Below are 54,124 nucleotides of genomic sequence, written 5' to 3' on the forward strand. Positions count from 1 at the left end.
ATGTGGACTGGCTGATCGCCGAGCGCCCCGGCAAGGTAAGAACCTTGAAACAGCATCCACGCAAGAACAAAACGGCCATCAACATCGAATACATGAAAGCCAGCATCCGGGCCAAGGTGGAGCACCCGTTTCGCATCATCAAGCGACAGTTCGGCTTCGTGAAAGCCAGATACAAGGGGTTGCTGAAAAACGATAACCAACTGGCGATGTTATTCACGCTGGCCAACCTGTTTCGGGCGGACCAAATGATACGTCAGTGGGAGAGATCTCACTAAAAACTGGGAATAACGCCTTAAATGGCGAAGAAACGGTCTAAATAGGCTGATTCAAGGCATTTACGGGAGAAAAGATCGGCTCAAACTGAAAAAATGAAATGACTGAGTCAGCCGAGAAGAATTTCCCCGCTTATTCGCACCTTCCCTAGCCGTTGGCAGTGGAAGGCTGGGTCAGATGAACGACGGGATTTTCGGAGAAGAGGTAGCGGTCATCCTCCATTTCGTCATCGAAGATGGTGGCCTGGAAGAGCATCTGCTTGGTGTTCTCCAGGTGCTGCCACATGGCCAGCTTGGCCGCCTGCGGATCCTTGCGCATCAGGGCCTTGAGGATCTGGTCGTGATCGTCGCACCAGCTGGAGATAGCCTTGTCGTCGATATGCTCGTGGAGCTTGCGCCAGTAGGGGTTGCGCTCGCAATGCAGCCAGGGAGCCAGGGCTTCGGGGTGGGCGAGATCGTCGTCAAGCGCGGCTCTGAGCCTTGCCTGGTGGTCACGGCAACGCAGCGGATCGAAATCGCCGCCCTGCGGTTGTCCGCCGAACAGGTGATCGACACCACGGCGGCGGGCGACTCCTTCAGCGCCGGTTATCTCGCCGCACGCCTGCAAGGGGCCTACGTCACCGACGCCGCCGCCAAGGCCATCCGCCAGATGCGCGCGGCCTACCCGGATCTGCTGATCGGGGCCGGCACCGTGCTCAACCGCGAGCAGGTGGATGCGGCCGTTGCGGCGGGCGCCGACTTCATCGTCAGCCCCGGCTTCAACCCGACCACGGTGCAGTACTGTCTGGACAAGGACGTCACCATCATCCCCGGGGTCAACAACCCCAGCCTGGTGGAGCAAGCCATGGAGATGGGGCTGCGCCACCTCAAGTTCTTCCCGGCCGAGCAGTCTGGCGGCATCGCCATGCTCAAGGCCCTGGGCGCCGTCTATCCGGTGCGCTTCATGCCCACCGGCGGCGTGACGCCGGCCAATCTGAAGGAGTATCTGGGGCTGAATGCCGTGATCGCCTGCGGCGGCACCTGGATGGTGCCGGCCAAGCTCATCGACGAGGGCAGGTGGGAAGAGCTGGCCGCCCTGGTAAGAGAGGCCGTGGCGGCCCTGTGATCATCGGTTGAGCGAGGGAAGGTCTGCCCTCCCCGGATGTGTTGAAGAGCCACTTCCCGCGAAGTGGCTTTTTTATGCCCTGCAAGGGCTGGAGATCAATGTGCGGTGCGGTTGCCGCAGTCTGCCAGCGGCTTATTCCCCTGCGTCATCGGGCGTCAGCACCAGCCTGCGCCAGGGCCCCGTGATGTCGCAATGACCCGTCTCTTCGGTGTTCTCCCAGCCCAGGCGATGATAGAAAGCCATCGCCGTGGTGTTGCGCATGGCCACCTTGAGGGAGGCCGGGGAGGGGTATCCGGCCAAGCCGGCGGCAAGCAAGGCCCGCCCCATGCCCTGCCCATGCCAGTCCGCCACCACGTAGAGATGATGCACGAAGCTCTCGGCCCCCCAGATGGAGACGAATCCGCACGGGCTGCCCCCTTTCTCCGCCACCCAGACCTCCTCGCCCCGGGTCTGCTCGGCAAAATCCTCGAGCCGGAACAGGGCGGGATCAACCCAGTGGAAGGCCTGGCGCCTTCCCTTGAGGAAGAGCTGCGCCAGCATGGGCTCGTCAGCTTCCGTCATCATTCTGATCATGACACCATCCTTGCGTTGCGTGCTTGTCGCTTCCCACTCTCGATGGATCCCGCCGTGCTGTCAAATCGGCAATGTGGACCCTTTTGAATACGTAACCGTGTGACACAGGGCTGCCTATTTTATCGCCTCAGGGGCTATACTGCCAAGGTCCCGTCCATGACTGGTTTGAGGTTCACTGATTTATGGATAACAAGCAAATTGAAGGCAGTATTCTGGTACCCGCCCACATTGACGATGTCTGGCGGGCCTGGACCACGGAGAGCGGGCTGCGCAGTTTTCTGGCGCCGGAGTGCCTCATGGTCCCGGAACCCAACGGGCCGTTCGAGATCTATTTCAGACCCGATGCTCCCCTCGGCGAGCGTGGCAGCGAAGGGTGCCGGGTGATGGCGGTCATGCCCCATGATCTGCTCAGCTTCAGCTGGAATTTCCCTCCCCAGTTTCCCCACATTCGTCAGCAGAAGACCCAGGTCAGCCTGCGCTTCGTGCCGGAGGGCCAGGGCACCCGGCTCCACTTCCTGCAGACCGGCTGGGCGCAGGATCCGGACTGGGACCAGGGTTATGCCTACTTCCGGGAGGAGTGGCTGGAACTGAGTCTGCCAAGGCTTCAGTACCGTTTCACCCACGGCCCCATCGACTGGAACAACCCGCCGGGCAAGCAGCAGCTGAAATCCCTGGCCCAGTGACGTCCGTTCAAGCGATGGGCATGGCATGAAAAAGGACCCGCTCAGGGTCCTTTTTCATGGATGGGCAGGCGGTCACTCCACCGGCTCTTCATCGAACAGGGGGTGATAGAGCACCTCGCCCCTTACCCCGTCGAGCCCGCCGGGTTGCAACTCCATCGCCATGAAACACTCCGTCGGCACCTCGTAGATGCAGTGCAGGCCGAAGTCGCTGGCAGGCCGAAAGCCGAAACGGGCGTAGTAGGCGGGATCCCCGAGCACCACCACCGCCTTCCAGTCCATCTCCAGTGCCGTGTCCAGCCCTTCCCGCACCAGATCCGAGCCAATGCCCTGCCCCTGCCAGTCGGGATGCACGGCCACGGGTGCCAGTCCCAGCCAGGGCCCTTCCTGTCCCTCAATGGTGATCGGGCTCAGCATCAGGTGCCCCATGAACTCGTACTCTTCCTCCTCGACCATGGTGACCACGGCGGCCCCACATTCTCGCAGGCGGTTGACCAGTTCGGCCTCGTCGGGACGACCAAAGGCGGCACTCACCAGCTCATAGACTGGCAGCATGTCGCCGGGACGCTCGGTTCTCAACATACAGCGTTACTCCTCGTACAGCAGGGCGGCCATTATTCCACAGAAGTGGTGCGCCTCTTCACTGCCTTTGTCTGAAAATGGGAGGACGGACTCAGGAAAACGCCTGACAGACCCCGCACCAGGCTTCGCGATGACCGCCCTTGCGCAAGCCATCAGCGTCCGTCGTCAGGCTGTCGCAATCGCCGCAGATAGGCGAGGCCCAGATCCCCGCACTCCTTGAGGAGGGCGCCACCACCATGGGCCTGCACCCCGGGTGCCTCTGGCGCCAGCATGGCCAAGGGATAGCGCTGCACCTTCAGCCCGCTGAGTGTCTGCTCGCCCTCTGTCGCCTCCCCCACCATGAAGAGCGCCACCCCCTCACCGTGCAGTATGGCCACGACCACCTCCTCGTCATCCAGCCAGGGGGCCAGCACCTCTTTGCGTGCATCCGTCAGGCGCGCCGGGCGATCCAGCCGCCAGTGATCGAGCACGAGGGCGCCATCGGCCGGATCTGGCCGACGCCCGTCATGGTGCATGCCAGTCTTTTCCATCACCCGGCCTGAGGCGAGGTTGCCCGGCATGTGGCGGGCGGTGAGGGCAGGCAGGTGCCACTGCTCGAAGGCAAACGCCCTGACCAGGCTCGCGGCCCGGGTGGCCAGCCCCCTGTTCTGCCAGGGCACGCCGACCCACCATGCCAGCTCCCCGTGCCAGTGCAGGGAGAGGGTGCCGACCAGGGGAGCGGGCTCGTCTCCACGCCCCTGGGGCAGAGTCAGGGCCCAGGTGCATCCCAGCCCGAGAGCAGCCTTGCGCCCGCTCAGGGCAAGCCAGTCCCGCGCCGCCTCCGGCGAATAGGGGTGGGGGATGTTGAGGGTATAGCGGGCGAGCGCCGCATCCGAACAATAACGCAGGATGGCGCTCTCATCGCCGGGCAGCAGGGGGCGCAGCACCAGCGCGTCCTGCCCGCCAGGCTCGCGCAGCACCGGGGTCATCAGGCGGCGGGCAAGCAGGCGTTGCAGGGCAACCCCAAGGTCGTCATCGGCACCGAGGCGGTGATCCGCCCCCGCGGGCCCCAGGGTGAGCAGGCCGCTCTCTCTGGCCAGGGTCAGCAGGGAGCCGGAGGCAGCGATCAGGATCTGCCGGTCCGGCTGTGTCGCCATCAGCGGGGAGGCGGCCTCCCCCAGCCAGGCGGCAAGCAGGTCGCGGGCACGGAGAATGCCATCTGGCGGGCTGACCGACCAGGGTGCCATCTCCCTCGCCTCCCCTTTGCCAAGCAGCAGCCACCAGCGGTTTCCCCGGTGCTGCCAGGCCTGCAACGCCGCTTGCCAGGAGGGGCGCCAGAGCGCACCCTCGATATACAGATCCATTCCTTCCCCCACATCCGCCCCCCGGATCAGGCACCGGGTGCCCGGGCGGCACCACACTCCTGCCTGAGGCAGCATAAGCAGCTACCAATGAGTTGTTAAACCATATGTTTATCATGGTTAAACGGCATACCCCATGAAAAAATGCCATATGGCTGACTTGATGGCGGTCACATTCCTTCCCCTCCTCGCTTCCTATCATGCCCCCATCATGGCGCGACCAAAGACGCCCATGAAGGACAACGGATAACAAGAGAACACACTATGCAGCCAACCAGCCCACTCAAAACGGTAGTAGTCAGTACCCTGGCGACCGCCCTGCTGATCTTCGTGGCCCAATCCCTCATCGGGAAGCAGGAGATCAGACTCGGCATCGCCATCATCCCCATCCTGCCCATGCTCTTTGCCGTCATCATCGGCATGATCGTCTCCGCCAAGCCCGTCAAGGATCGCATTCCCGGCTGGAAGAGACTCTTCACCGAGCGAGAAGAGGGCTTCTGCGGCAAGATGGTGGGTTTCAGCCTGCTGATCCTCGGGACCCAGTATGCGGGGATGATCATCCCCAACCTCAAGATGATCCTGAGCGTCGGCGTACCGCTCTTCCTGCAGGAAATAGGCAACCTCCTGCCCATCCTCATCGCCATTCCGCTGGCGGTGAAGTTCGGCTTTGGCCGCCGCGCCATCGGGGCCTGCTCCTCCATCAGCCGTGAACCCTCGGTCGCGGTGATCCAGGGCAAGTTCGGCACCGGCTCCCAGGAGTACATCGGCGTGCTCGCCATCTACCTGTGCGGCTCCGTCATCGGCACCCTCTGGTTCAGCGTGCTCGGCAGCATCGCCCCCCTCACCGGACTGCATCCTCTGGCCCTGGCCGCCGGTTCCGGCGTGGGATCCGGCTCCATGCTGAGCGCCGCCTCCGGTGCCCTCATCAACGGCCTCGACGAGGCGATGGCCCAGCAGGTGCTCAGCATCGCCGCCGCCTCGAACCTGCTCTCGTCGGCCCTGGGAGCGCTCTCCCTCACCTATCTGGGTCTGCCGCTCGCTGAAAAAATCTATGCCCTGACAGCCAAAGGAGAGAAAGCATGAAAAGCATCGTGATGGATATGCGCTTCGTCTTCCTGGCGATCCTGCTGGCCATGTTCACCCAGACCCTGACCTCGGGCCTGCCGCTGTGGCAGATGGGGGACAGCTTCATCGCCATGTCCCTGGTGGTGTTTGCCTCCCTGGTGACCAAGCGCTACCTGCCCTCCTCCCTGCCGGCCTTTGCCTATGCCACCATCATCGGCATTCTCATCTGCCTGCCCGAGACCCCGGTGCGCGGCCTCTTCATCGATGCCGTGGCCAAGATCTCCTTCCTCTCCTGCTGCGTGCCGCTCCTAGCCTTCGCCGGCCTCTCGGTGGGCGGTCAGCTGGAGGAGCTCAAGAAGATGTCGTGGAAGGTGATCCTCATCTTCATGATCGTCTCCACCTGCTGCTTCTTTGGCGCCTCCCTGGTTGCCCAGCTCGGTTTCTCCATTCAAGGGATCATCTGATGAACCACTACCATATCGAACCTGACCTGTTGGCTCTGCGCGACTTCAGCTACGAAGTGCGCCACCACCTGCACCGCATCCCGGAATACTCCGGGGCCGAGTTCAAGACCTCTGCCTACTGCCGTGGGTTGATGGAAGAGTTCGGCTACAGGATCACCCTGTATCCCGGTTTCACCGGTTTTCACGGGGATCTGGCGGTCGACCCCACCCTGCCCACCATTGCCTTTCGTGCCGACATGGATGGCCTGGAGATGCACGACATGAGCGAGGTGACGTTCAAATCCACCCATGAGGGGATGGCCCACAACTGCGGCCACGACTCCCACATGGCGATCGCTCTGACCGCCGCCAGGTTTCTGGCCGCCAACCGCGATCGCCTGCGGTACAACGTCCGCTTCATCTTCCAGATGGCGGAAGAGGACATGCGCGTCCCCGGGGCCGAAAAGATGGTGGAGCTTGGCTGCATGAACGGGGTGGACGAGGTCTATGCCCTGCACAACGACGGCGCCATGGAGACGGGCACCATCAAGTTCAACCAGGGGGTCATGTCCTCCTGGGGGTCAGCCTGGACGCTCGATGTGCACGGCATCTCCGCCCACGGCTCCACCCCCCACAAGGGGCTGGATGCCATCCGGGAGGCGGTGCGGATCATCGAGGACATGGACTACATCGTCGCCAAGCGCACCAGCCCGTTCAGCCCGGCGGTCTTTGGTTGCGGCATGATCAACGGCGGCACCATTCCCAACGCCATCGCCGATCATGTGCAGGCCCGTGGCACCATCCGCGCCATGGATGCCGAAACCGACCAGATCCTGAAAAACAGCTTCAGGGACATCATCGCCCAGAGCGAGCTGCGCGGCTTCAAGACCACCATGGTCCATGCCGGCTACCCGGCGGTGGAGAACCACCCCCAGGCCTGCGAGCGCCTGCAACAAGCCGCCTCGGATGTGTTGTCCAGCGACGGGATCAACGCAAAGGGCCAGCCCATGACCGGCAGCGAGGACTTCAGCTACATGATCAACGCCACGCCAAGCCGCATGGGGGCCATGTTCTTCCTCGGCAGCGGCAATCAGGCCAAGGGGATCTGCAACTACCTGCACGCGAACCCCTATTACCTGGACGACGACTGCCTGCTGATCGGTGCCCAGATCTTCGTCAATCTGGCGACCCGAGCCGCCTGAGGGGTCAGTACAAGGGGATAGCAATGCAAAGAGAGGCCAACGGCCTCTCTTTTTTATGTCTCGGCGTCAGAGCCAGGGCAGAGTCGCAGACGGAGCGGGCGTTCCCTGGTTGAGCAGCGCCAGCTGCACCGTCTCCCGGCTCACATGGGGGGCATAGAGGTGGATGAAGTCGTACATGTAGTCCCGCAGGTGGGCGTGCCTGCGCAGGCACACATGGGCCACGCTCGAGGCGATCAGATGATCGATGTTGAGGCAGACCAGGCTCTCCCTGTCCCCTTCGTCGAACGCCGAGGTGGCGATCACCCCGACTCCCATCCCCAGGCGCACATAGTGCTTGATGATGTCGCTGTCGGTGGCTGTCAGCACGATGCGGGGGCTGAGACCATGGCGACCGAACGCCTTGTCCATCTTGGAGCGGCCGGTGAAACCGAACACATAGGTGATGGGGGGATACCGGGCCAGATCCGCCATGGCCAGCGGCTGGCAGTCCAGCAGCGGATGGCCGTGGGGCACCACCACGCTGCGCCCCCAGCGATAGCAGGGCACGGTCGCCAGCTCGTCGAACAGGTGCATGGACTCGGTGGCGATGGCCATCTCCACATCCCCGTTTTGCGCCATCTGCGCCAGTTGGGCAGGGGCTCCCTGATGCAGCTGGATGCTCACCTCGGGGTAGCGGCGGGAGAATTCGGTGATGACCGCCGGCAGCTTGTAGCGGGCCATGGTGTGGGTGGTGGCGATGCGCAGCACCCCGCTGGTGGCCAGCTGATCCCCGAGGGAAAGCTGGCCAATTTGCTCCACCTGGGCCACCACTCCCCTGGCCAGCTCCATCACCTGCTCCCCCATGGGGGTCAGGCCCGCCAGGTTCTTGCCCTTGCGGGTAAACAGCGCCAGCCCCAGCTCCTCTTCCAGCATCTTCATCTGCTTGCTAAGGGTCGGCTGGGAGGTATAGAGCTTCTCCGCCGTCGCCGAGATGTTGAAGTTGTTCTTCACTATCTCGGTGAAATTCTTGAGCCGGGCGATGTTCATCAGGGCGCCAGGCGCTCGATGTGCCAGCCGTCCCCCTCGCGGGTGTAATAGAAGCGATCGTGCAGACGATGCTCCCCGCCCTGCCAGAACTCGACGGTGTCGATGCGCACCCGGAAACCACCCCAGAAGCTCGGCAGCGGCACTTCGCCATTGGCAAACTTCTGCTTGAGTTCGAGGAACTTGGCCTCCAGCACGCCACGGGCCGAGATGCGGGTCGACTGTTTGGAGACCCAGGCGGCGATCTGGCTGTCCTTGGGACGGCTGTGGAAATACTTCATCACCTCGAAGGTGCTCATCTTCTCCACCCGACCGGTCACGTGTACCTGTCTGTCCAGGGTGTGCCAGGGGAAGAGCAGGCTGATGCGGGGGTTGCCCTCCAGCTGATGCGCCTTGCGGCTGCCCATGTTGGTGTAGAACACCATGCCTTCGGCATCGTAGTGCTTGAGCAGCACGGTGCGCTGCCAGGGCTGGCCATCGGCATCCACGGTGCCCACCACCATGGCGGTGGGATCGGTCAGTTTGGCCTCGCACGCCTGGGCCAGCCACTTCTCGAACAGGGCGAGGGGCTCGGCCGGCAGATCGGCCCGGTGCAGTCCACCCCTGGTGTATTCGCGACGCAGATCAGCCACATCCATCATCTTGATTTTCCTTCTCTCTTTCTCTGCCGCCCGTGCGGCGATCGGTGCAGGCATTGTGCGACGAGCGCGCCATGGGTACAAGCCTCGGGGCGGCCAAATGGCGGAGCAAAAAAAGAGGGAGGCTCATGCCTCCCTCTTTATGCCGATGACCGTCAGCCTACTGCTTGCCGTCAACCGGCGGGCAATGGGCCAGCATGCGCCGGTTGTAGTCCGCCGCATAGGCGCTCAGCCTGGCGTGGGCCTCCTTCTGATCCGGCTTGATGACATCCCCGAATCCGTCGAGATAGCGCACGCCGCAGCGCGCCTTGGCCGCCGCCTGCTGATCCGCCGCGATCCCGGGTGCCACCTCGCCGCGCCCGGCCCGCACGATCAGCCGATAATCCTGCCTGGCGAGGCTGGCGCTGACCGCCTGCTCCAGGGTGTCAGCATCGGCCTGACAACCGCCGAGCAGGGTGAGCAGCAGCACCCCGGCCAGTCTCATGCCCGCCTCCGCTGCCAGCCCAGCAACGCCAGGGCCAGGGTCCAGAAGCCGAGGGCACCGCCGCCACCGCTTCCCCCCTCTTCACCGCGCTGGGTGACCGAGAGCTTGAGGGGACTGATGGCGAAGAAGATGTTGTCGCTGCACGCCACCTTCAAGCGGGCAGTGCCATCCTTGCCCGCCGGGATGGTGACGCTCGCCGAGCCCGAGTTGGGTTTGCCGCTGGCAAGGGGAGTCCAGTTTGCCCCCTCGTCCCGGGTCATGAAGAGATCCACCTTGCTGCAGTTGATGGGGGCGGCATTGGTGCCGGCCACTTCCCAACTGATGGTCTGCATCTTGCCCGCCCCCAGGGGGGTCACCACCGGGCTGGTCAGGGCGAAGGCCTTGCCGGTGTTGACCACCTGGATCTTCATGTCATCGCTGGCGACACCGCCCTTGCCGTCCCGCGCCGTGAGGCGGAAGTTCAGGTCCCGGTTGGTGGCAGGCCAGGCCTCCCCTATCGCCAGGGTGTTGGTGAGCAGGGAGGTGAGACTCGGCAGGGTGCGCTCCGGCACGCTGGTCGGCGCCACGAAACGGAACAGCGGGCGGCTGCCGTCGTCCACCATGGTGGCCGGGCTGCTCGACTCCGTCCCCAGATCGATCTGCTCCCAGGTGTAATTCAGCGGATCGCTGTCAAGATCGGCCCCCGCCCCCTTGAGCACGAAGGGGGTGTTGGCAGGGATGACGTAGTCATTGCCTGCCGCCACCTGGGGCGCATTGTTGACCAGCGCCAACGGGGTGCCGCAATTTGGCTCCGTGGCCATGTGGGCCCGCATCTGCTCGATGGACTTGCTGTGGAAATAGGGCTCGCTGTGGGGCTGCAGATCTTCGTCTCCGCAGATCCCCGCATAGGCCATGATGGAGCTGCCGCTGCCCGGCTCCCAGGCTTGGCTTGCCTCCCGGTTGCCGCCGCCACAACTGCCTGTGGTGCCGTTGAAGGTGTGGTCTGCCCCGAACTGGTGACCAATCTCGTGGGCCACGTAGTCGATGAAGAAGGCATCCCCCACCGGCTCGGAGGAGCCCGTCATCCCCGCCGATTTGTCAGGGGTGCAGAGTACGCCCAGTCCCGCCAGGCCGCCGCCACCGGTGTTGACCACATGGCCGATGTCGAAGGCCCCCAGACCCTTGGTCAGGGCATCGGCCTGCACCTGCATGTTGGCATCGACATCGCCGTCATCATTGTTGAAGGGATCGTTCGCCACGTCGGTGAAGATGATGGTGTCGTTGCCGCTGGCCAGCTGGAATTCGGCCGCCACGTCACGCTGGTAGACCTCGTTGACCCGGTTGAGCAGGGTGGTGATGGCGCCAAGACCCGCCTCCACGGTACCGCCGTGATACTGGGTGTACTCCCCCGCCGCCGAGATGGCGATGACATAACGCTTGCGCTCGTTGCCATCCACCAGCACCTGGCGGGCCAGCTTTTTGGCCTCGCCCCCAATCACCTTGTCCGCCTCTTCTTCCAGCCGGCTGTGGGCATCCTGCTGGTAATAGACGGCATAGCCTTCCCCGTTGCGAAGGGGATCGACGAACACCATCTTCCCTTCATGGCTGAACATGGCGTGGAATCCCTGGGGACCGAGATCGAAGCGCCCGGTCTCGCCCGGCGCCGCTTCGTTGTACCCCTTGAAGGCCAGGATATCGGGATATTTGGCGGCCAGATCCGCCGGCAGCAGATCATAGGGTTGCAGGCTGAAGGTCACCTCCTTGCCATCCGGCAGGGGCAGAGTCAGGCGGCGCTCGCCCCCCTTCAGGGCAGCCAGGTAATCGGTGGAGACGGTGACGATACGATACTGGCTGGCCCTCACCTCGTACCCATCGGCGGCGGTGGCCCGCGCCGTGACCGTATGCCACTCGCCGGCCATCAGATTGCCGGACGTCATCAGACCCGCCACCAGCACCGCCAGCGGAGAATATTTCATCAACTGCATCTTTTTAATTCCTTTTTAAACGGATTCACCTGAACTGCCACGGCATCATTTGCCCGCTGGTCCGATTAGTCCAGCAACATCCTCTGTACATTCCCCGAATGGGGAAGGTTGCACCAATGCAGACTAGCCCCTATCATGGCGCGGATTTGTCCGTTCCAGAACCCCTCTTCGACGGGGCCGGTTCACTCTTTCTTTGGCCAAGGTTAATCTCATGCTCAAGTCCCCACTGTTGCCCCGTTTCGGGGATCTGGTCGTTGCCATCGTTGACGATGTGCTGGGTCAGGGTCTTACCCTCGACCGCGCCTATGCACGTCACTTCTCCGGCATCGAACTCAAACCGCAAGAACAGGCAAGGATTGCCCTGGTCACCGGCGATCTGCTGCGCCGCCTCAGCCTCTACTGCTTCCTCACCGGCATCCAGGTCCGTCAGGCGGAGAAGAATGTCTGGCCGCTGCTTCACAGCTGGCACGCCTTCCACAAGATAGATCAGCCCAACCACCCGACCCTGGATCGCTTCAACGAGGAGGCGTTCCGCCGCCGCCTGACCGAAGCCAAGAAGAACCCGGTGCTGATGGACGGTTGCCCTGCCTGGCTGGAAAAACTCGGCAGCGAGCAACTGGGCGACGCCTGGCCGGCCGAGCGTGCCGCCCTGGCCTGGATGCCCAAGCGTTACCTGCGGGTCAACACCCTCAAGTGCACCCGGGACGAGCTGCAAGCCATGCTGGCCAAAGAGCATGTCACCACAGTGCCCGTCGACGGAGTGGAGACCGCCCTGCAAGTGACCTCGGACGCCGCCCTGTTCCGTACCCAGGCCTTTGCCGACGGCTGCTTCGAGCAGCAGGATGCCGGCTCCCAGCTGGTGGCCGCGGCCCTCGACGTCAAGCCCGGCATGCGGGTCATCGACGCCTGTGCCGGTGCCGGCGGCAAGACCCTGCACCTGGCCGCCATGATGCAGGGCAAGGGCCGTCTGCTGGCCATGGACGTGGAAGAGTGGAAACTGGAGAACCTCAAGCAGCGCGCCCGCCGCGCCGGTGCCCACAACGTGGAGACCCGGGTCATCACCAGCAGCAAGACCGTCAAGCGCCTTAAAGAAAGCGCCGATCGCGTGCTGCTGGACGTCCCCTGCTCCGGCCTTGGCGTGCTCAAGCGCAACCCTGATGCCAAGTGGCGCGACACCGCCGAGCGCCTGCCGGTGCTGGTCGCCCTGCAAGAGGAGATCCTGCAGCGCTACAGCCAGATGGTGAAGGTGGGCGGCCTGCTGGTCTACGCCACCTGCTCCATCCTGCCCGAGGAGAACCGCCAGCAGGTGGACAAGTTCCTCGCCGCCAACGAGCACTTCCGCCTGATCGGCGATCACAACGTCAGCCCGGCCGAGACCGGCTTCGACGGCTTCTACATGGCGCGCCTCGAACGCATCGCCTGATGTCTGTCGTGGGCACAAAGAAAAGGGGAGCCAGTGGCTCCCCTTTTTGCATGGTATGGATGCGGCCTTATTCGGCGGCAGCGTCATCCTGCTTGTGCTTGGCGGCAGTTTCCTTGATCAGGGTCTGCAGCTCGCCGGCTTGGAACATCTCGATCATGATGTCGCAACCACCGACCAGCTCGCCCTCGACCCACAGTTGCGGGAAGGTGGGCCAGTTGGCGAATTTCGGCAGCTCGGCGCGGATGTCCGGGTTCTGCAGGATGTCGACATAGGCGAAAGGCTCGCCGCAGGACATCAGGGCCTGGGAGGCCTGGGCAGAGAAACCGCAGCTAGGCAGCTTGGGGGATCCCTTCATGTAGAGGATGATGGGATTCTCAGCCAACTGCTGTTTGATCTTTTCAATAGTTTCCATAAATGCCTCACTGGAGCGATTTCGGCGGCCATTCTACTGCAATCCGGGCAGACCACAAACTGGCAAACCGTTGCGAATGAAAGAAGTCATGCATCAATACGCCGCAGCTTGATCCGGATCATGGCAAGAATCAAGGGTTGTTCGCCCATCTTTGATACTGCTACAATCGACGGGCTTTGGGCCGTCTGGCCCCCTCATTTCAAGAACAATTCTTTTCAAGATAGAAAAGAGTACGCAATGTCTTGCAACCGTCGCCTTCGCACGGACCAGCCAATGGAGAGTAGAAAATGGCTTTCGAACTTCCCGCTCTGCCCTATGCAATCAATGCTCTGGAACCGCACATCTCCCAGGAAACCCTGGAATACCACCATGGCAAGCACCACAACACCTACGTGGTCAACCTGAACAACCTGGTGCCGGGTACCGAGTTTGAAGGCAAGTCTCTGGAAGAGATCATCAAGACCTCCACTGGTGGCGTCTTCAACAACGCTGCCCAGATCTGGAACCACACCTTCTACTGGCACTGCCTCTCCCCGAACGGCGGTGGCGAACCCACTGGCGCCCTGGCCGATGCCATCACCAAGGCATTCGGCTCCTTCGCCGAGTTCAAGGATGCGTTCACCAAGTCTGCCATCGGCAACTTCGGCTCTAGCTGGACCTGGTTGGTGAAAAAGGCTGACGGCTCCCTGGCCATCGTCAACACCTCCAACGCCGGTTGCCCGCTGACCGAAGCCGGTACCACCCCGCTGCTGACCGTCGACCTGTGGGAACACGCCTACTACATCGATTTCCGCAACCTGCGTCCGAAGTACATGGAAACCTTCTGGGCCCTGGTCAACTGGGAATTCGTGGCCAAGAACCTGGCTGCCTGATAAGCCTTTCTTGCCAAAACGCCCCGCACTTGCGGGGCGTTTTTTATGGTCGAACACCTGCCATCGACAACAAAGGCGCCCGCAGGCGCCTTGTGGAAGATGACCGTGCTTACTGGTCTATCTCGTCCATGTAATCGTCGAGGTTGCCATCATCCGCCGCCTCTGGCTTCTGCTCCTGGAGCTCGGGTTTGCGGCCCGTCACCTTGCCATCGTTGTACTGCAAGTAGAAGTCCTTGGTCAGGGCGTAAGGATCCAGCGCGTTGTCGATGATGCGCTCCTGATCGATCAGCTTGGAGCGGGTACCGAGGCCATCCAGCGCCCAGTGCACCACCTTCAGCGGGAAGGTCAGGAGGGCATAGGGGAAGTAGATGGTATCGATGGTATCCCCCACCAGTTGCCGGGTGGTGGTGGGACCGTAGACCGGCACCATCAGATAGGCGCCATCCCCGATGTCGGCCTTGCCGAGCACGGTGTCCATCTCCAGTGTGTTGCGAGCCAGGCCCGCATGCTTGGCCACGTCGAACAGACCGAGCAGGCCCACAGTGGTGTTGAGGGTGAAGCGGCCCAGGTTGGTACCGGCCCCTTTCAGATCACCCACCAGCAGGTGGTTTACCATGCTGCTCGGCTCGTCGAAGTTGTCCACGAAATTCTCGATGCTGTCCCTCACTCCTTGCGGGACATAGCGGGCATAGCCGTGTACCACGGGGCGCGCCACATAGGGCTCCAGCACGTCATAGTTGACGGCCCACATGGCACGGTTGGGCCCCTGGAAGGGGTCGCGAGGATCGCTGGCCGTGCTGGATGCCCCGGGGCGGCTCGGGGTCTCGCCGAGATCCAGGCTCTCCGGGCCCGGCTTGGGAGGGCCGCCCGCACAGCCCGCGAGCAGCAATGCCACCGCCAATGCTCCTGAACGCAGATACATATGAAAGTCCTAAGATTTTTCTGGGTATTGATATGAATTATACAGGGGGCCCACCCCAAGGGGTGGGCCAAAAGCGTATTAGAGGGCGTGATCGATGCGGATGTCAATCGGCGCTGTGGGGATGGTGCTGGTCGGCACGGTGGCCGAAACCCCTTCAAAGGCGCCTTCCTTGTTCATGACGTTGCCGCCCCGGGAGAGGCGCGCCTTGAACTGCAGCTCGGCATGGGCCGCCAGCTTGCTCCCCTCCATCATGGCATCCCCGTCCCCCAGGGAGAGGGTGAGCGGGAGATGCGGGCCAGCAATGCGCTTGACCGCGATGGGCATGGGCGGACCGTTGGGGATCACCGCAAAGACGAACAGATGGGCATCTTCCGGCATCTTGATGCCCGGCGCCAGGGTGATGTGCAGGGGGAACTCCCCCTCTTTCACCGCCAGCACCTCGGCTTGTGCCTGGCCTTCGGCAGACGGGGTAGTCACGGCGATGCCACGCTGGACAAGCTGCTGCCTGGCGTACTCCATGGAGCGCTCCACCATGGTGTAGCGGGCCGAGCCCGGCTCCAGCAGCGGCAACATCCCCTGCCAGCGGTCGAGGGCGGTCTGGAAATCCTCTTTTTGCAGGGCCATGAAGGCGTGGACGGAGCGAGCCTCGATGTTGGCCGGGTCCTCGGTAATGACCGCCTGCAACAATTGATCCGCACGGGCTTCCTCCCCCGTCATCATCAGGGCCTGGGCATAGGGCACCGCTACCATGGCCTTCTGGGGCGCGAGAGCGTAGGCACGCTCCAGCGCCTCGCGGGCCATCTCGGGATCATTGCCATCCAGGGTCAGGCGCCCCAGCAGCAGCCAGCCACGGTAGTCGTTCGGTTCTTCTTTCAGCCGGGTTCGCAGGGCCAGGGTGAAGTCCAGCAGATCCTGCTCGGTCACCCGGGTGTCGCGCTCCACCAGGATGCGATTGCTGAGCTCCCCCAACCGGCTGCTGGCATCCTGCCAGCGGCTCACCTCCTGCCAGGCGCCGAGCTTGGCGTAGAGGCCGATGCTCACCACCGCCAGCACCAGCACACCGGGGATCCAGATCAGGCTCTTGCCGCCACGGGCGGTCTGCTCCACGTCGGGAATGTCGTCCAGGAGGCTGCGCTGCAGCTCCACCAGGGATTCCGGCTCCTCCGCCAGTATCCCCTGCTCCCGCTCTTCCCCTATCTCCAGCAGGCGCTGGCGATAGAGCTGCTTGTTGAGGGCCGAGCGACTGATGCTCTGCCGGCCCTCGCCACGCCACAGCGGCACGATCAGCGCCAGGCTCGCCAGCACCAGCAGGGCCGCACCCAGTATCCAGAATGGGGTCATGGTTTATCTTCCTCTTTGAGCAGGGCGGACAGCCTGGCCTGCTCTTCTGCACTCAGGGTGCCTTCAGGCTGTTGCAAGGGAGCAGGGGCATGGCGGCGGCTTCGCACCACCACGGTGACGACGCCAATCACGATGACCAGCAAGGGGCCAAGCCAGAGGATCAGGGTCGAGGCCATCAGGGGGGGATCATAGAGAATGAAGTTGCCGTAGCGGGCCACCATGTAGTCCACCACTTCCTGCTTCTCCTTGCCCTCGCGCACCATCTGGTAGGTCTTGTCCCGCAGATCCTTGGCGAGCCCGGCGTTGGAATCCGCGATGTCCTGGTTTTGGCACTTGGGGCAGCGCAGCTCCTTAGTCAGCTCGCGAAAGGTCTGCTCTTGGGCGTCGCTCTCGAAGGTGTAGACGTCGATGGCGGCGCGGGCCTGTCCGGCGCAGACGAGACCGGCCAGCAGCAACAGGGATGCAATCAGTGTTTTCATCGGGGAGGCCTCACTTCATGGCATCGAAGATGGGTTTGAGAGTCGACGCCCAGACGTCTGGGTTGATGTCCCCCACGTGGCGATAGCGGATGATGCCCTGGCTGTCGATGAAGAAGGTCTCCGGCGCGCCATAGACACCGAGATCCAGCCCCAGCATGCCGTCCGGATCATAGAGGTTGATCTGGTAGGGATTGCCAAGCTCCGCCAGCCACTTGATGGCCTTGTCACGCTCATCCTTGTAGTTCATGCCGACGATGTAGATCCCCTGCCCCGCCAGCTCCTTGAGGTAGGTGTGTTCCCCGTAACAGGTCGGGCACCAGGTGGCCCAGACGTTGAGCAGCATGGGGCGCCCCTTGAGGATGCTCCTGTCGTGCTGCTTGCCCAGGTCATAGATGTCCTGCAGGGTGAACACGGGCACCTCCTTGTCCACCATCACGGATTCGAGCTTGGTGGGATCGGAGTAGAGCCCCTTGAACAGAAACACGGCCCCCATCAGGAAGATGATGAAGGGCAGCAGATAGAGCCAGGTCTTCTTGCTCATGCCTTGGCCTCCTCGTCACGACGTCCGAAGCGGTAGCGCTTGTCCAGCATGGCCAGCACGCCACCGAGGGCCATGAAGACGCCGCCGAACCAGATCCAGCGCACGAAGGGCTTGTAGTAGATCCGCACCGCCCAGGCGCCGTTGTCGAGCTGTTCGCCGAGCGCCGCATAGAGATCCCGGGTAACCCCCGCATCGATAGCCGCCTCGGTCATCGGCATGCGGCTCACGGTGTACATCCGCTTCTCGGGCTTGAGCAGGGCTACCTGCTTGCCATCCCGGTGCACTTCCAGCACGCCCTTGAAACCGTCGTAGTTGGGGCCGTTCTTCTCCTTGATGCCGGTGAAGACGAACTCGTAATCGGCGAACTGGACACGATCGCCGGCCTGCATCCGCAGGTCCTTCTCGATGCTGTAGTTCTGGGTGCAGGCGATGCCGATGATGCTGACCGCGAGCCCCACGTGCCCCAGGATCATGGCCCAGTGGCTGTTGCCAAGCTTGCGCACGCCGGTGGCAAAACCGTGTTTGTGGGTGGCCCGCGCCCAGGTCTCCTGCACGCTGGTGACGATGATCCAGACGCCAAGCCCGATACCGAGCGCAGCCCAGGGTTTGAACGCTTCGGCAAAGAGTTTGGGCAACAGCAGAGCCGCGGCCAGGCTCAGCACCAGGGCGAGCATCACCTTGCCCTTGAGCTCACCGAGCTCCTGGCGGCGCCAGCGGAACAGGGGGCCCACCCCCAGCAGCAGGGCGAAGGGGATGATGAGCCAGCTGTAGATGTGGTTGAAGAAGGGGGTGCCGATGGAGATGCTGCCAAGCCCCAGCTCCTTGTGCACCAGGGGCAGCAGGGTGCCGAGCAGCACGGTGAGCAGGCCCGCCACCAGCAGGATGTTGTTGCCAAGGAGCAGGGTCTCGCGGCTCCACAGCTCGTGCTTGCCGTGGCTCTTCACCTGGGAGCCCTTGAAGGCGAACAGCAATAGGGAGCTGCCTATCACCGCCAGCAGGAAGCCCAGGATGAACAGACCCCGGGTCGGGTCCGAGGCAAACGCATGGACCGACACCAGCACGCCGGAACGCACCAGGAAGGTGCCGAGCAGGCTCAGGGAGAAGGCCGAGAGCGCCAGCAGCACGGTCCAGGCCTTGAAGGTGGCGCGCTTCTCGCTCACCGCGAGGGAGTGGAGCAGGGCCGTGCCCGCCAGCCAGGGCATGAAGGAGGCGTTTTCCACCGGGTCCCAGAACCACCAGCCGCCCCAGCCGAGTTCGTAATAGGCCCACCAGGAGCCGAGCACGATGCCCAGCGTCAGGAAGACCCAGGCCGCCATGGTCCAGGGACGGGACCAGCGCGCCCAGGTGGCGTCCAGACGCCCCGTCATCAGGGAGGCGATGGCGAAGGCGAAGGCCACCGAGAAGCCCACGTAGCCCATGTAGAGCATGGGGGGGTGGAAGATGAGACCGGGATCCTGCAGCAGCGGATTGAGATCCCGCCCGTCCACCGGGAAATACGGCAGGGTGCGGGTGAAAGGATCCGAGGTGAACAGCACGAAGGCGGTGAAGCCCACCGAGATAAGGCCGAGCACCCCGAGTACCCGCGCCACTGCATCGAGCGGCAGGCGACGGCTGAAGAGGGCCACCGCCGCCGTCCAGCCCCCCAGGGTCAGCACCCAGAGCAGCAGCGAGCCTTCATGGGCTCCCCACACCGCCGAGATGCGGTATTGCAGGGGCAGCAGGCTGTTGGAGTTGGTGGCCACGTACTGCACGGTGAAGTCGTTGTCGATAAAGGCCCAGGTGAGGCAGAGAAACGACAGCAGCAGCAGCAGGAACTGGCTGTAGGCGAGCGGGCGGGCCGCCGACATCATGCCAAGACGACCGAGATGGGCCCCGATCAGCGGGTAACTGCCCAGCAGCAGGGCGGTGGCGAAGGCCAGGATCAGTGAGAACTGCCCTAATTCCGGGATCATTGACTATTCCCTCTCGATTGCACGGAGAAACCTGCCGATTTGGCGGCATAAAGAAGTGAATACTTGGCGCATACCGGCATCATTGCTTGGCTCCCTGCAACTGCGCCTCTGTGTATTCGGGCTTGAAGTGCATGCCGTTGGTGGCGTCGGCCACTTCCGGCGGCATGTAGTTCTCGTCGTGCTTGGCCAGCACCTCGAAGGCGGCGACCGTGGTGGCATCCTTGAGGGTGCCCTGAGCGACAATGCCCTGCCCCTCGCGGAACAGGTCCGGCAGAATGCCGTCAAACTCCACCGTCACCAAATGGCCGCCGTTGTCCACCAGCTTGAAGGCTACCTTGAGGCTCTGGGGATCCCGCACCACAGACCCCGGCACTACCAGGCCACCGATGCGCAGGCGCTGCCCCTCCTCGGGCTTGATCTTCTCCGGCCCCTTCCCTTCCACCAGCTCGCTCGGGGTGTAGAAGAGGTCGATGTTCTGGCTCAGGGCATAGAGCACCAGGCCAGTCACGCTGGCAAGGCCCAGGCTGATGGCCAGGATGATGGTGAGGCGTTTCTTGCGGCGCGGGTTCATAGGGTGTTCTCCATCTGCTGGGCCGCCTTGCGGCGTGCCTCCCGAGCCTGCTTGTTGCGCAGTTCGCCAAGCAGGCTGCGGGTCTTCAACCGGGTGGAAATGACGATGCCGACCAGGCAGAGCCCGGTCAGACCGAAGGAGAGCCAGACGTAGAAGGCATAGCCTCCCATGGCCATGAAATCACTGAACGAGGCAAAGTGCATGCTTACTTCTCCTGCCTGGCGATGTCGGCGACCCAGGGGCGGTGCCACTCCCGCATCAGCAGCTCATTGCGAAAACGCATCAGGGTCAGGGCACCGAGAAACGCGGCGAACGCCAGGATCATGATGAGCAGCGGCCACAGCATCTCGGGGGAGATGGAGGGTTTGTCAAACTTGGTGATGGTGGCCCCCTGGTGCAGGGTGTTCCACCACTCCACCGAGTAGTGGATGATGGGCAGGTTGATCACCCCGACCAGCGCCAGGATGCCGGCGGCGCGGCCCGCCACCACCTTGTCGCTGAAGGCGTTGTAGAGGGCGATGACACCCAGATAGAGGAACAGCAGGATGAGCTCGGAGGTGAGCCGGGCATCCCACACCCACCAGGTGCCCCACATGGGTTTGCCCCAGGCGGCGCCGGTAAAGAGGGCAATGAAGGTGAAGACGGCCCCCACCGGGGCGATGGCCGCCACCGTCATGTCTGCCATGCGCAGTTGCCACACCAGGCCAATGAAGGCGGCCACCGCCATGGTGGAGTAGGCGCCCATGGAAAGGATGGCGGAGGGCACATGGATATAGATGATCCTGAAAGAGTCGCCCTGCTGGTAATCGGCGGGAGCGAAAGCCAGCCCCCAGACGGTGCCGATGATGAAGGCGAGCAGGCTTGTCACGGCAAACCAGGGCAGCAGGGTGCCGGCCAGCCCATAGGCGCGCTCGGGTTTGGCATAAGGGTGCAACCATTTCCACATAGCTCACGAAACCTTTCAGTTATTAATTTTTAAGTGGCGAGGGCTACCATACCCATGGGGGAAAAACATCATATCCCCCGAAAGCAATAAGCAGCCATCCCCTTGATCTATCTCAACTATCTCGCCCCTGACAAGGCTTCAAACGAAAATCTTTTCGCCAAATCAATCAGTTGACACTCACCCGCAGCGCCGCCGAGATGGCCAGGGGCGTCAGGGTCAATGCCCCCACCAGCATGGCCCCCAGGATGGCGAGCTGACCGGCATAGGGCAGTCCCATGCTGGCCGCGTCGATGGCGGACGTGGCGAAGATAAGCACCGGAATATAGAGCGGCAGCAGCAGCAGGCTGAGCAGCACGCCCCCCTTGCGCAGCCCTGCGGTCAGCGCTACTCCGACCGCCCCGAGCAGGCTCAGCACCGGTGTACCGAGCGCCAGGGTGGCCACCACGGCCAGATAGGTCTTCAGCTCCAGGGAGAGCAGGATGGCGAGCAAGGGGGAGACCAGCAACAGCGGCAGACCGGTCAGCAACCAGTGAGCGATCACTTTGGCCAGGGCCAGCAACCCCAGGGGATGTGGCATCAGCATCATCTGCTCCAGGGCGCCGTCACTGAAGTCGTCACGAAACAGCCGCTCCAGGGAGAGCATGGCTGCCAGCAGGGCCGCCACCCAGATAATGCCGGGAGCGATGCGGGCCAGCAACTGGGGCTCGGGCCCGATCCCTAACGGAAACAGGGTGATGACGATGAGGAAGAACCAGAGCGGGTTGAAGATGTCGGCGCGCTGGCGCAGGGCCATCAGCAACTCGCGGTGAATAAGGTGTATGACGGCGCGCAGCATGGGCTACTCCTGCAACAGCGAGGTCAGAGAGAGGGTCTTGAGCCGTCCCTGCATCAGGGTCAGATCCTGGTGGGTCGTAAGGACCACCATGCCCCCCCTGTCCGCGTGGGCGAGGAACAACTGCTCCAGCACCCTGACCCCCTGCTTGTCGATGGCGGTGAAGGGCTCGTCCAGGATCCAGAGCGCCGGTCGCTCGCTCAGCCAGAGCCTGGCCAGCGCCACCCGTCGCTGCTGCCCGGCGGAGAGCTGCCCCGCGGGATAGTCTTCGAAACCGGCGAGGCCGACCTGGGCCAGCACCCGCCAGAGATCCACGCCGTCCCCTACAGGACCATGGAGCTTCTGGTAGAAGGAGAGATTCTCAAGGGGGGTCAGGGTCGCCTTGACGCCGGGCTGATGGCCCAGGTAAAGCAGGCTGGCGTGGTATTCATCCCGGCAATGGCGGATATTCTCCCCATTCCAGCACACCTCGCCAGCAAAGGGCTGGGAGAGGCCGGTGAGCAGGCGCAACAGGCTGGTCTTACCCACCCCGTTGGGACCCTCAATCTGCATCAAATCCCCGGCACGCACCGCGAAGGAGAGATGTTCAAACAGGGTGCGATCTTCACGCACGCAGCTCAGATTGTTCGCTTGAAGCAGCATGGGGATGTAATCGTTGAAAATGAGGCGGCCTGCATCTTAACACAGGATCCGGAGGCGTCTTTTCAAAGATGCCAATAATCAACAGGATTTGTGGGGAAGATCGCGCCCCCACCAAAGAGATTGATGCCAAAGGATTATCACCGTCCCGGCATCGAAAAAGAGGTGGCCACGGATCGAACAGAAAGCGGGGAGGCACCGGCCTCCCCGCGACACATCCGTCAGCTGCGTCCCTTTCGCAGGGAAATAAGCAGCTCCGCTTCCGCCTGGGGCAACTCGCACTCGCTCATCACCTCGTCCAGATCGGCACCAAGCTCCACCATCTTGGCGGCGCGGCTGTAGAGGCGGCGCTCCGGATCCTGCAACGTCAGCTCCTGCTGGCTGTCGTGGATCTTCTGCATGGCCCCTTCTGCGGCTTGCAGACGCTGACCCATGCCGATGGCGCCCGTGTGCAACTCCATCATCTGCTTGCGCAGACTCTCGAGCTGCCCCTGCAGCGCTTCCACCCTGGCCTCGGACTCTCGCTGGCGACGACGGTGCCCCAGGATCCCGTAAAGGGCCAGCACCAGTGCGAGCAAGGACAACCCCAAGGCTGCAAATTCAATCATCAAACCATCACCTTACCGTCACAGGGAGGCGGACAGGTGCCATCGCCCCCGTCCGCACGTTCCCGTCCCTGTTACAGGGAACCAATGTCTTCCCACTCTTCGTCGGAGAGCAGCTTGTTGAGATCCACCAGGATCAGCAGTTGGCCGTCACGGTTGCTGACGCCCTGGATGAACTTGGCGCTCTCCTCGGTGCCCACCGCCGGGGCGGCATCGATCTCGGAGGAGCGCAGATAGACCACCTCGGCCACGCTGTCCACCATGATGCCGATCACCTGCTTCTCCGCCTCGATGATGACGATGCGGGAGTTCTCGCTCACGTCCCCGGCCGGCAGGCCGAAACGGGAGCGGGTATCGATGACGGTCACCACGTTGCCACGCAGGTTGATGATACCCAGCACGTAGTCAGGTGCACCCGGGACCGGAGCGATCTCGGTGTAGCGCAACACTTCCTGAACCTGCATCACGTTGATGCCATAGGTCTCGTTTTCCAACTGGAAGGTCACCCACTGCAGCACTTCGTCTTCGGCCAGATTCTGTGCAATATTGCGCTTCTCTGTCATCTTCTTGATCCTTGTATGAACCCGTCAACGGGTAAAATTAGCAATAAAACCATGGCGATGCCGATGTTGTCAGCGGCCTTCGATGTTCACGCCCCGGCCAAGCAGCAGCAAGAGCTCCCTGACGTGCAGCAGGGCACACATCTTCTCCTTGACCATGCCGGCCAGCCAGGGGCGCTTGCCCTCCTGATGGCGCCACTTCACCTGGTCCCTGTGCAGCAGTTCTGTGCCCTTCAACTGGTGACAGGCCAATCCCCAGGGTGATTCTCCCAGCATAATCAGATATTTGTAATCGTCCATCTCCAGATGCTGGCCCGGCATGACCCACTGGGCCGTGTCCACCACATTCATCTTCTGCTCGCGGGAGGTCATGATCCCCTTGTACCAGCCCGGCTGGCCGAAGAGAGACGTCACCTCCCCCAGTTGATGGATGCCCCCCAACTCGGTCAGAGGCACCGCAAACGTCACCCCGGCCACGTCGAAGAAGAGCGCCTGAAACTCGTTGCCGGTATCCAGGTTCTCCCAGGTCGACGGTGCGGGCGCCGCTTCGAGGGCGGGCGCGGGTTCCGCCACCGCGAGGGCGACGGGCTCGACCTCCTCCACTACGGCTTCCACCACCGGCTCTGCCAGGGCGACCAGAGGCTCACTGTCAACCACCTCTGCCTCGAGCTGGAATGGTTCGACATGCACCTCTTCGTGGCTCAGGGCATCCATCTCGAACTGGACCTGTCCCACCTGGGCAAGCAGCTCGCTCAGCTGGGCCAGTCGGGTATCGGCTTCAAGATAGGGGGTGGCAGCCACCTCCGGCACGGCGACGGTCTGACGTTGCAACGCAGGGGCCGGTGCTTCGTCTTCGGGATCTTCCCGCAGCAGGGCATCGTCCAGCAGCAGGGAGTGGAAATAGTCGTCCATGGCCCGAACCTGGGTGGTCTCTCTCACGGCATCACCTCCTGGGTCCGTTGACGCTCCAGCGCGTCGAGATGGTTGAGCAGGGTCTCATAGGCATAGGTGCCCCGGCTGCCCGGTGCATAGATGGAGGGAGGAATGTGCACCAGACTGGCATCCCTGAATTTGGTGTCGATGGGAATGACCGCATTCCACACCGCCTCCCCATACTGCTCCTTGATGGACTGCAATGTCATCAGGGAGGCGCGGGTACGCTTGTCAAACATGGTCGGAATGATGGTGTAGCGGAACTTCTCCCGCTTGGAGCGCTGCATGATCTCGAAGGTCTTCATCATCCGCTCCAGCCCCTTGAGGGCCAGGAATTCGGTCTGTACCGGCACCAGGATGCGATCGCAGGCCGCCAGCGCGTTCACCATCATGACCCCCAGCACCGGCGGGCAGTCGATGAGCACGTAGTCGAACTGATCCTGCACCCGCAGCAGAGCGCGCTTGAGCACCAGCCCCATCCCTTCCCGGTTGCCCATCACCCGATCCAGCGTGGCCAGGGTAATCGAGGCGGGCAGCAGGCTGATGTTCTCGAATCGGGTCTTGAGGGTCATCCGGTTGACCAGCTCGGCGCTGGGTTTGGCCGCCTGGAACAACTCGTACAGGGTGCCTTCCAGCCTGTCCGAGTCGAAATCGAGATAGGAGGTCAGGGAGGCGTGGGGGTCGGTGTCGATCAGCAGTACCCGCTGGCCACGCTGGGCCAGAATGCCCGCCAGGGAGACGACCGTGGTGGTTTTACCGACTCCACCTTTCTGATTGGCAACCGTCCAAACAATCACTGTATCAATCCTGCCTTGTTGTTATGCGTATGCCCCCACCGGGCAGCGCGATCACCCTGATCTTTTCACTGTCGACACTCTGCGGTGCGTCCTGCACCGGTGCCCCCGTCAGCGGTTTGACGGGGGCTGGCGGCACCCAGGCGAACCTGGATATGGCGACCACCACCTTGCGATTCTGTAATCGTCCCTGCTCGGTGCCATTGTCGACGAAGGGGGAAAACTCTCCGTACGCCTCGTAGGCAAGCCGACCGGGAGCCACCCCTTTGCCCACCAGGGCATTGAGCACTGCCTCGGCGCGGGCCGCTGACAATGTCCAGTTGGAGCGGAAAATTTCGTTGTTTATCGGTTGGTTATCCGTGTAGCCCCGCACCCTGACATAGTTATCGACCGGTTTGAGAATACCTGAAAGCGTATCGAGCACAGGGGCGGCATTGTTACCCAGAAAAGCGCTGCCACTGTTGAACAGGAGACCTGAACTCAGCTCCACCGTCAGCCAGTTATCATCCTGCGCAAGCTTCACCACCCCCGCATCGACCAGGGCGCCCATGGACTCCTGGATCTGCATGTCGATCTGCGCAAGAGCCGTGCCATCTTGCGAGACGGGCGTACCCGTGATGGGGGCCCGCGAAGGGGACGCAGAGGCCTGGCTCTCCAGCAGGCTGGGGGCGGCCGACACCGGGTTGTCCAGCAAGGAATTGCCCCGCCCTTCCAGCAGGCCATCGCTGCGCGGCGCCTGGTTGAAGGCCTGGGTCATGCCCTCGATGACGGCGCGGTACTCCTCCTTGTTGACGATGGCAACGGAGTAGAGCACCACGAAAAGGGCGAAGATGAGCGTCATGTAATCGGCATAGGAGACCAGCCAGCGATCGAGATGCTCTCGCCCTTGCAGGTGCAAACGATAGCGCTTGCGCATGGCTACTCCCCTTTCAGATAAGCCCGTAACCGCCTTTCAACCTGCGGGCCGTTCTCCCCGTGGGCGATGGCCAGAAGCCCCTCCAGGGTCATCTCCTGATAGAGGCCGTAATGGTAGTGGAAGGCGCGCAACCGATTCGCAATCGGCAGATAGAGCAAGTTGGCAAAGCCCACCCCGTAGATGGTGGCGACGAAGGCCACGGCAATGCCCGCCCCCAGGGTGCCTGGCTCCTCCAGATGAAACATGGCCTGGATGAGGCCAATCACGGCCCCGATGATGCCGATGGTGGGGCTGTACCCGCCCATGGACTCGAACACCCTGGCCGAGTGCTCGTTGCGCTCCTGCTCGATGTCGATATCCGCCTCCAGCAGGCTGCGGATATCCTCGATGGAGACGCCATCCACAATCATGGAAAGCCCCTGGCGGGTGAAGGGATCGGGCTCGGCCTCGGCCTGGTTTTCCAGCGCCAGCAAGCCTTGCTGGCGGGCGAACTGGGCCCACGCCTTCAGGCGCTCGGCCTGCTCCGCAAGATCCAGCTGCGGCGGAAACAGCATCCAGGTTGCCTGCCTCAGGGCACTGAGCAGGTACCTGCGGGGAGTCTGCAAGATCACCGCCCCCCAGGTTCCCCCGACGACGATGACAAAGGCCGGGCCATCCAGCAGGGTCAGCAGGCTCCCGCCATGCCACCACTGGGCGATGGCGACGGCCCCCAGCGCCAGCACCAGGCCGAGCATGCTCATGGTCAGCGACCCAACTCGACCAGAATGCGCTGGGCCACCCGATCCAGCGGCAGGGATTCGCTTGCTATGCCCGCCTTGGCAACGGCCTGGGGCATGCCATAGACCACGCAGGAGGCTTCATCCTGCGCCCAGATGGTCGCCCCCTGCTCCTTGAGCAGACGGGCACCGTCGCGGCCATCCGCACCCATGCCGGTCAGTACGATGGCCAGCACCTTGTCGCCATAGGTCTTGGCGGCGGAGGCGAAGGTGATGTCCACGCAGGGTTTGTAGTTGACCTTGTCATTGCCATCGATGATGCGAAGACGGGCTCCGGGCCCGCGCCCTTCCAGCAGCATCTGCTTGCCACCGGGGGCAAGATAGGCCTGACCAGGCTTGAGCACGTCGCCATCCTGCGCCTCCTTGACCCCTATCTGGCACAGCCCGTTGAGGCGGGCGGCAAAGGCAGCGGTGAAGGTGGCCGGCATGTGCTGGATCAGCAGAATGGGATGAGGGAAATCCCCCGGCAGCTTGGTCAGCACGTTCTGCAGTGCCACAGGCCCGCCGGTGGAGGTACCGATGGCAACCAGCTGGTAACTCTTGCCACTGCGCTTGAACGCCGCGGGAGCCGCCGCTGCCCGCGCAGGCTCGGGCTGGCGTTCGGCCAAGGGACGATTCAGGGTCCCCGTGACGGCGGGCCGGACGGCAGGCTCGGGGGCACGGGGCCGGCTCGCCATCAGGAAGCGTTTGCGAGCGATCTCCTTGACCCGCTGCTGCAGCAGGTTGACGGCTTCGTCCTTGTCCCGGGCGATGTCTTCAAACTTCTTGGGCAGAAAATCGAGGGCGCCCGCATCCAGCGCATCCAGTGTTGCCTTGGCTCCCTCGTGGGTCAGGGAAGAGAACATCAGGATGGGGGTCGGACACTTGGCCATGATCTCGCGCACGGCGCTGATGCCGTCGAGCACCGGCATTTCAATGTCCATGGTAATGACGTCGGGCCGCAACTGCTGCGCCTTGTCTACCGCCTCCCGCCCGTTCTGGGCCGTGTCGATCACCGTCATCAGGGGATCCTGATTGATGATTTCGCTGACCCGACGGCGGAAGAAACTCGAATCGTCGACCACTAATACCTTGACTGCCATTGTTATTCTTTTAACTCCTTGAGCCTGGCGCTCAGTGGCGACGGGCATAGGCCTTGAGCAGGCTGGGCACATCCAGAATGAGGGCGATGCCGCCGTCGCTGGTAATCGTGGCGCCGGCCATGCCGGGGGTACCTTGCAGCAGGTTGTCCAGGGGCTTTATCACCACCTCTTCCTGACCGATGAGGTTGTCTACCACGAAGCCCACCTGCTGGGTCCCTATCTGGACGATGACCACGTGACCCTGGTCCTGGCGGGCCGTCTTGCCGGCACCGCGTACCAGCCACTTGTGCAGGTAGAACAGCGGAATCGCCTTGTCACGGACGATGATGGTGAGCTGGCCATCCACCACGTTGGCCTTTTTCAGATCCAGGTGGAAAATTTCATTCACGCAACCGAGGGGCAGGGCGAAGGTCTGCTGACCCACCTCCACCATCAGGGTCGGCAGAATGGCCAGGGTCAGGGGAACCTTGATCTCGAGACGGGTGCCCTTGCCCCAGGTGGAATCGATGTGTACCGAGCCATTGAGGCTGACGATGCTGGTCTTCACCACGTCCATGCCCACTCCACGGCCGGAGATGTCGGAGATCTCCGACTTGGTGGAGAAGCCGGGGGCGAAGATCAGGTTGTAGGCATCGTTGTCGCTCATGCGCGCCGCGCTGTCAGCATCGAGCACGCCACGGCTGATGGCGATGGACTTGAGCTTCTCCGGGTCCATCCCTGCGCCGTCATCCTCGATGCAGAGCAGAATGTGGTCCCCTTGCTGGGAGGCGCTCAGGGTGATGGTGCCCTGACGGGGCTTGCCCGCCTTCTCGCGCACGTCCGGCATCTCGACGCCATGGTCGCAGGAGTTGCGCACCAGGTGAACCAGGGGGTCGGCCAGGGCCTCCACCAGGTTCTTGTCCAGATCCGTGTCCTCACCCACCATCACCAGCTCGATCTCCTTCTTGAGGGTACGAGCCAGATCGCGCACCACGCGCGGGAAGCGGCCGAATACTTTCTTGATAGGCTGCATGCGGGTCTTCATGACCGCGCCCTGCAGATCGGCGGTCACGACGTCGAGGTTCGCGACAGCCTTGGACATCTCTTCGTCATTGCTGGCGATGCCGAGGCTCACCAGGCGGTTTCTCACCAGCACCAGTTCGCCCACCATGTTCATGATGACGTCCAGGGTCTTGGTATCCACCCGCACCGTGGTATCGCTCTGTACCGCACTGCTCTCGGCGGGAGCGGCCTGCTTGGCAGGGGCGGCCTTGGCTGGCGCTGGGGGCTCTGCCGGCGCGGGTTTGGCGGCCACCGGCGCCTTGGGCGGCGTCACCGGGGCTGCGGGGGCAGCGGGTGCCGGGGCCTTGGGTTCGGGAGCTGGCGCAGGAGCAGACGCCAGACTGTGCTGGGGCGCCTGGCCACGGCCGTGCAGTTCATCCAGCAGGCGCTCGAACTCATCGTCGTCGATGAGCTCGTCCACCTCTTTCTGGACCGACTGCAAAGGTGCCAGATCGGGGGCACCACCGTGCTGGCCCTGACCATGGAGCTGGTCGAGCAGGGCTTCGAATTCGTCGTCTGTGATGTCACCTGAACCGCTCAGCACGGGGGCGGCAGAGACCGTCGGCGCTTTGCCGACACCGTGCAGCTCATCGAGCAGGCGTTCAAATTCGTCGGCGGAGATCTCGTCAATGGAGCCACCGCCATTGACGGCGACAGGCGCCACCTCGGCGATGACCTCGGGTTCTGGTGCGGGTTCGGGCTCAGGCTCCGGCTCTGGCTGGGCCGCCACGCTGGCGGTACGCAGCTGCTCCTGCCCTTCCGGCTTGCACAGCTCGTGCAGATCGTGCAGCAGATCGGGAGAGGCGGGGCTTATCTCTTCGCGGTTCTGGACCTGGGCAAACATGACGTTGATGGCATCCAGCGCCTGCAAGATGACATCCATCAGCTCGGCACTGAGGGTCCGCTTGCCGTTGCGCAGCATGTCGAACAGGTTCTCGGCACCGTGACAGACATCCACCAGTTCGGTGAGAGAGAGGAAACCCGCTCCCCCCTTGACGGTGTGGAAGCCGCGGAAGATGGCGTTCAACAGGTTCTTGTCATCGGGCCGCTTTTCCAAGTCGACCAGTTGTTCAGACAACTGTTCCAATATTTCTGATGCTTCGACCAAAAAGTCTTGCAGTATGTCTTCATCAACTTCGAAGGCCATGCGTCACTCCATTAGAATCCCAGGCTAGACAGCAGATCGTCCACATCATCTTGACCATTGACCACATCTGAGCGGGTCTGCGGGTTCATGATGGGGCCTTCCGCCTCGATGCCGCTCGCTGGCAGGCTACGTGCCGAATTGTCGCTAACGCCCTCACCGAACATGGTCAGCATCTCTATCAACTTCGTTTCAACTTCCTGCACCAGTTTGATCACCTTGCGGATCATCTGACCGGTCAGGTCCTGGAAATCCTGAGCCATCAGAATTTCCGTCAGCAGTTGTCGTAACTTATCGGCATCCGTCTCAGAAGCCTTAATAAAATCATTCAGTTGATGGCACAGTGCCTTGAATTGACCCAGCTCGAGATCCCGGCTCATCAGGGCATTCCAGTTGGGCATGACCAGCTGAATGTTGTCGTTGAGTCGATCGGCGATGGGCAGACTGGCCTCGACCGCATCCATGGTGCGATTGGCCGCCTTGTCCGTCATGTCGATGACATAGCTCAGACGCTCCCGGGCATCCGGGATCTCATGGGTGGCCAGGTCGGGGATCCTGGGATCCAGGCGAAAATCCTGCAATGAATTGTGCAATTGGCGGGTCAGCTGCCCCACCTTGTCAAACAGGGCCGCCGCGTTGGGGGCGCACACATCGGCGAGGATGGTATCGGCCTGTTCAAACTCTTCCCGCTCCAGGTGGGCAACCAGCATCCTTGCCTGGTCAAGCGAGATCATGGCACTCGTTTTGGCCTTCATCCCTGCCGCTCCTTAGCCGATACGTTCAAAGATTTTGTCGAGCTTCTCTTTGAGGGTGGCAGCGGTGAACGGCTTGACGATATAGCCATTGACCCCGGCCTGGGCGGCTTCGATGATCTGCTCGCGTTTGGCTTCGGCAGTCACCATCAGAACCGGCAGGTGCTTGAGCTTGTCGTCGAGGCGAATCGCCTTGAGCAGGTCGATGCCCTGCATACCGGGCATGTTCCAGTCGGTGACCACGAACTGGAAGTCGCCATTTTTCAGCATCGGCAACGCCGTGTTGCCATCGTCTGCTTCATGGGTATTGTTGTATCCCAGGTCACGCAGCAAGTTCTTGATAATCCGGCGCATCGTTGAAAAGTCATCGACGATGAGGATTTTCATGTTCTTGTCCAAAGTTCCTCCTAAATAGCCGCCAAGACGGCTCACTTACATGATGCAGATCGCAGGTTTTATGGTGCGGATTATGCCTTAGAGTTGTGCTCCAGTGTAGCCAGTACAACCACTTATAAATTCCAATCTCGCAAACGGGCGCGCAGCCTGTGCATGGCCTGACTATGAATCTGGCTCACCCGAGACTCACTTACACTCAATACTTCACCGATCTCGCGCAGATTCAGCTCTTCATCGTAATAAAGGGAGAGCACCAGCGCCTCCCGCTCCGGCAGGCGGGCGATGTGCTCCGCCAGGGCCCCCTGGAAGCGTTCAGCCGCCAGATCGTCGAATCCTCCCTGACCGTTGCCTTCATCGGGATGACCGATGACATCTTCGCTGACGCCCAGATCCTCGATGCCGATGATCTTGCCGCATGAAACATCCTGCAGCATGGCATGGTACTCCCCGAGGGACACCCCCATATTGGCGGCCACCTCGGTGTCTCTGGCATCCCGGCCATGGGCCTGCTCCACGTTCTCGATCGCTTCAGCGATGGCACGGCTGTTGCGGTGCACCGAGCGGGGCACCCAGTCCCCACGGCGGATCTCGTCGAGCATGGCACCACGGATGCGGATGCCGGCATAGGTTTCAAAGCTGGCGCCCTTGCTGCCGTCAAAGTTGCGGGAAGCTTCGAGCAGCCCAATCATACCTGCCTGGATCAGGTCATCCAGCAAGACACTGCTTGGCAGGCGAGCCAATAAATGCTGGGCAATCCGCTTGACCAGCGGAGCGTGTCGCTCGACCAGCACGTAGGAATCCTGATGACGCAAGTATGCTTGGGCTTTATTCACGGGAGTCTTCCTGTGTTATGACCGGCTTTTGCAACAAGTTTTCCAGGAAAAATTCGAGGTGGCCGCCCGGCTGATTCGGGATGGGCCAGCTCGCCGCCTTGTTCGCCAGGGCACGAAATGCCAGGGCGGCAGGGGATTTTGGAAACGCCTCAACTATCAGTTTCTGCTTGCGCACCGCGGCCCGCAGGTTGGTGTCGTAAGGCACGCAGGCCACCAGCTCCAGGGAGGTATCCAGGAAGCGGTCGGTGACCCGGGTCAGCTTGGCGAACAGCTCCTGCCCCTCGCGCAGAGAGCGGACCATGTTGGCCACCACCTTGAAGCGGAATACACCGTGATCCTTGGAGAGGATCTTGATGAGCGCGTAGGCATCCGTGATGGAGGTGGGTTCATCGCACACCACCACCATGATGTCCTGGGCGGCACGGGTGAAACTCAGCACCATGTCGGAGATCCCCGCCGCCGTGTCCACCAGCAACACGTCCACCTGGGTCTTCATCTCGCTGAAGGCGCGGATGAGCTCGGCATGTTGTACCGGGGAGAGCTCGACCATGGACTGAGTGCCCGAGGTGGCTGGCACTATCATCATGCCGTAGGGCCCCTCGACGATGATGTCGTCCAGGGTGCATTCCCCCGCCAGCACATGGGAGAGGTTGCGATGCACCCTCAGCCCCAGCATGACGTCGACGTTGGCCAGACCAAGGTCGGCGTCCAGCACCAACACCCGCTTGCCCTGGGCGGCCATGGCTCCCGCCACGTTCAGGGTCACGTTGGTCTTGCCGACGCCCCCCTTGCCTCCGGACACGGCGATCACTTTCACTCGATTGTTTTGACGCATTTTGCGCAGACCACTCGCCTGATCCATATACATGTTACTCATAAAACTCCGAATCTTCGGATTCGCCAAAACCCGATCCCCAGAAATAGGGATCTTCTGCTTCCCGTTCCAGCGACCCCATGGCGGCACCGACCAGCAGCGCCGCGTTGGCAACTTGAATATCTTCCGGCACCCGTTGCCCGTCGGTGATATAACTGATGGGCAGGGCGTTTTGAATGCACACGTTGATCACTTCACCCAGATTCAGGCTCTCGTCGAGCTTGGTCAGAATGCAGCCGGAGAGCGGAATGCGCCGGAAGTGATCCACCGCCTCCTGCATCACCCGTCGCTGGGAGGTGGCCGACATGACCAGATAACTGCGGATGCGCACCTTGGCATTCTTCACCAGGGTGTCGAGCTGTTCGGTCAGGCGGATATCCCGCTGACCCACCCCGGCGGTGTCGATGAGCACCAGCCGGCGATGGCGGAACTGATAGAGGGCACTGGCCAGCTCTTCGGCGTCCCGCACCTGACGCACCGGGCAACCCATGATGCGACCATAGGTCTGCAACTGTTCGTGGGCCCCGATCCGGTAGTTGTCCGTGGTAATGAGCGCCACCTGCTCGGCGCCATACTTCATGGCAAAGCGGGCCGCCAGCTTGGCGATGGTGGTGGTCTTGCCCACCCCGGTCGGTCCGAGCAGGGCCACCGCCCCTCCCTGACGCAGGATCTCGTCCTCGCTGATCTTGAGCTGGGCCGTCAGCACCTCGGCCAGTTGGGCCATGGCCTGATGGATCGGCATGTCTTCGGGGATGAGGCCCGCCAGTTGATCGGCGAAGGCATCGTCGAACCCCATCTTCTTGAGTTCCTTGATGAGCAGGGCGCGCATGGGTTCGCGGCGCTCCACCTCCTGCCACATCAGGCCGGAGATCTGGTGCTCCAGCAGCTTGCGGATGCTGGCCATCTCCTTGCGCATCCCCTCCATCTCCTGATCCCGCTGGGCTGACTGGGTCTGGCGCGGGGCGGCGGCAGGACGGGCCTTGGGCTTGGCGGGTTCGGGAGCGGCGCCCCACTGGCCCTGTTCGGCCAGGGTTCTGGGAGCACTGGCCGCGCCCGCCAGTCCGGCGGACTGGGTGCCGGCAGCGCCATTGGCGGGCCAGGAGGCCGAAGCTGGCTGACCGTTGCCTCCGTTGCCAGACCATGATCCCGGGGCGCCATTGCCACCCGCCGGGTTGGCCGGATTGAGCTTCTGCTGGCGTGCCAGCAGGGCCGCCAGGGTATCGGCGTAGTATTCGTTCTGTTCCTTGGGTGGCGCCGACCTCGTCATCTGCTTGCCCGCAGACGAGATATTGACGCTCTCTTCATTCAACTGACGGCGAACCGGCGCGTCTTTGGGCCCCGGTACCTGGGATTGATAATCGACGGCCGCGACTATCTCCACCCCACCGGTGACCTTTTTGTTGGACATGATGACGGCATCGGGTCCGAGAGTCTCCTTGACCTCGGCCAGCGCCGTGCGCATGTCTTTGGCAAAAAACCGCTTAATCTTCACCCGTCATCTCCGCTAACTAGCCCTGTCCCACCGCACTGACGATGCGGATCTGCTTGTCGTCAGGCACTTCCTGATAGGACAGCACGCGTAATCCAGGAATGGCATTCTTGACAAATTTCGCCAGGGTATTGCGCAATATCCCCGATGTCAGAAGCACGGCCGGCTGGCCTTCCAGTTCTTGTCGTTGAGTGGCTTCCACCAGGGAGCGTTGCATCCGCTCCGCCAGTCCCGGTTCGATACCGGCGCCATCTCCCCCACCTGCTTGCAGGGATTGATGCAATATACGTTCCAGTTCTGGTGACAAGGTGATCACCGGCAGCTCGGGCTCGGGGCCGGCAATCTCCTGCACAATCAATCTGCGCAGGGCGATCCGGCAGGCTGCGGTCAGCACTTCCGGGTCCGGGCTGCGGGGCGCATATTCCACGAGGGTCTGCAGGATAGTGCGCATATCGCGAATTGGCACGCCTTCATTGAGCAAATTCTGCAATACCTTCACCAGGTTGCCCATGCTGATCACCTCGGGAACCAGTCCTTCCACCAGCTTGCTCTGATGCTTCCCTATCATGTCGAGCAGTTGTTGCACCTCGTCATGACCCAGCAGCAGCGCCGCATGGTTGGAGAGGATCTGGCTCAGGTGGGTAGCCACCACGGTGGCCGCATCGACCACGGTGTAGCCAAGGGTCTGGGCCTGGGAGACCTGCTCCTTGGCGACCCAGACCGCCTCCAGCCCGAACGCCGGGTCCTGGGTAGCGATACCGTGGATCTGGCCGAACACCTGCCCCGGGTTGATGGCCATCTCCTTGTCGTGATAGACGGTGGCTTCCCCCGTGCTCACGCCCATCAGGGTGATGCGGTACTGGTTGGGTGCAAGATCCAGGTTGTCGCGAATGTGGACGGCAGGCACCAGAAAGCCCAGCTCCTGGGAGAGCTTCTTGCGCACCCCCTTGATCCGGTTGAGCAGCTCGCCCCCCTGATTCTTGTCCACCAGAGGTATCAGCTGATAACCCACCTCCAGGCCGATGATGTCCACCGGCATGACGTCGTCCCAGCTGAGATCCTTCTGCTCCACCGGGGCATCCCCCTGGGCCGGCATGAGTTCGCCGCTCGCCGCCTTCGCCTTGTTCTGCTTCTCGCGGCGCAGCAGCCACCAGGCGCCCGCCGCCGCCACCGCCCCCAAGCTCAGGAAAGCCAGGTGCGGCATGCCGGGTACGCTGCCCATCATCAGCAGGATGCCGGCGGAGATCACCAGCGCCTTGGGATTTTCGAACAGTTGGCCGAGTACCGCTGTCCCCATGTCCTGGTCGGTATTCTGACGGGTAACGATGATGGCCGCGGCAATGGAGAGCAGGAGCGAGGGGATCTGGGCGACCAGACCGTCACCGATGGCGAGCAGGGTATAGACCTGGGCCGCTTCGCCGAAGGTGAGCTGGTGCTGCATCATGCCGATGATGAAGCCGCCGATGATGTTGATGAAGAGGATCATGATGCCGGCGATGGCATCCCCCTTCACGAATTTGGAGGCACCGTCCATGGAGCCGTAGAAGTCCGCTTCCTGAGTCACGTCCTGACGGCGCTTCTTGGCCTCTTCCTGGTTGATGAGACCGGCGTTCAGGTCCGCATCGATGGCCATCTGCTTGCCGGGCATGGCGTCAAGGGTGAAGCGGGCGCTCACCTCGGAGATCCGGCCCGCACCCTTGGTGACCACCACGAAGTTGATGATCACCAGGATCATGAAGACGATGATGCCCACGGCATAGTTGCCGCCGATCACCACGTTGCCGAACGCCTCGATCACATGGCCTGCCGCCGCGCTGCCGTTGTGGCCTTCCAGCAACACCACCCGGGTGGAGGCAACGTTGAGGGCGAGCCGCAGCAGGGTGGCGATCAGCAAGACGGTGGGGAAGGCGGCAAATTCCAGGGGGCGGCGGGTATAGACCGCCACCAGCAGCACCACGATGGAGAGGGCGATATTGAAGGAGAAGAGGATATCCAGCATCAGGGGCGGAATGGGGAGTACCACCATCCCCAGAGAGGCCAATACCAGCAGCGGCGTCCCTACCCCTCTGCTGAGCAGCCACTTGTACTCTTTGAAACGGCCCAGTCCCGCTTTGAATCCCATCGTGCATCTCAATGATAAACTGCCAATAGCGGATTAAAGCAAATATCAAGCCAAGGATTCAATGCATTGATTTATATGGTTTTTATTTTAACGCTGTCAGAAGTCCGTCGTTGGCGTCACGGGGAATGGTGACAGGGGGGAAGCTGCCTTCACCAAGCAGGCCAAAGGCCAGCCCAGGCCATGGGGCGAGGCGACGCGCCTCGACAGGGAGATTGCGGCCTTGTTTGCGACACAGGGAGAGACCGGATGGTGGGGCCATCCCACCGCTTTATTTGCGAAACGCGGGGGCACAAGGGAGAGAACCCGGGATCAGGCTGCCACCCCTGCGTTATTTGCGAAACTCGGGGGGAATGGGCAGATCCGTGGCGATGGGGGTCGGGCGCCGGCCGCGACCACGGCGGAACTTCTTGAGCTGATAGACATAGGCCAGCACCTGGGCGACGGCGGCGAAGAGCCCCTCCGGGATCTCCTGGCCAATCTCGGTGGCGTGGTAAAGGGCCCGGGTGAGCGGCGGGGAGGACATGACGGGGATGTCGTATTCGCGCCCGATCTCCCGGATCTTCATCGCCACCTCGTCGACCCCCTTGGCCAGTACCTTGGGCGCCGCCCCCGGCTTGCCCGCATCGTATTTGAGCGCCACCGAGTAGTGGGTCGGGTTGGTGATGATCACATCGGCCTTGGGGACATCCCCCATCATGCGGCGCATGGCCATCTGCATCTGCAACTGGCGTATCCGCCCCTTGACCTCGGGCTTGCCTTCGCTGTCCTTGAACTCGTCCTTGATCTCCTGCTTGGTCATCTTCAGCTGGCGATTGTGGTTCCAGCTCTGGAACGGCACATCGATGGCGACAATGGGGATCAGGGCGCAGCAGAGGATGATCAGCATCCAGAGCAGCAGGTCCAGGGCATCGACGATGCCGCCGGGAAAGCCCTCGAGAGAGAGATTCAGCAGATGGTTGAACTGGCTTGATAGCATCCACCAGGCGAACAGACTGATAAACACCACTTTCGCGATGGATTTGACAAGTTCCACCAGGGATTGCACCCCGAACATCCTTTTGATGCCGCTCAGGGGGCTCAGCTTGCTCCACTTGGGCAGCATGGCCTCGGAGGAGAAGTTCATCCCGCCGAGCAGGGTGTTGCCGACGAAGGCGGCGATGATCACCAGCATGAACAGCAGCCCCAGAGGCTGGATCAGCTCCCCCAGCAGGGCGGGCACCATGGCCCCCATGGCATTGGGGTCGAACGCCTGGTCCCGGTCCAGGGTAAAGCCCATGGTGAGCACCTTGATCATGGCCCCTGCCAGACTCTCCTTGATCATCAGGAGGCCGAACACGGTCGCCAGCAGGACGCTGGCGGTACCCAGCTCCTTGGAACGTGCAATCTGCCCTTTTTCCCGGGCCTGTTGCAGTCGTTTGCCCGTGGGTTGCTCTGTGCGTTCCTGATCGGTATCAGCCATGCTGGCCTCCTGCCGGCATCAGCCGACTGGCGGCCCGCCAGAGTGGCGTCAAAAGGGCCGCAACCGGGAGGGCCTCAGTCATGCTGGCCCCCGAAGCACTGGACGTTGATGAGCTCGCAGCTGGTCTCCTGCACCCGCTCCCAGAGCGCGTCGAAGTGCCCCATGAAGCCACCGATGGTGAGCCAGAGGATGAACAGGCCCGACATCATGCTCACCGCAAAGCCGATGCTGAAGATGTTGAGCTGGGGGGCCGCACGGGTCATCACCCCGAACGCGAAGTTGATCAGCAGCAGGGCGATGATGGCCGAGAGCGCCATCACCAGAGAAGCCTGATACATGACCCCGAGAAAGCTCACCAGGCTGCGGATGGCAGGCAGGGTGAGCCCGCTGTCAGATACCGGCAGGGTTTCGAAACTCAGCACCACCATGCGCAGCATCAGCAGGTGGCCGTCCACCGCGAGAAACACCAGGGTCGCCAGCATCAGGTAGAACTGGCCCACCACGGGAGCCGACTGGCCGTTCATGGGGTCCACCAGGGTGGCAAAGCCCAGGCTGGTCTGCATGGCGATGACCTGACCCGCCATCACGAAGGTCTCCAGCAGGAACTGGGTCATGAGGCCGAGCGCGATGCCGATGAGCAGTTGCTGCCCCAGCACCAGGAAGCTGCCGAGGGAGAAGAGCTCGATCTTCGGCATGGGGGGCAGCAGGGGGGCGATGATGAGGGTGATCGCCAGCGCCAGGCCGATGCGGATATGGGCAGGGGCGAGCCGGCTGCCAAAGACCGCCATCACCATCAGGAGACTGCTCACCCGGGCCAGGGGCCAGAGGATGGAGGAGAGCCACTCCATGATGAGCGCCGTGGTGTAGGTCATGACAGCAACACTCCCGGCAGGGGCAGGCCAACGGGAGGACGCAGGCACCGGTCTGCCAGAGCGAAAGGGTGGCCCTTGGCTGGCATCAGCCCACCACCTCGGGGATCTGGCTCACCATCAGCTGGAAGAAGTCCATCAGACTCTGCAATCCCCAGTGAGCCCCCGCCCCCAGGGCCAGCAGGGTGACCACCAGACGGGGCAGGAAGCTCAAAGTCTGTTCGTTGATGGAGGTGGCGGCCTGGAAGATGGCGACCACCAACCCCACCATCAGGCTCGGCAGGATCACGGCGCACACCATGATGGTCACCAGCCAAAGCGCCTCGCGAAAGACGTCGACGAAGGTTTCAGGACTCATTGCTCGCTCCTTGTGATGGGTTTGCCCAAGGCCGCATCCTCCCGGCCTCCTCCTTCGAGAGAAAGAGAGGCCTCGCGCCCTCCCCGAGTGAAGGGGAGAGCCAGGGGGAGGGTCTGCCCTCCCCTAACCACCCGAGCCCAGCCCGAAGCTGGTGGCCAGGGAGCCCAGAATAAGGTTCCAGCCATCCACCATGACGAACAGCATCAGCTTGAACGGCAGGGAGACCAGCATGGGGGAGAGCATCATCATCCCCATGGCCATCAGGATACTGGCGACCACCAGATCGATGACCAGGAAGGGCAGAAACAGCATGAAGCCTATCTGGAAGGCGGTCTTGAGCTCGCTGGTGACAAAGGCCGGGATCAGCACCCGCAGCGGCACGTCCGCAGGCTCGGCTACCTGCACGTTCGCTATCTCCATGAAAGTATTGAGATCCTTGACCCGGGTCTGGGCCAGCATGAACTGGTGAATGGGCAGCTCCGCCTTCTCCAGGGCCTCCTTGGCCCCGATGGTCTCGGCCAGATAGGGCTGCAACGCCTCGTTGTTGATGCGATCCAGCACCGGCGACATGATGAAAAACGACATGAAGAGGGCGATGCCGATCAGCACCTGGTTGGAGGGGCTCTGCTGCAGACCGATGGCCTGGCGCAGGATGCCGAGCACCACGATGATCCGGGTGAAGGAGGTCATCATGATCACCATGGCCGGCAGGAAGGAGAGCGCGGTCATCAGCGCCAGCACCTGCAGGGTCAGACTGTACTCCTGACTGCCATCCGCCATGGTCTTGACGGTGAGTGCCGACATGCCGTCCTGGGCCATCGCCAGGGGCGAGAGCACCAGGGAGAGCAGTGCCAGCCACCGGGTCCAGTTAACGTTTTTCATGCTTGCCCATCAGTTTGCCCAGTTGCTCGGAGAACGCCTGGGGCTGGCTCTCGTCCAGCGGCTCCTCCAGGCGATAGAGGAAGTTGACCTGCTGCGGCGTCACCCCGACCAGCAGCTGCTGGCCGCCCACCTTGACCACCATCAGCTTCTCCTTGTAGCCAAGGGGCAGGGTGGCGATGACCTTCATCTGGCCCCCTCCCATCACCTGGGAAAGCTTGCTCTTCTTGAGCAGGAAGCCCAGCACCAGAATGAGGCCGATCACCATCAGGCTGGAGAGCAGCCAGGAGGTGAGGCTGGGGGGATTCGCCCCTACCCCCGGGTTGGCCAGGGCTGGCAGGGAAAACAGCCACAACGGGAGCACACGGATCATTTGAGCTTCTTGATCCTTTCAATCTGGCTGATGACGTCGGTAAGGCGGATACCGAACTTGTCGTTCACCACCACCACCTCGCCGTGGGCGATCAGGGTACCGTTGACCAGCACGTCCAGGGGCTCACCCGCCACCCGATCCAGCTCCACCACCGAGCCCTGGTTCAGTTGCAGCAGGTTGCGAATGCTGATCTGGCTGCGGCCCACTTCCATGGCGATGGTCACCGGGATGTCCAGAATGGTGTCCAGCTTGCGCCGCTCTTCGGCGCTGATGGGGGCTTCGTCCTTCAACTCCTCCAGGGGGGCAGGCTTGGCTTCGGCCGTGACCTGCTCCTCCAGTGCGGCCGCCCAGGCGTCAGCCATCAAATCCTGCTCGTCATCGGTTCCGCTCATCTTCAATTCCTCAGTGTTGCAACACCTCCCCGGGGGGAGGATCAATCAGGGTGTTTGTCAGAGATGCTTCGCTCAAGCTCTTCCAGCTCGGCTTCGCCATCAATGCGCACGCCCCCGCGGGTCACCAGATGCATCTCTGTCTTGACCCCGTCAGGGCGCTTGATTTTGTCGGTGATCTTGAGCGCCACGTTCTCCTTGGTGCGCCCCATCTTGGCGTGGAAGGTGGGCAGATCCTCCACAAAGACCAGCAGGTTCTCCGGCATCTCCACCGGGATGATGTCCCCGGGTCTGAGCTCCATCAGCTCACGCAAGGAGAGCTCGGTCTCCAGCAGCTTGGCCTTGAGCTCCACCTTGACGTCCATGATCTCGTCGCGCAGGGCCTTGCTCCAGCGCACGTCGGTATCCCCCTTGTCGCTCTGCACCCCCGCATCCAGCAGTTCGCGGATGGGTTCCAGCATGGAGTAGGGCATGGCCACGTGGAAGTCGCCGCCACCGCCGTCCAGCTCGATGTGGAAGGAGCTCACCACGATCACCTCGGTGGGGCTGACGATGTTCGCCATGGCCGGGTTCACTTCGGAGTCGAGGTATTCAAAGCCCACGTCCATCACCGGCGCCCAGGCATCTTTGTAGTCCTCGAACACCAGCTTGAGCAGCATCTGGATGATGCGCCGCTCGGTGGGGGTGAATTCCCGCCCCTCGATCTTGGCGTGGTAGCGGCCATCACCGCCAAAGAAGTTCTCCACCAGGATGAAGACGAGCCGCGCCTCCATGGTGATGAGCGCCGTCCCCTTGAGGGGGCGGAAACGCACCATGTTCAGGCTGGTGGGCACGAACAGGGTGTGGACATATTCGCCAAACTTGAGCATCTGCACGCCGTTGATGGAGACCTCGGCGGTGCGCCGCATCATGTTGAACAGGCTGATGCGCATGTGGCGGGCAAACCGTTCGTTCACCAGCTCCAGGGTCGGCATGCGGCCGCGGACGATGCGGTCCTGGGAGGAGAAGTCGAACTGGGCGATACCGGGATCCCCGGCAGCTCCCAGCTCCTCCTCCTCGACATCGTCGACGCCGTGCAGCAGGGCATCAATCTCGTCCTGACTTAACAGATCGCTCACGCTTCACCTTTCATTGCATGACAAAGCCGGTAAACAGCACTTGTTCGATTACGGGAGAAGAGACCAGGTCGTTCAGCACCCGGCGGCACTCTTCCAGCGAATCCTGACGCAGCTTCTCCTTGCCCTCGAAGGTCATCAGCTGTTCGGCGGTCGCCGAGCTGAAGACCCGCAGCAAGGTGCCTTCGATCAGGGGAATGTTCTGTTTGGCCAGGGTTTCGTCGGCGGTGCCGCGCACCATCAGCTGGATCTTGATCTGCACCAGCCGATCCCGCTGGCCTCCCGCCACGTTGAACACGAAGGGACGGGGCATGCCCACATAGAGCGAGGGCTGGGGCGTGTTCGCCTCCGGCTTGGCCTCGCTTTTTTCGGCAGCGGGCTCATCCCCACCGGCGAGCATGAACCAGGCGCCGGCGCCACCCCCACCAAGGAGCACGACGGCCAGGGCGACTATCATGATCAGCTTCTTTTTCTTGCCTGCCGCCGGATCCTTCAGCGTCAGTTCGTTATCGTCTGCCATCCCTTGTCCACCCTAGTCTCAAACTTGTTCGGTATCATAAACTTACTTAAGAATGCATCAAGCATAGAAATCGATTCCGGCATCGTTTGCCGATTCCACCAGCAGCGTGAGGTTGCGAGCGCTCCCCTCGGCCTCTCTGCCATCGCTGCCGCCACCATTTCCCCCCTGTCGCCCCTGGTCACCGAAACCGGACTGACCCTGGGAGGATGACTGCCCCTGCTGCTGGAAGGCTTGCTGCTGCGCCTGTTGTTGCACCACGGTCTGGCCGAGCTGGATCCCCTGCCCTGCCAGCATGTCGCGCAGGCGCGGCATGGCCTGCTCCAGCATCTCACGGGTCTGGCCATGCTGCACCACGAAGTGCACGCTGGCCTGGCTGGAGGCATCCATCTGGATTTGGATCTTCATCTTGCCAAGCCCCAGGGGGTCTAGCTGGATCTCCGCCTGCTGCAGCTTGTCCGCCAGCATCAGGTTCACCTTGTGGTGCAGCTGCTCGGGGGCCTCAGGGGTCGCCAGCTTGAGGTGGGGCAGGCTCTGAGGCTCCCGTCTGACGGTCGCCTCGGCCAGCGGTCTGTTCTCGCCGACCTGGCTCTGTGCCTGATGCAAAGGCTGGCTCACCTCGGCGGGTTCACTGCCCTTGACCTCCATCCCCGACTGTTTACCCAGCTCATCGAGCCGGGACTTGTCCACCGCGGGCTTCACCGACACGGCAGCGCCGGCGGCCACCACGGGGGCACTCTCCATCTGGTCCAGGCCCGCCGAGAGGGCCGTCAGGGGGGCCTGTGCCCCCTGGGATTCATGACGAGCCAGGATCTGCGGCGCCACCTGGACTGGGGCCGGGTCTTCCGTCGTCACGGGCTGGCTGCTCCCTGCATTCACCGCAGGCTCGGCCCCTGCACGGGCTCCCTGCCCGCTCGCGGCCTCAGCCTGTCTGGCCTCACCGGCGACAGGGGCGTCCTTCTCTGCCCCTGCCGCCGTCGCGGGCGGGGCGGACTCCGGTGTGGCTGCAGGGGCCGGCCCCTGCGCCACCGTCCGGATCACGCCATCGCCATAGGCGCTGGTGGCACGGGAAGCGGTTGCCCCCTGTCCGGCCGACGCCAGGGGATTGGTCACCTGTGCCTCTTGCGATGAGTCAGCCCGGGTGACAGTGGAAGCCTGGGCGTTTTCTCCAGCCACCACTTTGGCGAGCAGGGCGGCACGCTCCTGACCCGAGAGAGGGGGCTCCCCCCCCTTGGCATCCGGCTCCGCTCCCTTGCCTGCCATGGGCTGGCGGGTCACCCCGCCCTGGTCTGCCACGGCAGTGTCATCGGCCAAGGGGGGCTCTTCGGCCCCCAGCGGCAGAGCCCCCTGACCGCTCGGCACGGCGCTGGCGCCTTGGGCCGCACCGGGAGCTGCCTTCGTTTTGTTCCCTTCATGCTGACGCTCTGGCGTCATCTGCGGCAGGGAGGCGCTCCCCTCTGCCGCCTCCACGCCCTCTGCCAACCCCACGTCCTCTGCCATTCCCACCCCCTCTGCCATCCCAGGCGCAGCGGCGCCAGGCGGCAAGGGGTTGCCGTCCACAGGCACCGCCGCCTCACCGGCCATGGCGGGCGATGTCGGGGGCACCACCAGGCTCACATCCTGGCGCAGGGAGGCTTGCAACTGTTGCAGGAAGTCGTCGGGAGGCAGCTCGCCCTCGTCGTCCGCTCCCTTCAAGGAAGACGCAGACTCGGTGGCGGGCTCGTCAGACGCCAAAGATTTGGCAGCCGGGGCAAGCCCCTCCCGGGCGCCCTCGGCGGGCCCCTGGAGTGGTGGATTGCCCTGACTGGCTGGCGCCTTGCCCATCAGCTGGGCCATGGCCATGGCTTGCGAGAAGGCGGCCTTGCCCTCGCCTGACGGCTGCACGCCCCCTTCGCCCCCGACGGTGGGAGCCAGCAGGGTGGCGCTGCCATCGGCAGAAGGCGCCTGGGGGAGAGTGCTAATCAAGGGGGTCTGTATCATGCTGGGATCCCTGACGACGATTCGGTGACGGCCGCACGTGCGGTCATGGCTTGGCCCATCGGCCTCGCATGACCGGAAGAAAGCAAATTACAGGCCAGATTGGTGATAACGACGCAGGATGGCGTAGTCATCCAGCATCTTCTGCTCCTGGCGCTGGGCCTTCTGGCGCACCTTGTCCGCCTTCTTCTCCAGCAGCAGCTCGACCGCCTTGCGCCGCTGCTGGGCTTCGAGCCACTGGGTGCGGCACTCGGCCAGCGCCTCGCGCACCTGCAACACCCCTTGGTACTGCTGGGTCGCCGCGTTTTCGAGCTTGTTGATGAAGGCGTGATACTGGCTGTTCTGCTGGGGGCTGATCCCCTGCAGACCGCGCTCCGTCCACTGCTGGTGGTAGATCTGGCGGTACTGGCTGAGGGCGTTTTGCTGATCCATGAACAGCTTGAGATCCTGCTGGGCCTTGGCAAGCGCCATGGCGGCCTGCTGTTCGGCCTCCTCCAGCCGACTCGCCAGCAACGTCAATCCTTTACTCATAAGGGCTCTCCACCGGTCAACGCATCAGGGGCATGGCCACCAGTTGCAGGGATTGCAGGCCTTCATCGTAGTGAATGACCTCGCGCATTTTCTGCTGCAAGAACTGATCCAGATAGGGTTTCTGGATGATGGCCCGGTCGATGCGCGGATCCGATCCCTGGCTGTAGGCGCCGATGGTGATGAGATCCCGGTTCTGCTGGTAGAGGGAGTAGAACTGCTTGAAGGTGCGCGCCAGCTCCATGTGCTCCGGTGAGGTCACCATGGGCATGACCCGGCTGATGGATTTTTCGATGTCGATGGCCGGATAGTGGCCCGCATCCGCCAGCTCCCGCGCCAGCACGATGTGGCCGTCAAGGATGGCCCGGGCCGCGTCGGCGATGGGATCCTGCAGATCGTCCCCCTCCGTCAGCACGGTGAAAAAGGCGGTGATGGAGCCTTGGCCGTCGCTGCCGTTGCCGGCCCGCTCCACCAGCGCCGGCAATTTGGCAAACACCGAGGGGGGATAGCCCTTGGTGGCCGGCGGCTCCCCCACCGCCAGTGCAATTTCCCGCTGTGCCTGGGCGTAGCGGGTGAGGGAGTCCATCAGCAGCAGCACGTTGAGCCCCTGCTCGCGGAAATACTCGGCGATGGCGAGCGCCGTCTCGCACCCCTTGAGGCGCATCAGCGGCGAGGCATCGGCAGGGGCGGCCACCACCACGGCGCGCTCGCGCCCCTCGGCGCCGAGGATCTCCTCGATGAACTCCTTCACCTCCCGGCCCCGCTCGCCGATGAGGCCCACCACGACGACATCCGCCACCGAGCCCCGGGTCATCATGCCAAGCAGCACGGATTTGCCGACACCGGAGCCGGCGAACAGACCCATGCGCTGACCCCGGCCCACGGTGAGCACGGCATTGATGGCCCGTACCCCCACGTCCATGGGTTGATGGATGGGGCGACGGGCCAGGGGATTGATGCGGTGCTGGGCGAACTGCACCGTCTGAGACGAGAGGATGGGGCCGAGCCCGTCAAGGGGTTGGCCGATGCCATCGATGACCCGGCCAAGCAGACTCATGCCCACCGGGATGCCGTGATCTTCGGTGACGGGCACCACCCGGGCGCCGGGAATGACCCCCTTGAGCTGCTCGCTCGGCATCAAGAACAGGCGATCCCCGGCAAACCCCACCACCTCGGCCTCCTGGGCCCCATCCTGGGTATCGATGCGGCACAGGGAGCCGATGGCGGCGCGGCAGCCGATGGCTTCCAGGGTCAACCCCACCACCCGGGTGAGCTTGCCCGCCACCGGCGGTATGGGGGCCTGCTCGCGAACCCGGTAGCCTTTAAGCCGATCAAGAAGGGGTGCCGTCATGTCGCCTCCGACGATGAGTGCCTGATGATGCCGTCAGCAGGACGCTGCACGACGGGTTCGAACCGGGCCATGGCTCAGCTCGCGTTGTCACGCAGGAAATTGCGCAGCAGCTGATCGATGCGCCCACAGAGGGTGAGATCGATGCTGGAAAGCTCGGTGGCCAGTTGCAGATCGCCGGGGGAGAAGGTGGGCTCGCTTTGCAGCCGCCAGTGGCGCCTGGCGCACTCCTCGGCGCCAAAGGCGGCCTCTACCCGGGTCACGTCCTCCGGGTGCAGCATCAGGGTGACCCCCTGCTCGGCGGCAGGGAGCAGGGCCAACCCCTGCTTGAGGGCCTCCAGCAGCAGCGTGGGGGAGGTTTGCGCCTCATGGCGGATGAGGGCGCGGGCGAGCTGCTGCACCAGGGCGATGAGCTGCTGCTCCACCGCCTCGTCCATCTCGCCAAGGGGAGTGGCCAGGCGTGAGACCAGGGCTTGCCAGCGGGCTATCTCCAGCTCCACCTGCTCCCGCCCCATGGCGAGTCCCTCTTCCCTGCCCTGCTCCAGCCCGGCCTGGTGGCCCTGCTGCAAGCCTTCGAGCTTGCCCTCTTCCAGCCCCTTGGCAAAACCGGCCTCGCGCCCATCGCGCATCCCCTCTTCCCAGGCGGCCTGACGAATCGCCTCCACCTCTTCGGCGGTGATGCTGGGGGCGGGTTCTTCGGGTTGTTCTTCCGGCAGGGCCGCATCGGCCTGCTCCTGACGATACCAGTCAGGAGCCAGCCCCAGGGCATTGGTCTCGACCTCTGCTTCGGTCTCCATCTCTGGCCAGCCCCAGGTCTCAATCTGCGCCGTGTCGGACTCGGGCCTCAGATAGCCGCGCAGTTTGCTGTTCTTGTCATTCATGTGCCGAAGAGACTCCTATCGAGGGCCGGGTACAGGGGCCGACATCATCGCACATTCCATGGCCCATGGCTTAGAGGAACTCTTCGCCACCACCCGCCCCCAGCATGATCTCGCCCGCATCCGCCAGGCGGCGCGCGGTGGAGAGGATCTCCTTCTGGGCGGCTTCCACCTCGGAGACCCGGATCGGCCCCATGGCCTCGAGGTCGTCCGCCAGCATCTCGGCGGCCCGCTTGGACATGTTCTTGAATACTTTTTCCCGCATCTGGTCGTCCGACCCCTTGAGGGCCCGTTGCAGCAGATCCCCGGGCACTTCCCGCAGCAGGGTCTGGATGCCCCGATCGTCCACGTCGATGAGGTTTTCGAACACGAACATCAGATCCTGGATCTGCTGGCTCATCTCCTCGTCCGACTCGCGGATGGAGTCCATCAGTTGCCCTTCGATGTTGGTGTCCAGGTAGTTCATGATGTTGGCCGCCGCCTTCAGGCCGCCCATCTTGGCCGCCTGGGCACCGGCCGCACCGGCGAACTGTTTCTCCATGATGTCGTTGAGCTCCTGCAGCGCCGCCGGTTGCACCTCTTCGAGGTTGGCAATGCGCATCACCAGATCCAGGCGCACCTGCTCCGGGAACTGGCTCAGGATCTCGGCGGACTGCTCCGGCTCCAGATAGGAGAGGACGATGGTCTGGATCTGCGGGTGCTCGTTCTGGATGATGCTGGCCACCTGGCGGGCATCCATCCACTTGAGGGAGTCGAGGCCGCGGGCGCCTGACCCCAGGATGATCTGATCCACCAGGTTGCTGGCCTTGTCCTCCCCGAGCGCCGCCACCAGGGCCTTGCGCACGAAGTCTTCACTGCCGATGCCGATGTTGGTGTACTTCTGGATGTCGTCGATAAATTGACGATGCACCGCCGCCACCCGATCGTGGCTGAAATCCGACATGGAGGCCATGGACATGCCGAGCCGCTGCACCTGCTTGGGCTCGAGGTGACGGAAGATCTGGGCCGCGTCCTCCTCGTTGAGGCTCAGCATCAGCACCGCCGCCATCTCCATGCCCCCCATCTGATCCAGGATCAAACGCTGGCTTTCGGTGATGTCGTTGCCGGTGACCTGGCTTTTATTCTCTTCAGGCATCTTTGGTTACCCATTCTTTGATGACCTGGGCGGCCAGGTCAGGTTCGTTCGCTACCAGGGCGCGCACGGCCTTGAGCAGATCCTCGTCACGGTGCAGGTCAGGCAGCTTGAGCTGACCATCCCGCAGACCGAATACCGGTTCGGCCTCGGCCTGGGCGGCCAGCAGGCTCAGTTCGTCGTCGCCACCCAGCACGGTGTGGTTGTCGAAGTCCAGCTCCCCTTCCGGCTTGGCGTCCGGGTAGAGCAGGCGCTTGAGCATGGGCCGCACCACGGTGACGATGAGCACTATGATGACCAGCACGGAGGCGGCGATGCGCACCGCGCGCCAGAACCAGGGCTGCTCGTAGAGGGGGATGTCGGCCACGGTCTCGAGTTCCGGGCGGTTGAACGGAATGGCGACCACCTCCAGGGTATCCCCCCGGGTCACGTCAAAGCCCAGACCGCCGCTCAGTAGACGGCGCAGGGTATCGAGTTCGGCCTGGCTGCGGGCTTCCCGGGTCACGGCACCGTCGGCGCCGGGGATGGCCTTGTAATCCACCGCCACCGACACCGTCATGCGGCGAATGCCGCCCTGCTGGCGCCGGATGTGGCTGACGGTGGTGTCCAGTTCGAAGTTGCGGGTCGCTTCCTTGCGGGAACGGCCGGAAGAGGCGGTTCCTTCTGCGCCGGCTGCCTGCTCGGGAATGTTGGACGCAGCGGGCGGCTGGTTGGAGAGGGCGCCGGGTACCCCGCCGTTGCTGCCGCTGGCGCTGTTCTCTTCCATGGTCATTTCGGAGCGCACCGCCGGCAAGTCCGGGTTGTAGGTCTTGCGGGTCTGTTCCTGCTGGGAGAAGTCGAGGGAGAGATCCACCTCTGCCGTATAGTTGTCGGCCCCCAGCACCGGGATCAGGATGGCGTCAATTTTTTGTTTGTATTCGAGCTCCTGCTTCTGCTGCATCGCAAACTCCTTGCGGGTCTGGGCAGAGAGGGGATCCTGGGAACCGGAGTTGAGCAGGCGCCCGTTCTGGTCGGTCACGGTGACGCGGGTCGGCTCCAGACCGTGAACGGCGGAGGCGACCATGTCGACGATGGAGTCCACCTCACCCTGGCCCAGGGCGTTGCCCTTGAGGCTCAGGACCACAGTCGCGCTGGGCTTGCGTTCGTTGCGGGCGAACACGTTGTCTTTCGGGATAGCCAGCAGCACCTGGGCCTTGGCGACGTTCTGGAACTGCTCGATGGCGCTCGCCAGCTGGCGCTCGCGGCTCAGTTTCAGGCGCTCGCTCTCCATGCGCTGGCTGACGCCGAAGCTGGAGTCCTTGAGCAGGATGGCTTCGCCGTCGTTGCTGGCGTCGCTGTTGTTGGCCAGACCGGCGCGGGTCAGGCGCAACCGGATGTCCGCATAGTTTTCAGCACTGACCAGCACGCTCTTGCCATCCACCTGATAGGGGATCTTCTGCTGATCCAGGTAATCCAGGGTGGAGACCAGCTCCTGGGTGGTGAAGGTGCCGAGGGGACGCATCTCCGGCTCCTTGCCCCACAAGAGGATGAAGACGGCGATGGCCAGACAGATGGTCAGCCCCAGGATCAGGGTGATCTGACGCAACACATCGGTGTTGGACAGGAAGCCCAGCGCCGAGCTCTTCTGCTCGTGCTCGTCGAGGGCGGCCGCCCCCTCGTTGTTGATCAGCAGATCGCCGTTTTGATCAGTTGCCACGGTTTATGTCCTTGTTGCTGACATGTTCATGATGCTCGGTCGCCATGGGCCCGAGTTACACCGGCATGTTCATGATGGTCTTGTAGGCATCGACCATCTTGTTGCGCACCTGCACCGTCGCCTCGAAGGCGATGGAGGATTTCTGGCCGGCGATCATCACCTGGGAGAGATCCACCGACTTGTCGCCGAGATCGAAGCGGGTACGCAGATCGTTGGCGGTGCCCTGCAACTCGTTGACGTTGTCCAGGGCCTGTTGCAGCATCTGGCCGAAATCCGAGCTGACCGGACGACCGGGCTGGGTCAACGGCGTGGCACCGGCTTCCACCTTGAGGGCCTGCATCTCTTGCATCAGGCTGCTTGCGCTAATTTCCATCTTCCCTTCCCAGACAAATCATTGACACTGACTGGCTTGAAGCAATAAAGGTGCCAACCAGAGTGGGATCTCGAGATCAGGGATAAAAGCGGGGCGCGATCAGGCCGGCGGGCACCGGCCATCCGGGGATCAGGTTGCCGATCCGGGGGGATCGCCCAGCAGCAGCCGCAGGTAACTCAGGTGCAGATCGTAGTGCTCGCCTGCAGGCAGCTTGGCCAGCACCTCGTCGCGCAGGTAGCGGGCCTTCTCCCCCGCCTGCTCGGGGGCCACCAGCCCCACGCTCACCAGCCTGGCGATGATGGCATGGGAAAGCGCCAGGCAGGCCTCGTCGGCCTCCCCCCAACCGAAGGATGCCCCCTGATCACCCTGTGTCAGGCAGGGTTCGAGCGGTGCCACCAGATCCCCCCAGACCCAGAACGCGGCCGGGATCCCCTCCTGCAGGCGCAGATAGATGCTCTGCTTGTCCCACTCCCGGCGGTGGGCAGCCATCCGCTCCTGTTCGGCCTCATGGGTCATCTTGCTCTCCTTGTCGCCGGACTCTGTACGGCGCCCATGAAAAAGAGGGCCCAAGGCCCTCTTTTTACTGCAAGTCCCGACAATTAAACAGAGTGCACCTCGATCTCCTCCAAGAAAAAACGAGTCAGATCGGCAGGGATCACTTGTTCAGGTCATCATCCAGCCAGTACTTGGAGCCCGAGATGTTGGCGTCCAGCAACAGCCCCTTCTCGCCAATCTGGTAGATGGCCATGCCCCCATTGTACTTAGCGGTGAGCTCGGCGCTCTCCTTGCCCGCCACGGCGCCCACCTCGGAGGTGGCTTCCCACCCCTTGCTGACGAAGGCATCGAACCTCGCCTTGTCCTCGAACAGGATCACCTGCTGGTAGAACTTGCCGCCGATCCCGGCCGCAAGACCGGCACCGAACATCTTCATGTAGGTGTGCTTGCCACTGGTGCGATTGACGGCCACCCCGGCCCCCTGATTGGTGTGGATCATCAGGGAGAACTTGCGCGAGTCGAACACCGCATAGCCATAAGCCTTGTCAAACAGCAACTTGGCCGAGGGCTGCTCGTTGAACAGCCGCACCAGGGCGGTATCGGCCATGGTATCGAGGGCGGTTCTCGCCTCCTCCGGGGTCTTGGGCTCGAGCATGGTGTCGAGCTTCTTGTCGGCGGCGGTCAGCCACTCCTTGCCGGTGGCCGCGCTCTCTGCCGTCCAGGCCCCCGCCTTGTTGTAGGCCTCGGCCCCCCAGCTGGACACCGACTCCCAGGTTTCCTTGGAAAAATCGGTGATCCCCTTCCACGCCTCCATGCTGGTATCGCTCACCGCGGTACCGAGTTCGGAGGCGGCCTCCTTCAGCTTTGCCCAGTCGGCCAGACCGGGGGTTGAGGCCAGCGCCAGCGCCAGTGCCGTGGCTATCACCAGGAATCGAATCTTCATTGTTTCCACCCTCTGTGATGAGTCGAAGGTCACAGTAGCAGATCTGGCGCCTGCCCGTTAAGGGCATCCCCCCGGCGCGGGTCAGACGCTGACGCGCAGGGGCTCAACGAAGCCGTTTGCCCTGACCGTCCACCACCTGCTCGCCATCCTCCTTGGCAAACGCCCCTTGCTGCGGGTCGGGCAGGATATCGAGCACCACCTCCGACGGGCGGCACAGCCGGGTGCCGAGGGGGGTGACCACGATGGGCCGGTTGATGAGGATGGGATGGGCCAGCATGGCGTCGATAAGCTCATCGTCGCTGAAACGCTCTTCCGCCAGCCCCAGCGCCTCGTAGGGGGGCACGTTCTTTCGCAGCAGATCGCGCACCGGCATGCCCATGGCGGCGATCAGGGCCACCAGCTCGTCGCGGGAGGGGGGCGTCTCCAGATAGTGGATGATGGTGGGCTCCACGCCGCTGTTGCGAATAAGCTCCAGGGTGTTGCGGGAGGTGCCGCACTCCGGGTTGTGATAGAGGGTGATTGCACTCATTTGCCTGTCTCTCATGACTCAAGTGAATAGAAATGGGTTAGCGGCCATCCGTTAGCGCCTTAGTCCCGCCTCGTACCAGGGTTTGCTGGCGTTGACCACGCGCACCACCAGCAGCATGACCGGCACCTCTATGAGCACCCCGACCACGGTGGCGAGCGCCGCGCCGGAATGAAAGCCGAACAGGCTGATGGCGGCGGCCACCGCCAGCTCGAAGAAGTTGGAGGCCCCGATCAGGGCGGAAGGGCAGGCCACCGAGTGCTTCTCCCCCACCTTGCGGTTGAGCCAGTAGGCGAGCCCTGAGTTGAACAGCACCTGGATCAGGATGGGCACCGCCAGGAGGGCGATGACCAGCGGCTGCTCGATGATGGCGTTGCCCTGGAAGGCGAACAGCAGCACCAGGGTGAGCAGCAGGGCCGCCACCGACCAGGGCTGGATGCGGGTCATGACGCCGTCAAAATGGGCCTGCCCCTTTCTCAGCAAGGCCTTGCGCAGCAGCTGGGCGAGGATGACGGGGATGACGATGTAGAGCACCACCGAGGTGAGCAGGGTATCCCAGGGCACGACTATGCTGGAGACCCCGAGCAGCAGCGCCACCAGCGGAGCAAAAGCAAACACCATGATGAGGTCGTTCACCGCCACCTGCGACAGGGTGAAGTAGGGATCGCCGTTGGTGAGGCGACTCCAGACAAACACCATGGCGGTGCAGGGGGCCGCTGCCAGCAGGATGAGACCCGCCACGTAGCTGTCCAGCTGATCCGCCGGCAGCCAGTCGGCAAACAGCACGCGGATGAAGAGCCAGCCGAGGAAGGCCATGGAGAAGGGCTTGACCAGCCAGTTGATGAAGAGGGTGACCCCAATCCCCTTGAGGTGCCCCCTCACCTGATGCAGGGCGCCAAAATCTATCTTGAGCAGCATGGGGATGATCATCACCCAGATAAGCAGCCCCACCGGCAGGTTGACCCTGGCCACCTCCATGGCGCCGATGGCCTTGAAGAGACTCGGCAACCCCTGCCCCAGACCAATGCCCACCAGGATGCAGAGGGCGACCCAGGCGGTCAGATAACGTTCAAAAAAGCCGATGGCAGGGGCTGCCTTGGCCTCACAGCTTGCAGACATGATGACTCCCGGTGCGATCCACGCTCGCACCCCAGGTTGAATAGATGAATGACACGGCACATGGGCATCGACAGCCCTGGCCCGTTACGACTCGCCGCAGCAGGGCGACGGCCCCTCGGCGCGGGAAGCGCTGCCGGGCCCGGCGGGCAGCAGGCCGCACGCCTCGGGATGACCGGCGCAGCACTCCTCGGTGAGGTAGGCGATCACTCCCAGCATCAGGGGGATGTTGGCGCGGTAGCGCAGAAAGCGCCCCTCCTGCTCCACCGACAGCAACCCGGCGTTGAGCATCCCCTTGAGGTGAAACGAGAGGGTATTGGGGGCGATGTCGAGCTCGCCGGCCAGCTCCCCCGCGACCCGCCCCTCCAGCCCGGCCTTGACCAGCAGCCGCCACACCTCGAGCCGGATCCCGGAAGCCAGCGATTCAAAGACCTTGGTGGCCGTCTCTTTGTTCATGGGTCTCCCCCCTTGGATGCTTTATTTCAACTATACAAGAATTATTGAAATGATCAAAGCGTCACCACCGAGCCCACAT

General features: G+C 62.9%; 61 protein-coding genes and 1 pseudogene. 8 read left to right on the forward strand and 54 right to left on the reverse strand.

The genetic code is table 11. The features are described from left to right. Positions 1 to 275: transposase (locus C3418_RS08175; protein ID WP_146054095.1), on the forward strand; the 275-nt coding region annotated here is incomplete at its 5' end. A 145-nt stretch (positions 276 to 420) separates the two neighbouring features. Here the strand turns inward: C3418_RS08175 and C3418_RS24695 are convergent. After that, the gene (locus C3418_RS24695; protein WP_010673970.1) at positions 421 to 591 is read right to left on the reverse strand and encodes a hypothetical protein; all 171 of its coding nucleotides are present in this window, start codon (positions 589 to 591) and stop codon (positions 421 to 423) included. A gap of 6 nt (positions 592 to 597) precedes the next feature. After that, positions 598 to 777 (reverse strand): annotated as a pseudogene (locus C3418_RS25075) (hypothetical protein); the annotation flags it as partial. Here C3418_RS25075 and eda point away from each other — a divergent pair. Next, positions 691 to 1,377 carry a bifunctional 4-hydroxy-2-oxoglutarate aldolase/2-dehydro-3-deoxy-phosphogluconate aldolase gene (eda, locus tag C3418_RS08185; protein ID WP_010673969.1) on the forward strand — a complete coding sequence of 229 codons (687 nt, stop codon included), beginning with the start codon at positions 691 to 693 and terminating at the stop codon, positions 1,375 to 1,377. The pseudogene C3418_RS25075 and the gene eda sit on opposite strands and share 87 nt — an antisense overlap. 132 nt (positions 1,378 to 1,509) lie before the next feature. On the opposite strand, the gene C3418_RS08190 is transcribed toward eda, so the two are convergent. Further along, positions 1,510 to 1,950: a GNAT family N-acetyltransferase gene (locus tag C3418_RS08190; protein WP_010673968.1), complete on the reverse strand. Its 441-nt coding sequence runs from the start codon at positions 1,948 to 1,950 to the stop codon at positions 1,510 to 1,512. 182 nt (positions 1,951 to 2,132) lie between these two features. Here C3418_RS08190 and C3418_RS08195 point away from each other — a divergent pair, with 182 nt between their 5' ends. Further along, the gene (locus C3418_RS08195) at positions 2,133 to 2,633 is read left to right on the forward strand and encodes an SRPBCC domain-containing protein (RefSeq protein ID WP_010673967.1); all 501 of its coding nucleotides are present in this window, start codon (positions 2,133 to 2,135) and stop codon (positions 2,631 to 2,633) included. Between the two features lie 72 nt (positions 2,634 to 2,705). Here C3418_RS08195 and C3418_RS08200 read toward each other — a convergent pair whose 3' ends face one another. Together C3418_RS08200 and C3418_RS08205 are read right to left on the reverse strand one after the other, a co-directional pair. Continuing rightward, positions 2,706 to 3,212 carry a GNAT family N-acetyltransferase gene (locus tag C3418_RS08200; protein WP_010673966.1) on the reverse strand — a complete coding sequence of 169 codons (507 nt, stop codon included), beginning with the start codon at positions 3,210 to 3,212 and terminating at the stop codon, positions 2,706 to 2,708. A 152-nt stretch (positions 3,213 to 3,364) separates the two neighbouring features. Next, positions 3,365 to 4,555: a GNAT family N-acetyltransferase gene (locus C3418_RS08205; protein ID WP_010673965.1), complete on the reverse strand. Its 1,191-nt coding sequence runs from the start codon at positions 4,553 to 4,555 to the stop codon at positions 3,365 to 3,367. Positions 4,556 to 4,816: 261 nt separating this feature from the next. Here C3418_RS08205 and C3418_RS08210 point away from each other — a divergent pair, with 261 nt between their 5' ends. The 3 genes from C3418_RS08210 to C3418_RS08220 are packed head-to-tail and all read left to right on the forward strand — an operon-like array spanning position 4,817 to position 7,262. Continuing rightward, positions 4,817 to 5,635, forward strand: a complete 819-nt coding sequence (locus C3418_RS08210) for a DUF3100 domain-containing protein (RefSeq protein WP_010673963.1) — start codon at positions 4,817 to 4,819, stop codon at positions 5,633 to 5,635. Continuing rightward, the gene (locus tag C3418_RS08215; RefSeq protein WP_010673962.1) at positions 5,632 to 6,081 is read left to right on the forward strand and encodes a hypothetical protein; all 450 of its coding nucleotides are present in this window, start codon (positions 5,632 to 5,634) and stop codon (positions 6,079 to 6,081) included. Before C3418_RS08210 ends, C3418_RS08215 begins: the two co-directional genes overlap by 4 nt. Continuing rightward, entirely contained in the window at positions 6,081 to 7,262 is a 1,182-nt protein-coding gene (locus tag C3418_RS08220; protein WP_010673961.1) for a M20 family metallopeptidase, read from the forward strand. Before C3418_RS08215 ends, C3418_RS08220 begins: the two co-directional genes overlap by 1 nt. A gap of 66 nt (positions 7,263 to 7,328) precedes the next feature. On the opposite strand, the gene C3418_RS08225 is transcribed toward C3418_RS08220, so the two are convergent. The 4 genes from C3418_RS08225 to C3418_RS08240 form a co-directional block, all read right to left on the reverse strand. Beyond that, positions 7,329 to 8,288, reverse strand: a complete 960-nt coding sequence (locus C3418_RS08225; protein ID WP_103858286.1) for a LysR substrate-binding domain-containing protein — start codon at positions 8,286 to 8,288, stop codon at positions 7,329 to 7,331. Continuing rightward, entirely contained in the window at positions 8,288 to 8,926 is a 639-nt protein-coding gene (pdxH, locus tag C3418_RS08230) for a pyridoxamine 5'-phosphate oxidase (RefSeq protein WP_010673959.1), read from the reverse strand. The genes C3418_RS08225 and pdxH overlap by 1 nt, the downstream gene beginning before the upstream one ends. A gap of 157 nt (positions 8,927 to 9,083) precedes the next feature. After that, positions 9,084 to 9,407, reverse strand: coding sequence for a hypothetical protein (locus tag C3418_RS08235; RefSeq protein WP_010673958.1), 324 nt, complete (start codon positions 9,405 to 9,407; stop codon positions 9,084 to 9,086). Continuing rightward, the gene (locus C3418_RS08240; protein WP_010673957.1) at positions 9,404 to 11,371 is read right to left on the reverse strand and encodes a reprolysin-like metallopeptidase; all 1,968 of its coding nucleotides are present in this window, start codon (positions 11,369 to 11,371) and stop codon (positions 9,404 to 9,406) included. The genes C3418_RS08235 and C3418_RS08240 overlap by 4 nt, the downstream gene beginning before the upstream one ends. Before the next feature lie 211 nt (positions 11,372 to 11,582). Here C3418_RS08240 and C3418_RS08245 point away from each other — a divergent pair, with 211 nt between their 5' ends. Beyond that, positions 11,583 to 12,794 (forward strand): RsmB/NOP family class I SAM-dependent RNA methyltransferase, encoded by a 1,212-nt coding sequence (locus C3418_RS08245; RefSeq protein WP_010673956.1) that lies wholly within the window; start codon positions 11,583 to 11,585, stop codon positions 12,792 to 12,794. A 67-nt stretch (positions 12,795 to 12,861) separates the two neighbouring features. Here the strand turns inward: C3418_RS08245 and C3418_RS08250 are convergent, their stop codons facing one another. After that, a complete protein-coding gene (locus C3418_RS08250; protein ID WP_010673955.1) occupies positions 12,862 to 13,206 on the reverse strand; it encodes a Grx4 family monothiol glutaredoxin in 345 nt (114 codons plus the stop codon). Between the two features lie 287 nt (positions 13,207 to 13,493). Here C3418_RS08250 and sodB point away from each other — a divergent pair, with 287 nt between their 5' ends. Further along, positions 13,494 to 14,078: a superoxide dismutase [Fe] gene (gene sodB / locus C3418_RS08255; protein WP_010673954.1), complete on the forward strand. Its 585-nt coding sequence runs from the start codon at positions 13,494 to 13,496 to the stop codon at positions 14,076 to 14,078. A gap of 109 nt (positions 14,079 to 14,187) precedes the next feature. On the opposite strand, the gene C3418_RS08260 is transcribed toward sodB, so the two are convergent. The 44 genes from C3418_RS08260 to C3418_RS08475 form a co-directional block, all read right to left on the reverse strand. Beyond that, positions 14,188 to 15,000 (reverse strand): VacJ family lipoprotein, encoded by an 813-nt coding sequence (locus C3418_RS08260; protein WP_029314176.1) that lies wholly within the window; start codon positions 14,998 to 15,000, stop codon positions 14,188 to 14,190. A 78-nt stretch (positions 15,001 to 15,078) separates the two neighbouring features. Beyond that, positions 15,079 to 16,341 (reverse strand): c-type cytochrome biogenesis protein CcmI, encoded by a 1,263-nt coding sequence (gene ccmI / locus C3418_RS08265; protein ID WP_010673952.1) that lies wholly within the window; start codon positions 16,339 to 16,341, stop codon positions 15,079 to 15,081. Continuing rightward, a complete protein-coding gene (locus tag C3418_RS08270) occupies positions 16,338 to 16,820 on the reverse strand; it encodes a cytochrome c-type biogenesis protein (RefSeq protein WP_010673951.1) in 483 nt (160 codons plus the stop codon). Before C3418_RS08270 ends, ccmI begins: the two co-directional genes overlap by 4 nt. Before the next feature lie 10 nt (positions 16,821 to 16,830). Further along, positions 16,831 to 17,361 (reverse strand): DsbE family thiol:disulfide interchange protein, encoded by a 531-nt coding sequence (locus C3418_RS08275; RefSeq protein ID WP_010673950.1) that lies wholly within the window; start codon positions 17,359 to 17,361, stop codon positions 16,831 to 16,833. Then, the gene (locus C3418_RS08280; RefSeq protein ID WP_010673949.1) at positions 17,358 to 19,313 is read right to left on the reverse strand and encodes a heme lyase CcmF/NrfE family subunit; all 1,956 of its coding nucleotides are present in this window, start codon (positions 19,311 to 19,313) and stop codon (positions 17,358 to 17,360) included. Before C3418_RS08280 ends, C3418_RS08275 begins: the two co-directional genes overlap by 4 nt. A 79-nt stretch (positions 19,314 to 19,392) precedes the next feature. Beyond that, on the reverse strand, positions 19,393 to 19,884 hold the full coding sequence (ccmE, locus tag C3418_RS08285) for a cytochrome c maturation protein CcmE (RefSeq protein WP_010673948.1): 492 nt from the start codon (positions 19,882 to 19,884) through the stop codon (positions 19,393 to 19,395). Next, positions 19,881 to 20,087 (reverse strand): heme exporter protein CcmD, encoded by a 207-nt coding sequence (gene ccmD, locus C3418_RS08290; protein WP_010673947.1) that lies wholly within the window; start codon positions 20,085 to 20,087, stop codon positions 19,881 to 19,883. Before ccmD ends, ccmE begins: the two co-directional genes overlap by 4 nt. Positions 20,088 to 20,089: 2 nt before the next feature. After that, positions 20,090 to 20,830: a heme ABC transporter permease gene (locus C3418_RS08295; protein WP_010673946.1), complete on the reverse strand. Its 741-nt coding sequence runs from the start codon at positions 20,828 to 20,830 to the stop codon at positions 20,090 to 20,092. A 166-nt stretch (positions 20,831 to 20,996) separates the two neighbouring features. Then, positions 20,997 to 21,665 carry a heme exporter protein CcmB gene (gene ccmB / locus C3418_RS08300; protein WP_010673945.1) on the reverse strand — a complete coding sequence of 223 codons (669 nt, stop codon included), beginning with the start codon at positions 21,663 to 21,665 and terminating at the stop codon, positions 20,997 to 20,999. 3 nt (positions 21,666 to 21,668) lie between these two features. Next, a complete protein-coding gene (gene ccmA, locus C3418_RS08305) occupies positions 21,669 to 22,304 on the reverse strand; it encodes a cytochrome c biogenesis heme-transporting ATPase CcmA (RefSeq protein WP_010673944.1) in 636 nt (211 codons plus the stop codon). 218 nt (positions 22,305 to 22,522) lie between these two features. Next, on the reverse strand, positions 22,523 to 22,909 hold the full coding sequence (locus tag C3418_RS08310) for a DUF2802 domain-containing protein (protein ID WP_010673943.1): 387 nt from the start codon (positions 22,907 to 22,909) through the stop codon (positions 22,523 to 22,525). A 71-nt stretch (positions 22,910 to 22,980) separates the two neighbouring features. Then, complete coding sequence (locus tag C3418_RS08315) at positions 22,981 to 23,469, reverse strand: chemotaxis protein CheW (RefSeq protein WP_010673942.1); 489 nt, start codon at positions 23,467 to 23,469, stop codon at positions 22,981 to 22,983. A 69-nt stretch (positions 23,470 to 23,538) separates the two neighbouring features. Next, the gene (locus tag C3418_RS08320; protein WP_010673941.1) at positions 23,539 to 24,405 is read right to left on the reverse strand and encodes a chemotaxis protein CheW; all 867 of its coding nucleotides are present in this window, start codon (positions 24,403 to 24,405) and stop codon (positions 23,539 to 23,541) included. Next, on the reverse strand, positions 24,402 to 25,196 hold the full coding sequence (locus C3418_RS08325; RefSeq protein ID WP_010673940.1) for a ParA family protein: 795 nt from the start codon (positions 25,194 to 25,196) through the stop codon (positions 24,402 to 24,404). The genes C3418_RS08320 and C3418_RS08325 overlap by 4 nt, the downstream gene beginning before the upstream one ends. Before the next feature lie 4 nt (positions 25,197 to 25,200). Then, positions 25,201 to 26,109, reverse strand: coding sequence for an OmpA family protein (locus C3418_RS08330; protein ID WP_010673939.1), 909 nt, complete (start codon positions 26,107 to 26,109; stop codon positions 25,201 to 25,203). Positions 26,110 to 26,111: 2 nt separating this feature from the next. After that, positions 26,112 to 26,849, reverse strand: a complete 738-nt coding sequence (locus C3418_RS08335) for a flagellar motor protein (RefSeq protein ID WP_029314173.1) — start codon at positions 26,847 to 26,849, stop codon at positions 26,112 to 26,114. 2 nt (positions 26,850 to 26,851) lie between these two features. Further along, positions 26,852 to 27,967, reverse strand: a complete 1,116-nt coding sequence (locus tag C3418_RS08340; RefSeq protein ID WP_010673937.1) for a chemotaxis response regulator protein-glutamate methylesterase — start codon at positions 27,965 to 27,967, stop codon at positions 26,852 to 26,854. Between the two features lie 31 nt (positions 27,968 to 27,998). Further along, positions 27,999 to 30,155: a chemotaxis protein CheA gene (locus C3418_RS08345; protein WP_010673936.1), complete on the reverse strand. Its 2,157-nt coding sequence runs from the start codon at positions 30,153 to 30,155 to the stop codon at positions 27,999 to 28,001. A gap of 11 nt (positions 30,156 to 30,166) precedes the next feature. Next, complete coding sequence (locus tag C3418_RS08350) at positions 30,167 to 30,907, reverse strand: protein phosphatase CheZ (RefSeq protein WP_010673935.1); 741 nt, start codon at positions 30,905 to 30,907, stop codon at positions 30,167 to 30,169. Between the two features lie 12 nt (positions 30,908 to 30,919). Continuing rightward, positions 30,920 to 31,303: a chemotaxis response regulator CheY gene (gene cheY / locus C3418_RS08355; protein WP_010673934.1), complete on the reverse strand. Its 384-nt coding sequence runs from the start codon at positions 31,301 to 31,303 to the stop codon at positions 30,920 to 30,922. A gap of 110 nt (positions 31,304 to 31,413) precedes the next feature. Next, positions 31,414 to 32,133, reverse strand: coding sequence for an RNA polymerase sigma factor FliA (locus tag C3418_RS08360; RefSeq protein ID WP_029314170.1), 720 nt, complete (start codon positions 32,131 to 32,133; stop codon positions 31,414 to 31,416). Beyond that, positions 32,126 to 33,001: a MinD/ParA family protein gene (locus C3418_RS08365; protein ID WP_010673932.1), complete on the reverse strand. Its 876-nt coding sequence runs from the start codon at positions 32,999 to 33,001 to the stop codon at positions 32,126 to 32,128. The genes C3418_RS08360 and C3418_RS08365 overlap by 8 nt, the downstream gene beginning before the upstream one ends. Before the next feature lies 1 nt (position 33,002). Continuing rightward, a complete protein-coding gene (gene flhF / locus C3418_RS08370) occupies positions 33,003 to 34,499 on the reverse strand; it encodes a flagellar biosynthesis protein FlhF (RefSeq protein ID WP_010673931.1) in 1,497 nt (498 codons plus the stop codon). A gap of 16 nt (positions 34,500 to 34,515) precedes the next feature. Next, positions 34,516 to 36,618 (reverse strand): flagellar biosynthesis protein FlhA, encoded by a 2,103-nt coding sequence (flhA, locus tag C3418_RS08375; protein ID WP_010673930.1) that lies wholly within the window; start codon positions 36,616 to 36,618, stop codon positions 34,516 to 34,518. Between the two features lie 328 nt (positions 36,619 to 36,946). Continuing rightward, positions 36,947 to 38,077 carry a flagellar biosynthesis protein FlhB gene (gene flhB, locus C3418_RS08380; RefSeq protein ID WP_010673929.1) on the reverse strand — a complete coding sequence of 377 codons (1,131 nt, stop codon included), beginning with the start codon at positions 38,075 to 38,077 and terminating at the stop codon, positions 36,947 to 36,949. A gap of 74 nt (positions 38,078 to 38,151) precedes the next feature. Beyond that, positions 38,152 to 38,949: a flagellar biosynthetic protein FliR gene (fliR, locus tag C3418_RS08385; RefSeq protein ID WP_010673928.1), complete on the reverse strand. Its 798-nt coding sequence runs from the start codon at positions 38,947 to 38,949 to the stop codon at positions 38,152 to 38,154. An 85-nt stretch (positions 38,950 to 39,034) separates the two neighbouring features. Further along, the gene (gene fliQ, locus C3418_RS08390; RefSeq protein ID WP_010673927.1) at positions 39,035 to 39,304 is read right to left on the reverse strand and encodes a flagellar biosynthesis protein FliQ; all 270 of its coding nucleotides are present in this window, start codon (positions 39,302 to 39,304) and stop codon (positions 39,035 to 39,037) included. Between the two features lie 123 nt (positions 39,305 to 39,427). Continuing rightward, complete coding sequence (gene fliP, locus C3418_RS08395; RefSeq protein WP_010673926.1) at positions 39,428 to 40,186, reverse strand: flagellar type III secretion system pore protein FliP; 759 nt, start codon at positions 40,184 to 40,186, stop codon at positions 39,428 to 39,430. Beyond that, positions 40,173 to 40,556 carry a flagellar biosynthetic protein FliO gene (gene fliO, locus C3418_RS08400; protein ID WP_010673925.1) on the reverse strand — a complete coding sequence of 128 codons (384 nt, stop codon included), beginning with the start codon at positions 40,554 to 40,556 and terminating at the stop codon, positions 40,173 to 40,175. The genes fliP and fliO overlap by 14 nt, the downstream gene beginning before the upstream one ends. Beyond that, positions 40,553 to 40,948 carry a flagellar motor switch protein FliN gene (fliN, locus tag C3418_RS08405; protein WP_010673924.1) on the reverse strand — a complete coding sequence of 132 codons (396 nt, stop codon included), beginning with the start codon at positions 40,946 to 40,948 and terminating at the stop codon, positions 40,553 to 40,555. The genes fliO and fliN overlap by 4 nt, the downstream gene beginning before the upstream one ends. Before the next feature lie 41 nt (positions 40,949 to 40,989). Then, positions 40,990 to 42,063, reverse strand: coding sequence for a flagellar motor switch protein FliM (gene fliM / locus C3418_RS08410; protein ID WP_010673923.1), 1,074 nt, complete (start codon positions 42,061 to 42,063; stop codon positions 40,990 to 40,992). A gap of 10 nt (positions 42,064 to 42,073) precedes the next feature. Further along, positions 42,074 to 42,580 (reverse strand): flagellar basal body-associated protein FliL, encoded by a 507-nt coding sequence (gene fliL / locus C3418_RS08415; RefSeq protein ID WP_010673922.1) that lies wholly within the window; start codon positions 42,578 to 42,580, stop codon positions 42,074 to 42,076. A gap of 57 nt (positions 42,581 to 42,637) precedes the next feature. After that, positions 42,638 to 44,557, reverse strand: coding sequence for a flagellar hook-length control protein FliK (locus tag C3418_RS08420; RefSeq protein WP_010673921.1), 1,920 nt, complete (start codon positions 44,555 to 44,557; stop codon positions 42,638 to 42,640). Between the two features lie 87 nt (positions 44,558 to 44,644). Beyond that, entirely contained in the window at positions 44,645 to 45,085 is a 441-nt protein-coding gene (fliJ, locus tag C3418_RS08425) for a flagellar export protein FliJ (RefSeq protein WP_029314164.1), read from the reverse strand. A gap of 16 nt (positions 45,086 to 45,101) precedes the next feature. After that, positions 45,102 to 46,433 (reverse strand): flagellar protein export ATPase FliI, encoded by a 1,332-nt coding sequence (fliI, locus tag C3418_RS08430; RefSeq protein ID WP_103858287.1) that lies wholly within the window; start codon positions 46,431 to 46,433, stop codon positions 45,102 to 45,104. 74 nt (positions 46,434 to 46,507) lie between these two features. Next, on the reverse strand, positions 46,508 to 47,311 hold the full coding sequence (fliH, locus tag C3418_RS08435; RefSeq protein WP_010673918.1) for a flagellar assembly protein FliH: 804 nt from the start codon (positions 47,309 to 47,311) through the stop codon (positions 46,508 to 46,510). 70 nt (positions 47,312 to 47,381) lie between these two features. Next, complete coding sequence (fliG, locus tag C3418_RS08440; RefSeq protein ID WP_010673917.1) at positions 47,382 to 48,443, reverse strand: flagellar motor switch protein FliG; 1,062 nt, start codon at positions 48,441 to 48,443, stop codon at positions 47,382 to 47,384. Continuing rightward, the gene (gene fliF, locus C3418_RS08445) at positions 48,436 to 50,136 is read right to left on the reverse strand and encodes a flagellar basal-body MS-ring/collar protein FliF (protein WP_010673916.1); all 1,701 of its coding nucleotides are present in this window, start codon (positions 50,134 to 50,136) and stop codon (positions 48,436 to 48,438) included. Before fliF ends, fliG begins: the two co-directional genes overlap by 8 nt. A gap of 55 nt (positions 50,137 to 50,191) precedes the next feature. Beyond that, positions 50,192 to 50,509: a flagellar hook-basal body complex protein FliE gene (fliE, locus tag C3418_RS08450; RefSeq protein WP_029314161.1), complete on the reverse strand. Its 318-nt coding sequence runs from the start codon at positions 50,507 to 50,509 to the stop codon at positions 50,192 to 50,194. A 129-nt stretch (positions 50,510 to 50,638) separates the two neighbouring features. After that, entirely contained in the window at positions 50,639 to 51,025 is a 387-nt protein-coding gene (locus C3418_RS08455) for a hypothetical protein (RefSeq protein ID WP_010673914.1), read from the reverse strand. A 139-nt stretch (positions 51,026 to 51,164) separates the two neighbouring features. After that, entirely contained in the window at positions 51,165 to 51,947 is a 783-nt protein-coding gene (locus C3418_RS08460; protein ID WP_010673913.1) for a hypothetical protein, read from the reverse strand. A 103-nt stretch (positions 51,948 to 52,050) separates the two neighbouring features. After that, positions 52,051 to 52,476, reverse strand: a complete 426-nt coding sequence (arsC, locus tag C3418_RS08465; RefSeq protein WP_010673912.1) for a glutaredoxin-dependent arsenate reductase — start codon at positions 52,474 to 52,476, stop codon at positions 52,051 to 52,053. A gap of 51 nt (positions 52,477 to 52,527) precedes the next feature. After that, entirely contained in the window at positions 52,528 to 53,592 is a 1,065-nt protein-coding gene (gene arsB / locus C3418_RS08470; RefSeq protein ID WP_010673911.1) for an ACR3 family arsenite efflux transporter, read from the reverse strand. Positions 53,593 to 53,676: 84 nt separating this feature from the next. Further along, positions 53,677 to 54,045 carry a helix-turn-helix transcriptional regulator gene (locus C3418_RS08475; RefSeq protein WP_010673910.1) on the reverse strand — a complete coding sequence of 123 codons (369 nt, stop codon included), beginning with the start codon at positions 54,043 to 54,045 and terminating at the stop codon, positions 53,677 to 53,679. Positions 54,046 to 54,124: the final 79 nt, after the last annotated feature.

The organism is Aeromonas sp. ASNIH8, assembly GCF_002919855.1.
In the GTDB taxonomy this organism is placed as follows: Bacteria; Pseudomonadota; Gammaproteobacteria; order Enterobacterales; family Aeromonadaceae; genus Aeromonas; species Aeromonas caviae.

Bases quoted from the DNA above. Each gene is read 5' to 3' on its own strand.
- C3418_RS24695 (WP_010673970.1), bottom strand. From the start codon at position 591: ATGCGCAAGGATCCGCAGGCGGCCAAGCTGGCCATGTGGCAGCACCTG.
- eda (WP_010673969.1), top strand. From the start codon at position 691: ATGCAGCCAGGGAGCCAGGGCTTCGGGGTGGGCGAGATCGTCGTCAAG.
- C3418_RS08190 (WP_010673968.1), bottom strand. From the start codon at position 1,950: ATGATCAGAATGATGACGGAAGCTGACGAGCCCATGCTGGCGCAGCTC.
- C3418_RS08195 (WP_010673967.1), top strand. From the start codon at position 2,133: ATGGATAACAAGCAAATTGAAGGCAGTATTCTGGTACCCGCCCACATT.
- C3418_RS08200 (WP_010673966.1), bottom strand. From the start codon at position 3,212: ATGTTGAGAACCGAGCGTCCCGGCGACATGCTGCCAGTCTATGAGCTG.
- C3418_RS08205 (WP_010673965.1), bottom strand. From the start codon at position 4,555: ATGGATCTGTATATCGAGGGTGCGCTCTGGCGCCCCTCCTGGCAAGCG.
- C3418_RS08210 (WP_010673963.1), top strand. From the start codon at position 4,817: ATGCAGCCAACCAGCCCACTCAAAACGGTAGTAGTCAGTACCCTGGCG.
- C3418_RS08215 (WP_010673962.1), top strand. From the start codon at position 5,632: ATGAAAAGCATCGTGATGGATATGCGCTTCGTCTTCCTGGCGATCCTG.
- C3418_RS08220 (WP_010673961.1), top strand. From the start codon at position 6,081: ATGAACCACTACCATATCGAACCTGACCTGTTGGCTCTGCGCGACTTC.
- C3418_RS08225 (WP_103858286.1), bottom strand. From the start codon at position 8,288: ATGAACATCGCCCGGCTCAAGAATTTCACCGAGATAGTGAAGAACAAC.
- pdxH (WP_010673959.1), bottom strand. From the start codon at position 8,926: ATGATGGATGTGGCTGATCTGCGTCGCGAATACACCAGGGGTGGACTG.
- C3418_RS08235 (WP_010673958.1), bottom strand. From the start codon at position 9,407: ATGAGACTGGCCGGGGTGCTGCTGCTCACCCTGCTCGGCGGTTGTCAG.
- C3418_RS08240 (WP_010673957.1), bottom strand. From the start codon at position 11,371: ATGCAGTTGATGAAATATTCTCCGCTGGCGGTGCTGGTGGCGGGTCTG.
- C3418_RS08245 (WP_010673956.1), top strand. From the start codon at position 11,583: ATGCTCAAGTCCCCACTGTTGCCCCGTTTCGGGGATCTGGTCGTTGCC.
- C3418_RS08250 (WP_010673955.1), bottom strand. From the start codon at position 13,206: ATGGAAACTATTGAAAAGATCAAACAGCAGTTGGCTGAGAATCCCATC.
- sodB (WP_010673954.1), top strand. From the start codon at position 13,494: ATGGCTTTCGAACTTCCCGCTCTGCCCTATGCAATCAATGCTCTGGAA.
- C3418_RS08260 (WP_029314176.1), bottom strand. From the start codon at position 15,000: ATGTATCTGCGTTCAGGAGCATTGGCGGTGGCATTGCTGCTCGCGGGC.
- ccmI (WP_010673952.1), bottom strand. From the start codon at position 16,341: ATGACCCCATTCTGGATACTGGGTGCGGCCCTGCTGGTGCTGGCGAGC.
- C3418_RS08270 (WP_010673951.1), bottom strand. From the start codon at position 16,820: ATGAAAACACTGATTGCATCCCTGTTGCTGCTGGCCGGTCTCGTCTGC.
- C3418_RS08275 (WP_010673950.1), bottom strand. From the start codon at position 17,361: ATGAGCAAGAAGACCTGGCTCTATCTGCTGCCCTTCATCATCTTCCTG.
- C3418_RS08280 (WP_010673949.1), bottom strand. From the start codon at position 19,313: ATGATCCCGGAATTAGGGCAGTTCTCACTGATCCTGGCCTTCGCCACC.
- ccmE (WP_010673948.1), bottom strand. From the start codon at position 19,884: ATGAACCCGCGCCGCAAGAAACGCCTCACCATCATCCTGGCCATCAGC.
- ccmD (WP_010673947.1), bottom strand. From the start codon at position 20,087: ATGCACTTTGCCTCGTTCAGTGATTTCATGGCCATGGGAGGCTATGCC.
- C3418_RS08295 (WP_010673946.1), bottom strand. From the start codon at position 20,830: ATGTGGAAATGGTTGCACCCTTATGCCAAACCCGAGCGCGCCTATGGG.
- ccmB (WP_010673945.1), bottom strand. From the start codon at position 21,665: ATGCTGCGCGCCGTCATACACCTTATTCACCGCGAGTTGCTGATGGCC.
- ccmA (WP_010673944.1), bottom strand. From the start codon at position 22,304: ATGCTGCTTCAAGCGAACAATCTGAGCTGCGTGCGTGAAGATCGCACC.
- C3418_RS08310 (WP_010673943.1), bottom strand. From the start codon at position 22,909: ATGATTGAATTTGCAGCCTTGGGGTTGTCCTTGCTCGCACTGGTGCTG.
- C3418_RS08315 (WP_010673942.1), bottom strand. From the start codon at position 23,469: ATGACAGAGAAGCGCAATATTGCACAGAATCTGGCCGAAGACGAAGTG.
- C3418_RS08330 (WP_010673939.1), bottom strand. From the start codon at position 26,109: ATGCGCAAGCGCTATCGTTTGCACCTGCAAGGGCGAGAGCATCTCGAT.
- C3418_RS08335 (WP_029314173.1), bottom strand. From the start codon at position 26,849: ATGAGCATGCTCGGCCTGGTGCTGGCGCTGGGGGCCGTCGCCATCGCC.
- C3418_RS08340 (WP_010673937.1), bottom strand. From the start codon at position 27,967: ATGGCAGTCAAGGTATTAGTGGTCGACGATTCGAGTTTCTTCCGCCGT.
- C3418_RS08345 (WP_010673936.1), bottom strand. From the start codon at position 30,155: ATGGCCTTCGAAGTTGATGAAGACATACTGCAAGACTTTTTGGTCGAA.
- C3418_RS08350 (WP_010673935.1), bottom strand. From the start codon at position 30,907: ATGAAGGCCAAAACGAGTGCCATGATCTCGCTTGACCAGGCAAGGATG.
- C3418_RS08365 (WP_010673932.1), bottom strand. From the start codon at position 33,001: ATGTATATGGATCAGGCGAGTGGTCTGCGCAAAATGCGTCAAAACAAT.
- flhA (WP_010673930.1), bottom strand. From the start codon at position 36,618: ATGGGATTCAAAGCGGGACTGGGCCGTTTCAAAGAGTACAAGTGGCTG.
- flhB (WP_010673929.1), bottom strand. From the start codon at position 38,077: ATGGCTGATACCGATCAGGAACGCACAGAGCAACCCACGGGCAAACGA.
- fliR (WP_010673928.1), bottom strand. From the start codon at position 38,949: ATGACCTACACCACGGCGCTCATCATGGAGTGGCTCTCCTCCATCCTC.
- fliQ (WP_010673927.1), bottom strand. From the start codon at position 39,304: ATGAGTCCTGAAACCTTCGTCGACGTCTTTCGCGAGGCGCTTTGGCTG.
- fliP (WP_010673926.1), bottom strand. From the start codon at position 40,186: ATGAAAAACGTTAACTGGACCCGGTGGCTGGCACTGCTCTCCCTGGTG.
- fliO (WP_010673925.1), bottom strand. From the start codon at position 40,556: ATGATCCGTGTGCTCCCGTTGTGGCTGTTTTCCCTGCCAGCCCTGGCC.
- fliN (WP_010673924.1), bottom strand. From the start codon at position 40,948: ATGAGCGGAACCGATGACGAGCAGGATTTGATGGCTGACGCCTGGGCG.
- fliL (WP_010673922.1), bottom strand. From the start codon at position 42,580: ATGGCAGACGATAACGAACTGACGCTGAAGGATCCGGCGGCAGGCAAG.
- C3418_RS08420 (WP_010673921.1), bottom strand. From the start codon at position 44,557: ATGATACAGACCCCCTTGATTAGCACTCTCCCCCAGGCGCCTTCTGCC.
- fliJ (WP_029314164.1), bottom strand. From the start codon at position 45,085: ATGAGTAAAGGATTGACGTTGCTGGCGAGTCGGCTGGAGGAGGCCGAA.
- fliI (WP_103858287.1), bottom strand. From the start codon at position 46,433: ATGACGGCACCCCTTCTTGATCGGCTTAAAGGCTACCGGGTTCGCGAG.
- fliH (WP_010673918.1), bottom strand. From the start codon at position 47,311: ATGAATGACAAGAACAGCAAACTGCGCGGCTATCTGAGGCCCGAGTCC.
- fliG (WP_010673917.1), bottom strand. From the start codon at position 48,443: ATGCCTGAAGAGAATAAAAGCCAGGTCACCGGCAACGACATCACCGAA.
- fliE (WP_029314161.1), bottom strand. From the start codon at position 50,509: ATGGAAATTAGCGCAAGCAGCCTGATGCAAGAGATGCAGGCCCTCAAG.
- C3418_RS08455 (WP_010673914.1), bottom strand. From the start codon at position 51,025: ATGACCCATGAGGCCGAACAGGAGCGGATGGCTGCCCACCGCCGGGAG.
- C3418_RS08460 (WP_010673913.1), bottom strand. From the start codon at position 51,947: ATGAAGATTCGATTCCTGGTGATAGCCACGGCACTGGCGCTGGCGCTG.
- arsC (WP_010673912.1), bottom strand. From the start codon at position 52,476: ATGAGTGCAATCACCCTCTATCACAACCCGGAGTGCGGCACCTCCCGC.
- arsB (WP_010673911.1), bottom strand. From the start codon at position 53,592: ATGTCTGCAAGCTGTGAGGCCAAGGCAGCCCCTGCCATCGGCTTTTTT.
- C3418_RS08475 (WP_010673910.1), bottom strand. From the start codon at position 54,045: ATGAACAAAGAGACGGCCACCAAGGTCTTTGAATCGCTGGCTTCCGGG.